The sequence below is a fragment of the Mesorhizobium atlanticum genome (genome assembly GCF_003289965.1).
GTDB classification, from domain to species: Bacteria; Pseudomonadota; Alphaproteobacteria; order Rhizobiales; family Rhizobiaceae; genus Mesorhizobium; species Mesorhizobium atlanticum.
The window spans coordinates 56,678-113,025 of record NZ_QMBQ01000002.1 but is presented as its reverse complement, the minus strand read 5'-3'; the positions used below and the strand labels follow the sequence as shown (position 1 = coordinate 113,025).

Here is a 56,348-nt window from a genome sequence, read left to right as displayed (position 1 = left end):
TCCTCGCCATCCCCAATGCCTTCGAGTCCGGCCAGATCGTGCTTCGAGCCCGCGCCGCCAATCCAGCGATCAATATCATCGCCCGCGCGCACTCCGACGCCGAGGTCGAGCACCTGAAAGGCCTCGGCGCTGACACCGTGATCATGGGCGAACGCGAGATTGCCCGCGGCATCGTCGAGGTGGTAACCGGCAAACCCATCGATCCGGCCGGGCCCGCCATGGAGATCAATCCGCAGCCAGCTTGATGCCTGTCAGGCTATGAACACGGAACCGCCATTCTGCGCGATATCGGCGAGATATTTCGCCGGCGGCTTGCCCAGCGCTTTCTTGAACATGGTGATGAAGGCGGTGACGGATTCATAGCCGAGATCGCCCGACACCTGCTGCACGCTGGCGCCGGCGGACAGTTCCCGAAGCGCCACGATCAGGTGCAATTGCTGGCGCCAGCGGCCGAAACTCAGGCCCGTCTCCTTGACGACGAGGCGTGCCAGGCTGCTTTCGCTGAGCGCCACGCGACTGGCCCATTCCGCCAGCGTGCTGCGATCTCCAGGGTCGTCGGCCAACGCCTCGGCGATCCGCCGCAGCCGCGGCTCGGTCGAGATCGGCAAGTGCAATTGCTGCACCGGCATAGACGGCAACTCGGCGAGCAGGACGCCTCCCAGGAAATCGCATCGCGCGTCCTCCGGCGCGCACTCCGATAGCTCGATGATCACCTCGCGCAGCAGCGGCGAGATCGAAAGCGTGCAGCACCGATCCGGCAGGTCGGCGGCGCCCGGCTCGATATAGACAAAGAAAATCCGCGCATTGGCCGTCGCGATGTTGCTGTGTTCCATGCGGCTCGGCACCCACACGCCGCAATGCGGCGGAACCATCCAAAGCCCGCTCGGAACGCGGCAAGTGACGCCGCCGCCAAGCGCGAAGACGAGCTGCCCCTTGCGATGCCAATGCTCGCGCACCTCGGCCCTCGTCTCGGTGACATCGACGCCAACGGCGATCGCCGGCGCGGCGACGTCGTCGACGTCGAAATCCAGCCAGGGCCAGCGGAGCGGCTGTCTCATGCTTGAATGTTTTTAGTGATCACTTGGCTTTATCTCTAAATTCTTCAGCCACGAAAGTCGATAGGTTCGCGCCGATATCGCCGCAATCGATCACGTCTCAGACGCCAATTCAAAGGTAGGGCCATGCTCGCTCTCGCTATTTCTTCCGACAGCCCCAACCGGCTGAAGCTCGCGGAGGCCGACGAGCCAAGCTGCAATGCGAATGAAGCATTGGTGACGGTTCATTCGACATCATTGAATCGTGGCGAGCTGCGCCTGCTCGCCATCCGCCCCGACGGCTGGATCCCCGGCCAGGACATCGTCGGCACCGTGGAACGCGCGGCGGCCGATGGCTCCGGCCCGGCCGCGGGCACGCGCGTCGCGGCCTTGGTCGACCAGGCCGGCTGGGCTGAACGGGTAGCCGTTCCAACCGACCGTCTCGCCGTCATACCTGACGGTGTCGGCTTCGCTTCCGCCGCCACGCTTCCGGTCGCGGGCACGACTGCGCTCAGGACGTTGCGCCATGGCGGCGATCTCGCCGGTCAGCCTGTGCTGATCACCGGCGCGAGCGGCGCGGTCGGCCGCTTCCAGATCCAGATCGCCCGCGAGCAAGGCGCTTCGGTGACGGCGGTCGCCTCGGCCCGGCATCACGATGATCTTCGCAATCTGGGCGCGGGGCAGGCCGTGGAGTCGATCGAAATGGCCGAGGGACCCTTTTCGCTGATCACCGAGTCGGTCGGCGGTAAAAGCCTCGCCGACGCGATCGAACGCGTGGCACCCGGCGGCACCATCGTCATGTTCGGTTCGAGCAGCGGCGAGCTCACGCCGATCGGGTTCCGTCTGTTCGTCCCAGGCCACGAAGGCGCCAGGCTCCAGACCTTCGCCTATTACACCTCCGGTTCAGCCATCGGCGCCGATATCGCCGCGCTGCTCGATCTGCTCGCGGCCGGCAGGCTCGAAACCCGCGTGGCCATGACCATGCCGTGGACAAACATCGGCCAGGCCCTGGCTGCGCTCAGACAGCGCAGCTTCAGCGGCAAGGCCGTTCTCACCGTGGCTTGAACGCAGCCGCTCTAGAGCGGTTCACCGTTTCATGGAAACGGTGAACCGTCCTATCCCTTTGTTTTTACGCAAATCCGGACGGAAAACCGCTCACACTTTTCCTGGAATGCTCTAAACGTGCTGGCCGCCATTGATGTGGATTTCCGAGCCGGTCACATAGGACGACTGGCCGGAGCACAGGAAGTAGATGATGTCGGCCACTTCCGAGGTGGCGCCCAGCCTTCTCAGCGGGATCGTCTCGACTATTCTGTCCGTGCCGGGCGACAGGATCGCCGTGTCGATCTCGCCTGGCGCGATCGCGTTGACGCGGATGCCGTGCGGGCCGAAATCATGCGCCATCTCGCGCGTCAGCGAGCCGAGCGCCGCCTTGGATGTCGCATAGGCCGTGCCGGCGAACGGATGCACCCTTGTGCCGGCAATCGAGGTGACGTTGACGATCGAGCCCTTGGCCGCCGCCAGCTCCTTGAACAGGCCCCTCGCCAGCATGATCGGCGCGAAGAAATTGACCTGGAAGACGTCGCGCCAGACATGCATCGGCGTGTCGATCGAGTTCATCCGGCTGCCGTCCTTGAGCTTCGGCGAGATGCCGGCATTGTTGACCAGCGCGTGCAGCTGGCCGCCATGCGCCTCGAGCCGGTGGCGGATTTCCGAGATGGCGATGCCGACATCCTCCTGATCGGCGAGATCGACCTTGATGTGGTCTTCCGGTCCGGCTGGCCACGGACAATCCTCGGCGAAGGCCTGGCGCGAGCAGGTGATGACGCGCCAGCCCTCGCGCGAAAAACGCTTCACCGTCGCATGGCCGATGCCACGGCTGGCGCCGGTGAGCACGATGGTTTTTCTGCTGTCGGTTTCGGCCATGAGCTTTTTCTCCGGCCGGACATGTAGCCGAAGGCGCTTGGCATTGCGAGAGGCGAAGTTGCCGCCGCAACCATGATCCCGGAAAGTGGGTTCCGGTTTCCGGAAAAGATCATGGTCAAAAAAGAAGCTGAAGCCATTCCGATCCCATCGGGATGGCTTCAGCCGCCGCCGAGGATATCGAGGATCGAGGTCTGCCGCCTTTTCTTCGGTCCGCCGACATCGCCGGGCGGCACCGGATGCTTGATCGAGGCGGTCGATCCGCTGTCGCTGGGCATTTCGAAGCCCCCGGCGTCGACGGTCTCGGCCGGCCGGGCCTGGCGCGCGGGTGCCGGCCGTGCTGGCGCCTGGGCAACAGGCTGCGATTGAGCGGCAGGCTGCGACTGGCCGACCGCCGCGGGCGGCGCGGGCGGCTGCGAGGCATCCGCCGACGGGATCTCGTCCGGCACGATCGTGTCGGACGGCGTCGACTTCCAGGTGCCGGGTAGCGGCCGCACAGGCACGCCCTCATGCGCTGCCACCATGAATTCGTGCCAGGCCTGCGCCGGGAGCGCGCCGCCCGTGACCTTCTTCATCGCGCTGCCGTCGTCATTGCCGAACCAGACGCCCGTGGTGAGGTTGGCGGTGTAGCCGACGAACCAGGCGTCACGCGAGTTCTGGCTGGTGCCGGTCTTGCCGGCCGACGGCCAGTTGAACGCCGCTTTCTTGGCCGTGCCGACCTCGACCGTGCCGGTCATCATCGAGTTCATCATGCCGACGATATCGGCCTTGATGACGCGCGGCGCGCTGCCGGTGGTTCCCTCGTAGAGCACCTTGCCGTTGGCGGTGGTGATGCGCTGGATGAAGTGGATGTCCGGCTTGTAGCCGCCATTGGCGAAAGGCACATAGGCCGAGGTCAACTCCAGCGGCGTCACTTCCGAGGTGCCGAGCGCGATCGAGGTGTTGGCCTGCAGATCAGATTGGATGCCCATGCGATGCGCGGCCTCGACCACGGCGTCGGGGCCAACTTCCATGGTGAGCTGCGCCGCCACTGAGTTGAGCGATTTGGCAAGCGCGGTCGCCAGCGTGACCTTGCCGTAATATTTGCCGCCGTAATTGTCGGGCGTCCATTTGCCTATCTTGATCGGCGCGTCGTTGCGGATGCTGTCCGGCGTGCGGCCGGCTTCCAGCGCCGCCATATAGACGAAGGGCTTGAAGGCCGAGCCCGGCTGCCGGCGCGCCTCCGAGGCGCGGTCGAACTGGCTGGTCGAATAATCATAGCCGCCGACCATGGCGCGCACTGCGCCGGAATCGTCGATCGACACCAGCGCCCCTTGCGTGACGTTGAGCTTCTTGCCGCTCTCGTCGATCAGCCGGCGGATCGACTGTTCGGCGAGCTTCTGCAGGTTGAGGTCGACGGTGGTGTCGATGACGATGTCGCCGCGCACGTCGCCAATGAGGTCCGGAAGCTCGTCCATCACCGTGTCGGCGACGTAGTTTTCCGAGCCGGTCCAGTAGGAGGGCGCGCGCGTCGCCGGCGCGCTGAGAGCCGTCTTGTATTCCTTGTCGCTGATCTTGCCTGTCTCGCGCATGGCGGCGAGCACCAGCTGCGCCCGCTCCTCGGCCGCCTTCGGGTCGCGCGCCGGCGAAAGTTTCGACGGCGCCTTCAGCAGGCCCGCCAGCAGGGCCGCCTCCGAAAGTGACACGTCGCGCGCGCTCTTGCCGAAATAGCGCCGCGAGGCCGCCTCGACGCCATAGGCGCCCGAGCCGAAATAGACCCGGTTGAGATACATTTCGAGGATCTGGTCTTTCGTGTGCTTGTGCTCGAGCCAGAGCGCCAGCAGCACTTCCTGGACCTTGCGTTCCAGCGTGCGGTCCGGCGTCAGGAATAGATTCTTCGCCAGCTGCTGCGTCAGCGTCGAGCCGCCCTGCGAGAAATGCCGGCCAAGCAAATTGGTGACCATGGCGCGCGACAGGCCGATCGGGTCGATGCCGAAATGCGAATAGAAGCGCCGGTCCTCGATGGCGACGACGGCCTCCGGGATATAGGGCGACATTTCATGCAGGCCGACGGCCTCGCCGCCCGACGCGCCGCGATTGGCGATCAGCGCCCCATCGACCGAGACGATCTTGATGTTCGGCGCGCGGTCCGGGACCGACCACGTCGTGGCCGCCGGCATCTTGGCGCCGTAATAGACGACGATGCCGGCCATCGCGATACCGCCCCATATGCAGAGCACGAAGCACCAGTAGACAAGGCGCGTGGCGATGCCGAGCAGTCCGCGCCGATTGCGGTCGCGGCCACGGCCGCGTGATTTCGCCTTGGCGGATTTGCCCTTTGCAGCGGATTTGCGGGTGCGCGGCACGACGCGATCCTCCTCGCTCACCGAAAAGCCCTCGGAGGATTTCGCACGCGGCGATCCCTCGAAGCTCGGTTCGATGCGACTGTCTCTGCGGTTCGCCATGCGCTCTTGCTTGTCTGTCCCCGATGCCGATGGCGTTCGGGTTGAAGACTAGATGCGGCGGTTTAAAGGCGCGTTAAAGCAGGGTTTATGCACGGTTTTGAAAACCCTTGGAATTTTCTGAATCCGCTAACTGGCCGGCGTCACTCTGCCGGCATCGGCATACCATTCATGACGATAATGTTGTCCCGGACCGAGGCCGAAACGGCTCGTCCTGGTCGTCCGCCATGGTCAGTTCTGCTGGATCGAAATCCCCTTGTCGTCGATCTTGAGCTCGACGCCTTTCGGCTTGGTCTGCTCGCGATAGACATAGATGCCGAGCGCGATGATCACCGCGACCAGCGCGCCGATGATGAGATAGAGCGTGTTCTGCCTCATTCGCGTCCCCTCATTGCGACAGTCTCACGCCTGCTTTGAAATGGCAGGCCGCGATCGCCTATTGGTCGTCGTCATCGCCCGATGCCGGACGCCAGCTCGTCGGAACGACCTTCTTTTGCGTGTCGCTGTCGGTGTAGACCCACCAGCCGCCATCGCGATACTGGCCGATGGATTCGTTGACGACGCCGTCGCCGTCCTTCCACAGGATGGTGACCTTCGAGCCGTCCTTCGGCGCGCTTTCTATCGGTTTGCGCTCTGCCATCTCACTCCCTCCACGAACCGGCCCCAACGTCCTTCGGCGCGCCGGGTTCCGTCAGCTATGCGCGAAAATGTCTTCCTCGGCCCAGCCCATCAGGTCGAGCTTGGCGCGCGTCGGCAGGAAACGGAAGCAGGCGTCCGCCTCCTTGGTGCGGTTTTCGCGCGTCAGGCGCGCCGCCAGAACCTCGCGCAGACGGTGCAGGTAAAGCACGTCGGAGGCGGCGTAGTCGAGCTGCTCGGGCGACAGCGTTTCCGCCGCCCAGTCCGAGGATTGCTGCGCCTTGGACAGGCCGATGCCGAGCAACTCGTTGCACAGATCCTTCAGCCCGTGGCGGTCGGTGTAGGTGCGGACGAGCCGCGAGGCGATCTTGGTGCAGAACACCGGCTCCGCCATCACGCCGAAGGCATTGTAGAGCACGGCGATGTCGAAGCGGCCGTAATGGAACAGCTTGGTGATCGCGCGGTTGCGGAGCAGACTGACGAGGTTCGGCGCCTTCTTCTGGCCGGGCGCGATCTGGATCACGTCGGCGCTGCCGTCGCCGGGTGAGATCTGCACCACGCAGAGCCGGTCGCGATGCGGGTTCAAGCCCAGCGTTTCCGTGTCGATGGCCACCGCCCCGACATTGTAGCGGGTGAGGTCGGGCAGATCGTTCTTGTGGAAACGGATATCGGTCATTCTCTTCTCCGGATCGCACCTGCGGTGCCGCGCATCCCTGGGGTGCGCGCACGCCGCGGCGCTTCGCGCCAGCTAATTCGTCCTCGCCGCGATCCGGAGAAAAATCAACAGAAAGTTGAATCTCACGCCTTTCGTGACTTTCGCCTCAGCGGGTCAGCGCATCGAGGATGCGCGCCCAGGACCGCTGCCCCTTGTGGAAGGAGGTCAGCTCGTATTTCTCGTTCGGCGAATGGATGCGATCGTCGTCGAGCCCGAAACCGACCAGCAGCGATTCCATGCCGAGATAGGTCTGGAAGTCGCCAACCACGGGAATGGAGCCGCCGCTGCCGATGGTCAGCGCCTGCTTTTCCCATTCGTCGGACAGCGCGTCCTTGGCCTTGGCAAGGAACGGCGAGTCGTAGGAAAGCTGGATCGCGGGCGAGCCGCCATGCGGGTGGAATTCGACCGAGCAGTCACCGGGGATGCGTTCGCGAACGAAAGCCTGGAAGGCGGCGCGGATCTTCTTCGGATCCTGCTTGTGGACGAGCCGGAACGACACTTTCGCCGAAGCTTCCGCCGCAATCACCGTCTTGAAGCCTTTGCCGGTGTAGCCGCCGATGATGCCGTTGAATTCCGCGGTCGGCCGCGCCCAGGTCATTTCGAGCATCGAGCGGCCCTTTTCGCCGGCCGGGATGGACAGGCCGACCGGTCCGAGAAACGTCTCGGCTGTCTCGCCCAGCCCTTCCCAGGACTTCAGCACTTGGCTCGGCGTTTCCTCGACCCCGTCGTAGAAGCCCGGAATGGTGACGCGGCCATTCTCGTCATGCACATCGGCAAGGATCTTGGCCAGGATGCGGATCGGATTGGCGGCCGGGCCGCCATAGAGGCCCGAATGCAGGTCGCGGCTGGCCGCCTTGACGGTGATCTCCTCGCCGACCATGCCGCGCAGCGACACGCAGATCGACGGCGTCTCGCGGTTCCACATGCTGGTGTCGCAGACCAGCGCGAAATCCGCCTTCAGCTCGGCCGCGTTGGCTTCCAGGAACGGCTTCAGCGACGGCGAGCCGGATTCCTCCTCGCCCTCGAACAGGATGGTGACGCGGCAGGGCAGATTGCCATGCACCTGCTTCCAGGCGCGGCAGGCCTCGACGAAGGTCATCAATTGCCCCTTGTCGTCGGCCGAGCCGCGGCCGGTGATCACCTTGCGTCCGGGCTCGATCTCCTTGATCGAAGGCGCGAACGGGTCGGTGTCCCACAACTCGATCGGATCGACCGGCTGGACGTCGTAATGGCCGTAGAACAGCACATGCGGAGAGCCCGCGGGGCCTTCGTGATGCGCCACCACCATCGGATGTCCGGGCGTGTCGCGCACACTCGCGTCGAAGCCGATCAGCTTGAGCTCGGCGACCAGCCATTCGGCCCCCTTGCGGCAGTCGGCGGCGAAGGCCGGATCGGTGGAGATCGACTTGATGCCCAGCAGGCCGAACAGCCGCTCCAGGCTCTGGTCGAGATTCTGGTCGAGACGCTCAAGGACGGGGGAGATTCTGGACATGCTTTTTGCCTTTCGATTTTGGGCAGACCCTAAAGGGCCACGCCGAAAACGAAAAGCCGTGATTGTTGGACCAACCCGCGCGATCGCTGCCGCAACATAAAAGAAGACCGCCGTGGTGGAGGGGGAACCACGGCGGTCTTTACTCGAAACGTTGCGGCAGCCCGGAGAGGGGGGATAGGCTGCCGCAGTTTGCCCGGAATAGGCGGGGGACGGGCCTTGCTCCGGACTTCGGCGAAAACTGCCGATGACGTGTATTTGGGTCTGTGAACATGGCGATTCAAGGGCACGAGGATTACACTTTTGTAACATGCCCGTGAGCGGCGAATTCCGTGCATGTCGCCCGAAAGTGTGAAGCGGTTTTGGGAAACGACATGCACGAATAAAAACGACCCAAAGCGCGTCGCCGGAATCCGTTTCCGCGCGACGCGCTTTGCCGGACAGGATCTGTCAGGGGTGTTGCCCGAACCGGTGAGTTCCACAGCCTTTGGCATGGACCGCGACGCCCGGCCGCGCTATCCCTGCCGGCATGAAAAAAGGCGATCATCTCTTCCTTGTCGACGGCTCCGGTTACATTTTCCGCGCCTACCACGCGCTGCCGCCGCTCAACCGCAAATCCGACGGCCTGCCGACCAGCGCCGTGCTTGGCTTCTGCAACATGGTCTGGAAGCTGATGCAGGACGCCCGCAACACCAATGTAGGCATCGTGCCGACGCATTTCGGCGTCATCTTCGACTATTCCTCGAAGACGTTCCGCAGCGATCTTTATCCCGAATACAAGGCGAACCGCTCCGCTCCCCCGGAGGATCTGATCCCGCAATTCGGGCTGATCCGCCAGGCGACGGTTGCCTTCAACCTGCCCTGCATCGAGATGGAGGGTTTCGAGGCCGACGACATCATCGCCACCTACTGCCGGCTCGCCTGCGAGGTCGGCGCCGACACCACCATCGTCTCCTCCGACAAGGACCTGATGCAGCTCGTCGGCCCGACCGTCGGCATGTACGACCCGATGAAGGATCGCCAGATCGGCATCCCGGAAGTGATCGAGAAATGGGGCGTGCCCCCGGAAAAGATGATCGACCTGCAGGCGCTGACCGGCGACTCGGTCGACAACGTGCCCGGCGTGCCCGGCATCGGCCCGAAGACCGCCGCGCAGTTGCTGGAGCAATTCGGCGACCTTGACGGTCTGCTGGCGCGCGCTTCCGAGATCAAGCAGGAAAAGCGGCGCGAGACGATCATCGCCAATGCCGACAAGGCCCGCATCTCGCGCGAGCTGGTGACGCTGAAGAACGATGTGCCGTTGAAGGAAGGCCTGGACGACCTGGTGCTGCACGCGCCGGACGGACCGAAGCTGATCGGCTTCCTGAAGACCATGGAGTTCACCACGCTGACGCGACGTGTCGCCGAGGCGACCGGGACCGAGATCGGCGACGTCCAGGCTTCCGCCGTTACCATCGAGCGCGCCGATACCGCTCATGGCCCCGACGTCGGCGCTGGCGCGCCGCCGGCGCCGCGACCGGCGGCCGCGCCGAACGAGGCCGAAAAACCGGCCGCGCCGGTCAGGGGCGAGGACGCGCCGCCGCAGGGCGACACCCCTTCGCTGTTGTCGGCGCTGCGGCTGGAACAGGCGACGGCGCGCAAGATCGATCCTTCGGCCTACGGCGCCATCCGCGATGCGGCGGCGCTCAAGGCCTGGATCGCCGAAGCCCGCGAGGCCGGCATACTCGCCTTCGACGCCGAGACCACGTCGTCCGACCCGATGCAGGCCGATCTCATCGGCCTGTCCATGGCGGTCGCGCCCGGTCGCGCCGTCTATGTGCCGCTTGCCCACAGAAACGGCAATGGCGACCTGCTTGGCGGCGGCATGCTGGAGAACCAGATTCCGGTCCGCGAGGCGCTGGCGCTGCTCAAGCCGCTGCTTGAGGACCGGTCGGTGCTGAAAATCGTGCAGGACATGAAATACGACATCGTCGTGATGAGCCGGCACGGCGTCGAGGTCGGCCCGTTCGACGACACGATGCTCATCTCCTACGTGCTCGATGCAGGAACGTCCGGCGGTCACGACCTCGCCTCGCTGTCGGAGAAGTGGCTCGGCCACGCGCCGGCGTCGAAGAAGGAACTGGCCGGCTCGGGCAAGAGCGCCATCGGCTTCGACCAGGTCGATATCGAGCGCGCGACCGCCTATGCCGGCGAGCAGGCCGACCTGGCGCTGCGGCTGTGGCAATTGCTGAAGCCCCGGCTCGCCGCCAAGGGCCTCGTTTCCGTCTACGAGCGGCTGGAACGGCCGCTGGTGCCGGTGCTTGCCCGCATGGAGCAGCGCGGCATCTCGGTCGACCGCCAGATCCTGTCGCGGTTGTCGGGCGAGCTGGCGCAGGGCGCCGCCCGCGTCGAGGAAGAGATCTACGGCATCGTCGGCGAGCGCATCAACATCGGCTCGCCGAAACAGCTGGGTGACATATTGTTCGGCAAGATGGGCCTGCCGGGCGGCTCGAAGACCAAGACCGGCCAGTGGTCGACCTCGGCGCAGCTGCTGGAAGACCTTGCCGCCGAAGGCCATGAGCTGCCGCGCAAGATCGTCGACTGGCGCCAGCTCACCAAGCTGAAGTCGACCTATACCGACGCGCTGCCCGGCTTCATCAACCCGGGCACCAACCGCGTACACACCTCCTATGCGCTGGCCGCGACCACAACCGGGCGGCTGTCGTCCTCCGATCCCAACCTGCAGAACATCCCGGTGCGCACCGCCGAGGGCCGCAAGATCAGGACCGCCTTCATCGCGGAGAAAGGCCACAAGCTGGTCTCGGCCGACTACAGCCAGATCGAGCTGCGCGTGCTGGCCCATGTCGCCGAGATCCCGCAGCTCAAGCAGGCCTTCGCCGACGGCGCCGACATCCATGCGATCACCGCCTCGGAAATGTTCAACGTGCCGGTCGAGGGCATGCCTTCGGAAGTGCGCCGCCGCGCCAAGGCGATCAATTTCGGCATCATCTACGGCATCTCGGCCTTCGGCCTCGCCAACCAGTTGTCGATCCCGCGCGACGAGGCCGGCGCCTATATCAAGCGCTATTTCGAGCGCTTCCCCGGCATCCGCGACTATATCGAGGAAACCAAGGCCTATGCGCGGGAGAATGGCTTCGTCGAGACCATCTTCGGCCGCCGCATCCACTATCCGGAGATACGATCCTCCAACCCGTCGATCCGCGCCTTCAACGAGCGCGCCTCGATCAACGCCAGGCTCCAGGGCACTGCCGCGGACATCATCCGCCGCGCGATGGTGCATATGGAGGAAGCGCTGGAGAAGGCGAAGCTATCCGCGCGCATGCTGTTGCAGGTGCATGACGAACTGATCTTCGAAACGGTGGAAGCGGAAGTCGAAGCGACTATTCCCGTCGTGCGCCGCGTAATGGAAAACGCGCCGATGCCGGCCGTCTCGATGTCGGTGCCGCTGCATGTCGATGCCCGGGCGGCGAACAACTGGGACGAGGCGCATTAACTGGCACGACGCCAGTAAGTGCGTCGAGATTCAGGTCAGGCCGAGCCGAAAATGGTGGCATCCGAGAACCGGAGCGGAGCGTACTTAAAGTACGTGAGCACCGGAAGCGTAGGAAGCCGCCATTTGCAGGCCGGCCTCACCTGAATATCGGCGTACTTACGCCGCTTCAGCCCTGCACTTGGCGCACACGCCGCGGAACTCGATCACCGCCTTCTTGGCCGCGAATCCCGTCGAACGCACCCATTCGTCCAGCCGGTGGTCGACGTCATGGTCGGACATCTCGGTCACCTGGCCGCAATTGTCGCAGATGGCGAAGGCCGTCATCGAATGGCTGTGATCATGCGGCTCGGCGCAGGCGACGAAGGAGTTGAGGCTTTCGAGACGGTGCACGAAGCCGGATTTCACCAGCGTGTCGAGGGCCCGGTAGACCTGGAGCGGCGCCCGGAAACCACGCTCACGCAACTGGTCGAGCAGCGTGTAGGCGCTGAGCGGCCCGCTGGACGCCTCGAGTTTCTCGAGCACGCAGAGCTGGTTCTTGGTCAGCGCATCTCTTGCCGTCATTTTGTTCGCCCAATCGACGCTTGCACGCGCGACCGCATGCCAAGGACTTCAATTTCCTCTGAGATAGCGACGAACGAGTGATTTTGCCACTGTTTCCGCAGCCCGTGCTGCCTGGCGGCGACGGTTCGCCGGTTACTTGCGCGGCGGCCCCTTGCGTTCGGCGGAGGCGGCCCACAGGTTGATGTCGGACTCGCGTGCGTAGGTGTCGATCTCGGCAAGCTCGGCATCGCTGAATTCCAGCGCCTTGAGCGCGCCGACGCAATCCTCGACCTGTTCCGGCCGGCTGGCGCCGATCAGCGCCGTGGTCACGCGACCCTTGCGCAGCACCCAGGCCAGCGCCATCTGCGCCAGCGTCTGGCCGCGCTTCTTGGCGATTTCATTGAGCGCCTTGATGTTGGCGATCGACTTGTCGTTGATGAAGGCCGGCCTGAGCGACTTGCCTTGGGACGCGCGGCTGCCCTCGGGGATGCCGCCGAGATATTTGTCGGTGAGCATGCCTTGCGCCAGCGGCGAGAAAACGATCGAGCCGATACCCAGCCCCTCCAGCGTGTCGAGCAGCCCGTCCTCCTCGACCCAGCGGTTGAGCATCGAATAGCTCGGCTGGTGGATCAGACAGGGCGTGCCGAGCTGCCGCAAAATGTCGGCCGCCTCGCGCGTGCGCTGCGAATTGTAGGACGAGATGCCGGCATAGAGCGCCTTGCCGGAACGCACCGCGTGGTCGAGCGCGCCCATCGTCTCTTCCAGCGGCGTCTCGGGATCGAAACGGTGCGAATAGAAGATGTCGACATAGTCGAGCCCCATGCGCTTCAGGCTCTGGTCGAGACTCGCCAGCACATATTTGCGGCTGCCCCATTCGCCATACGGGCCAGCCCACATCTCGTAGCCCGCCTTGGTCGAGATGATCATCTCGTCGCGGTGAGCGGCGAAATCCGTGCGCAGGATCTCGCCGAACGCGGTTTCCGCCGAGCCGGGCGGCGGGCCGTAATTGTTGGCGAGGTCGAAATGCGTGATGCCGAGGTCGAAGGCCTTGCGCACGATCGCCTGCTTGGTCCAGTGCGGCGTGTCGTTGCCGAAATTGTGCCACAGCCCGAGCGAGATCGCCGGCAGCTTCAAGCCGGACCGGCCGCAGCGGTTATAGATCATCTTCTCGTAGCGGTTCTCGGCGGCGATATACGGCATGGGGAAAATCCTCGGAATCGAAGCGGCGCCGCGAGCGCCGCTAGAGCATGAAGTCGAAAAGTCTGGAGCGGTTTTCGGGCGACTTCATGCTCGGCTCAGGGGTCAATTGAATCGATGCTTGCCCCAACCCTACCCTCTCCCCGCCGAAACGGGGAGAGGGGTTGCCACCTAGTTTTTTTTCGCCAGCAGCGCCTTCGCGTCCTTGACGCCGAGCGCGGCCGGCCGCTCGCAGCTCGTCTGCATGGCGACGTATTTTCCGCTTTCTCCGGAACGCAGTATGCCGGTCATCACATCCACGGCGTGCAGCGCCAGCTCCATCGAGCAGCGGTGCGGCCGCCCTTCGGTGATCGCGATCGCCATGTCGGCAAGCCCGGCGGTGCGGTAATTGGCCATCATGCCCTGGCCGTGCATCTCGTTCGGCACGCCGAACGGATGGTTCCATTTCGGCAGCTTCTTCACCGGCTTGGCCGCGTCGGTGAAGCGCACCTCGCCGCCGAAGAAATTCGGATCCGGCACGAAGACGGTGCCCAACTCGCCGTAGAGTTCCATCGGCGCGTGACCGTGGCTCCAGACGTCCCAGGAGGTGTTGAGCGTGATCACCGCGCCATTCGCGAATTCGAGCAGCGCATGGATCGTGGTCGGTGTGTTGACCGGGATTTTTTCACCCGCCCTCGGTTTCGACGAGATCGTGCGCTCCTTGGCCGGTGTCGTCGCGAAGGCGGCCACCTGTTTCACCGGTCCGATCAGCTGGATCAGGTTGGTGACATAGTAAGGGCCGATATCCAGCACCGGGCCGGCGCCCGGCTGGAAGAAGAAATCCGGATTGGGGTGCCAGTGCTCCATGCCGTGGCCCATCACATGGCAGGTGCCGCTGGTGATCTTGCCGATCTTGCCGCTGTCGATGAGGTCGCGCACCAGCTGGTGCGCACCGCCGAGGAAGGTGTCCGGCGCCGAACCGATGCGCAGGCCCTTCTTCCCGGCCCGTTTTTTGAGATCGAGCCCTTCCTCGATCGACAGCACGAACGGCTTTTCCGAATAGACGTGCTTGCCGGCATCGAGCACCGCTTTCGAGATTTCGTAGTGCACGGCCGGGATCGTCAGATTGACGACGATGTCGATCTCGTCGTCATTGAGAAGGTCGTCGACCGTCTCGGCGCGCAGCTTGAACTCCTTTGCCCGCGCTTTCGCCGCATCCATGTTGATATCCGCGCAGGCCCGCATCTTGATGCCGCGGAACAGCGGCGCCAGCGAGAAATACGCCTTCGAGATGTTGCCGCAGCCGATGACGCCGACGCCAAGCTTGTCTGCCATTTCAATTACTCCTGCCAGCTCTTGGCTGCCGCGATCGAGCGCCGGGCATAGCGCTCGATGTCGTTGGGGTTGTCCTGTTCCATGATGAAATACTGTGCCGCGCTCTTGGCACGCAATGTCTTGAACAGGCCCGCCCAGTCGATCGTGCCATGACCGACATCGGACCAGCCGTCCTCATCCAGCCCCTCGCCGGGCTTGGCGATGTCCTTGACGTGGACGGCGACGATGCGCTTGCGGTGCTTTTCGATCCAGGGCAGCGGATCGGCGCCGCCGCGGATCACCCAGGCGACGTCCATTTCCCAGCCGATGTCGGGTGCGGCGGACAGGATATGGTCCTGCGGCAGCGAGCCGTCGGCAAGCGCCTTGAACTCGAAATCATGGTTGTGCCAGGCAAAGCCGTAGCCGGCCTTCTTCGCCCTCTCGCCCACCTTGGCGAGTCGCTCGCCGAAGCCGCGCCAGCCGGCGGCATCGGAGGGGCGCTGATCAGGCATCAGATAGGGACAAATCAAGAGTGTGATGCCGAGCGCGTCGGCGATTTTGCGCACGCCGTCGAAGTCGTTTTCCAGCGCGTCGATCGAGAAATGCCCGGTCGGCATTGCAAGGCCGTTCTTGTCGAGCTCGGCGCGGAACGCCTTGGGATCGTCATAGACGCCGCCGAAGCCCTCGACTTGCTTGTAGCCGAGCTCGCCGAGCATCTTCACCACGCCGTCCCATGGCTGGAAATTGCGGGCGCTGTAGAGTTGGAATGACCAGTTCATCTGTCCTGTCCGTTCTGCTTGGGGGATATTTTTTCGGAGCTAGAGGCGATTGTCGGTTTGCGCGTCGAACAGCGAGGCGCGCGCTGGATCGAAGCCGATGCGGATCGCATCGCCGTTGCGCAGCGTCTTATCCGCTTCGACGCGGACGGAGATGATCTGGCCGCCGAGCTTGGTCCACACCAGCGTGTCGGAGCCCATCGGATCGACGATCTCGACTGTCGACTCGGCGGTGAACGGCATTGCCTGGGCGGCGTCGCCGAAGGCGATGTGCTCAGGCCGGATGCCGAAGATGCAAGGCTTGGCGGCCGGGCCACCGTCGCCGTCGAATTGATAGCGGCCGAGCGACACCGACACGCCGTCCGCTTTGAAGACGGGGACGGCGCCCGCCTCCAACTCGCCCTTGAGGAAATTCATCGCCGGCGACCCGAGGAAGCCGGCAACGAAGCGGTTGACGGGGCGGTTGTAGATCGTCTGCGGCGCATCGAGCTGCTGGATGACCCCGCCTCTCATGACAGCGATGCGGTCCGCCAGTGTCATGGCCTCGATCTGGTCGTGGGTGACGTAGATCATCGTGTTCTGCAAGCGCCGGTGCAAAAGCTTGATCTCGACACGCAATTCCGAACGCAGCTTGGCGTCGAGATTGGACAGCGGCTCGTCGAACAGGAAGACGTCGACGTCGCGCACCAGCGCCCGGCCGATCGCCACGCGCTGGCGCTGGCCGCCCGAAAGCGCCGAGGGCTTCCTCTGCAGCAGCGGCTCGATCTGCAGGATCTCGGCGGCGCGCGCGATGCGTTTGGCGATCTCCTCCTTCGGCACGCCGGCGACGCGCAGGCCGAAGGAAAGGTTCTTCTCCACCGTCATCTGCGGATAGAGCGCGTAGGACTGGAACACCATGCCGATGCCGCGGTCCTTCGGCTCCTCCCAGGTGACATTCTTGCCCTTGATGAAGATGCGCCCGTCCGAAATGTCGAGCAGCCCGGCGATGCAGTTGAGCAAGGTCGACTTGCCGCAGCCGGACGGGCCGAGCAGCACGATGAACTCGCCCTCGGCGACATCCAGGTTGAGCGTCTGCAGCACCGAGACGGCGCCGAAATTGAGCGACAGGTCCTGGATCGAAACGCTGGGGTTGGCGATGTCGGCGGCCATCATCATCCTTTCACCGCGCCGGCGGCGATGCCGCGCACGAAGAGCTTGCCGGAAACGAAGTAGACGATCAGCGGAACAAGGCCGGTCAGGATGGTCGCGGCCATGTTGACGTTGTATTCCTTCACGCCCTGGACCGAGTTGACGATGTTGTTGAGCTGCACCGTCATCGGGTAAGTGTCGGGGCGGGTATAGACGACGCCGAACAGGAAGTCGTTCCAGATGCCTGTCACCTGCAGGATGATGGCGACGACGAAGATCGGCAGCGACATCGGCAGCATGATGCGCAGATAGATGCCCCAGAAGCCGGCGCCGTCGACGCGCGCGGCGCGGAACAGCTCCTCCGGCATCGAGGTGAAATAGTTTCGGAACAAGAGCGTCAGGATCGGCATGCCGAAGATCGAATGCACGATCACCAGCCCGGTCAGCGAGCCGTAGATGCCGATTTCGCGCAGGATGATGACGATCGGGTAGATCATCACCTGATAGGGGATGAAGGCGCCGACGATCAGGATGATGAAGAAGGTGTCGGCGCCCTTGAAGCGCCAGTTGGCCAGCGCGTAGCCGTTCACCGAGGCGATCGCGATCGACAGGATCACCGACGGCACGGTGATGCGCACCGAGTTCCAGAAGCCGCGCGACAGCCCGTCGCAATTGAGCCCGGTGCAGGCGGTCGCCCAGGCCTTCACCCAGGGCTCGAAAGTGATCTCCACCGGCGGCGAGAAGATGTTGCCGAGGCGAATCTCGGGCATGCCCTTCAGCGACGTGACGATCATCACGTAGAGCGGCAAGAGATAGTAGAGCGCCACGACGATCAGCGTGCCGTAAAGGAAGATGTTGCGGCGCGACAGCACATGCCGCGGCTTCGGGCCGCTGGGGCCAGTGGCACCGCGCCTGAGCGCTTCGGCGCCGGGGGACAGGGAGGCGACGTCAGCCACGCTTCTTGCCTCCGAATTCGAGATAGGCCCAGGGCACGATAACGATCACCACCGACAACAGCATCATGGTCGAGGCGGCGAAGCCCTGGCCGAGATTCTGGGCGAAGAACATGTAATCGTAGACATATTTCGCCGGCACTTCGGATGCGATGCCGGGGCCGCCGCTGGTCTGCGCCACGACAAGATCGTAGACCTTGACGATACCGGCGGCGATGATCACCAGCGTGGTGATGAACACCGGCCGCATCATCGGGATGATGATGAAGAGATACGTCTTCCAGGCGGGAATGCCGTCCACTCTCGCCGCCTTCCAGATATCCTCGTCGATGCCGCGCAGGCCGGCGAGCATCAGGCACATGATGAGCCCCGTGCCTTGCCAAAGTGCCGCGATCGAGATGCCGTAGATGACGATGCTGGAATTATAGAGCGGGTCGAAGCTGAAGCTCGTCCAGCCGAGGTCGCGCACAACGCGCTGCACGCCGAAATCCGGATTGAGCAGCCATTGCCAGACCAGCCCGGTGACGATGAAGGACAGCGCGAAGGGATAGAGGAAGATGGTGCGGAACGTGTCCTCGAAGCGGATCTTCTGGTCGAGAAGCGCCGCCAGCAAGAAACCGATGACCAGCGAGAACACCAGCGAGATCACGCCATAGATCAAGAGGTTCTCGATCGAGACCAGCCAGCGCGATGTCGACCAGAGCCGGTGATACTGGTCGAGCCCGACGAAGTTGAGCCGCGGCAAAAGCTTCGAATTGGTGAAGGAATAGAGCACCGTCCAGGCCGTGCCGCCGACGAACACCACCAGCGCGGTGAGCACCATCGGGATCGACGCGATCTTGGCGTTGAGGTTGCGGAAAAGCTGGTTGGGGCGTTCGCTGTTGCTCATTTAAGGCAGCCGGACAATGAGACGTCGGGCTCCCGGCCCCGATAGGCTGGGGTCGGGAGTTGGCGGGGGCGCCGTCGATCAGTCGGCCGAAGCGATGATGTCGGCGAAGCGCTTCTGCGCCTCTTCGACGCTCATGTCGGGCTTGGCGAAGAATTCTGAGAACAGGTCCTCCTTCTGCTTCTGGCTGTCCTGCGAGAGCAGCTGGTCCGTCCATGGAATGACTGCGCCCTTGGCGAGGATGGCAAGACCCTTCTTCATGCAGTCGTTCGCCGCGTTGAGGTCGACGTCGCCGCGCACCGGCAGCGAGCCCTTCTTGAGGTTGAAGGCGACCTGGGTCTTGGGATCGAGCAGCGTCTCGGCCAGCACCTCCTGCGCCTTGGATTTCGCTTCGTCCTTGAGCCGCGGGAAATAGAAGGCATCGCCGCCCGTGGCGATCACCTCGTTCAGGCCGAGGCCGGGCAGGCAGGTATAGTCCTTACCGGCGGTCTTGCCGGCGACCTGGAACTCGCCCTGCGCCCAATCGCCCATGATCTGGCCGCCGGCCTTGCCGGTGATGACCAGGTTGGTGGCCTGGTTCCAGTCCTGCACATTGGTGTTCTTGGCCATCTTGCGGGCATCGTCCGCCGCCTTGAACACCTTGGCGATCTCGGGACCGGCGGCGAATTTGGCGTCCTTGTCCTTGTAGACCTTGAGGAAGGTGTCGGTGCCGCCGACCGCGGCCAGCAGCACGTCGAAGGCACCCGATGCCTGCCAGGGCTGACCACCGACCGCGAGCGGGATGATGCCGGCCTTCTCCAGCGCCGGAGCGGCGGCCACGAATTCATTCCAGTCCTTCGGCGTCGGCACGCCAGCCTTCTGGAAGGCCTCGTTCGACAGCCACAGCCATTGCCAGGAATGGATGTTGACCGGCACGCAATAGATCTTGCCGTCGATGGTGCAGCTGTCGAGCAGGCTCTTCGGCCGCACGATCTCGGTCCACTTGTCCTTGGTGGCGATATCGGTGAGGTCGCGCATCAGCCCGGCCTGCACCAGTTCCTCCGCCTGTCGGCCGTGGTTGAACTGCGTGGCGCCCATCGGGTCGCCGCCGGTGATGCGGCTGATCATGATCGGACGCGCCGTGCCGCCGGAGCCGGCGATGGCGCCGTCGACCCAGTGATTGCCCGTCGCGTCGAATGCTTTGGCAAGCTCGGCCACCGCCGCAGCTTCGCCGCCCGAAGTCCACCAATGGGTGACCTCCAGGTCGGTAGCGGCCGCCGGACCGGCGAAGTTGAGCGCGACCGTCGCAGCAAAGGCGGCGGTCAGGAATTTATATCGCATTTCGGCTTCCTCCCAGAATCTGAAACGTTACAGATTTTCGATACGGCAAATGATGCGCCTAGGCAACCCCCTGTCTCAAAGCGGCCTGAGATTTTTTCGAGGCACGAACAAAATCTTCCGGCTCGAGCGGCTGAATTGAAACCCGAACGGCCTATCCATGCCAAAAATGGGTCTAGGCCGACATTTCTTTGTGATTCCAGCGACTTTCACCCCATCTCCATGTCCGGAAGGCAGAGTCGGCGGCCTCACCAGTCAATCACGAAGATTGGCAATCTGTAACGTTTCAGTATATTGGACCCGACCGCAGGCTGAAGGTCGCGCAAAAGTCAACGCTGCACGATTGCCGGTCGCCCCTGCGGCTGCTATGCGCCTGACGGGCGGGACGAATGGATAGACGGGTAACGAAGAAGAACGACGACGCGTCGGGCAAGGAGCGGCCGACGCTGAAGACGCTTGCCTTCATGACCGGACTTGGTGTCACGACGGTGTCGCGTGCGCTGAAGGATGCACCCGAGATCGGCGCCGAGACCAGGCGCCGCGTGCAGCTCGTCGCCAAGCAGATCGGCTATCGCCCGAACCGCGCCGGCGTGCGCCTGAGGACCGGCAAGACCAACGTCATCTCGCTTGTGCTGAACACCGAGCACGAGCTGATGAGCTTCGTCTCGGATATCATCTACGGCGTCACCGAGGTGATTGCCGACACGCCCTACCATCTGATCGTCACGCCCTATTCGCGCTCGCAGGATCCGCTCGATCCGGTGCGCTATCTGGTCGAGACGGGCTCGGCCGACGGCGTCATCATCTCGCGTACTCAGCCCAACGATCCGCGGGCGCGCTACATGCTGGAGCACGGCGTTCCCTTCGCCACGCATGGCCGCACCGACATGGGGCTGGTGCATCCCTATCACGATTTCGACAATTACGCCTTTGCCGGCGAAGCCGTCCGCGCGCTCGCCGGCAAGGGCCGCAACCGGCTGGCGCTTGTGACGCCGCCGGTCGGCCTCACCTATTTCCGCTATACGGTGAACGGCTTTGCCGACGCGCTGAGCGAGGTCGGCGCCTCAGAGGTGCCGTTCAATACCGTCTCGATCGACCATACGATCGAGCAGATCAGGATGCGCACCGCCCAGCTCATGCGCCGAGACGACCGCCCGGACGGCATCATCAGCAGCGCCGCCGCAGCAACGCTCGCCGTCGTCGCCGGCATCGAGGATGCCGGCCTGAAGCTCGGCCGCGATGTCGACGTGGTGTCGAAACAGTCCTCGGAGGTGCTGCACCTGTTCCGGCGGGAGCTGCTCGTCGTCAACGAGGATTTCCGGCTGGCCGGCTCCGAGCTGGCCCGCGCCGTGCTCGGCTGGATTGCAGGCAAAGAACCCGGTTCGCTGCAGTCGCTGAGCAAGCCGAGCGAGGTTCTGCCCTATCGGGGCTAAAGCATGTCTCCCGAAAGTGGTAACCGGTTTCGGGGCAAAGACATGCGCAAAATCAAAAGCCTAAAGCGCATGGAGCGAATCTGAAAGATCGCGACGCGCTTTAGTGCCCGGCCCCACTCCCCCACGGTCCGTGGAAAGCCCCCTGCTCCCCAATGCGCTCGAAACCATGCGCGCCGAAGAAATCGCGCTGCGCCTGGATCAGGTTCGACGTGCCGCGTCCCTGACGGTAGCTGTCGAAATAGGCGAGCGCCGAGGACAGCGCCGGCACCGGCGAGCCGGCCTCGGACGCCCGCGCCACGATGCGCCGGAGCGAGGGATGTGCCTCCTTCATCATGGCGATGAAGGCCGGCGCCATCAGGAGGTTGGTGGAAGCGCTGCCCGAACCGAAGGCCTCGGCCATCGTGTCCAGCATCTGCGAGCGGATGATGCAGCCGGCGCGCCAGATCTTGGCGATGGTCGGCATCGGCAGGTTCCAGTTGAACTCCTTCGACGCGCCGCTCATCACCGCAAACCCCTGCGCGTAAGCCGCGATCTTGCCGGCGAACAGCGCCAGTTCGAGATCCTTGAGCAGCGCGGCCTTGTCGCCGGAGATCTTTTCGACGCCGATACTGCCATAGGCCTTTTCGGCCGCCTGCCGCTCGTCCTTGATCGAGGACAGTACGCGCGCCGCGACCGCCGCCTCGATGGCCGTTGCCGGAATGCCGAGCTGCTGCGCCTCGATCACCGACCATTTGCCGGTGCCCTTCTGTCCGGCGCGGTCGAGAATGATGTCGACCACCGGCTTGCCGGTCTTGGGATCGTCGGCAGCCAGCACCTTGGCGGTGATCTCGATCAGGTAGGAGTTGAGGCGGCCCTTGTTCCATTCCTCGAAGACCTTGCCGATCTCCTTGGGCGCCATGCCGAGCCCGTCGCGCAGGATGCCGTAGATCTCGGCGATCATCTGCATGTCGGCATATTCGATGCCGTTGTGGATCGTCTTGACGAAATGACCGGCGCCGTCATGCCCGAGCCAGGCCGCGCAAGGCTCGTCCTTGAACTTGGCGGAGATCGCCGTCAGCACCTTCTCGACGCGTTTCCACGACTCCTCCGTGCCGCCGACCATGATCGACGGACCGTGGCGCGCGCCTTCCTCGCCGCCCGAAACGCCCATGCCGATAAAGGTCAGGCCCGAGCCGGACAGCTCCGAGAAGCGGCGCATCGTGTCGCGGAAATTGGCATTGCCGGCATCGATGACAATATCGTTGGCCGACAGCACGCCGCGCAGTGCCGCGATCTGTTCGTCGACCGGCTTTCCGGCCAGCACCATGATGATGATCGGCCGCGGCGGCCGGATCGCCGCGGCAAGCTCCTCCAGGCTATAGCAGGGAACGACCATGTCCTTCAGCGGACCGGCGCTCTCGACGAAGGCGTCGGTGCGTGCCGGCGTGCGGTTGAAGACGGCGATGCGGTGCCCGTGCTCGGCGATATTGAGGGCCAGGTTGGAGCCCATCGTGCCAAGGCCGATCAGGCCGATTTCGGCTTTTTCCATCGTTTCTTCCCTGTTTTCGCATGCTTGTTGGAGGCTGCGTCCCGGAGAACGCCTTTTCCAGATGAATGACGGGCCTTGGCGGCGGCGTCAACCGCCTCGCCGACCAACCGCCTCGCCGAATTGTATCGGCGGGTCGGTTATTGCGCCCTGATATCCAGGGGAGCTTCGATCTTTACCATCTCGAAGTCGGAAACGAGGATGTCGAGCCGGGCGTTCCATCGGCCAGGCAGCGGAATGACGAGATTGTCGACGCGCCAGGTGCCGTCGCCGGGTTTCCTCGCCGGCCGCTTGATCGGCTCGATGCCGGAATCCGGCTTCGACAGCACCAGCGTCACCTGTTTGGCGTCAAGCGGTCCGAAATCGCCGGTCATGATCACCATCGATGCGGCGACCTCGCCGGCATGTCCGGGCGTTATGCTGAGATCGGCCATCGCTTCCAGCGTGTGGATATGGATCGACACCGGCTGTGCCGCGGCGATCGCCAGCGCGCGTGGCGGCGGGGTGAAGCGCCAGCCGGCGGCGACGCCGAAAATGGCAAGCACGATGACGACCTCGATGCCGATCGAGCGCACCAGCCGTCGCTGCACCTCCGTGTCGCCCGCCTGAGCTGGCGCCGTCAGCGTCCAGCGATTGACCGCGGCAAGCGTGAACAGGAAAAGCAGCAGCGCCAGCTTCAACAGCAGCAGCCGGCCATAGGACGTGTTGATCAGCGCCGCCGGCTCCTGCACCTGGATGATCGCCAGCACGAGACCGCTCGCGGCAAGCACGATGACGACCGGCAGGATCGCGCGGGAGAAGCGGCGCAGAAAGGCTTTTGCTTCCGCCGGCTCTCGCCGCAATGCCAAGCCGAGCGGCGCCAGCGAACCGGCCCAGAAGGCGATTGCCGTGCCATGCAGGAACACCAGCGGCCGCGTCAGCCATTGCGGTTCGGCGGCGCTGGCGTGGCCGCTGACGGCAAGGGCTGCGCCCACACCAAGCAGCGCCCCACTTGCCGACAGCTTGCGAAGACCTGCCGGCCCAGCAAGCGACAGCAGAGCGACACCAAGCGCGATCAGGCCGATCAGCACCGTCCAGACGAAGCTCGTCTCAACCGCCGTCTTCCAGACGGTTGGCGATGGAAACCAGGCGAGAGTGGCGCCCAGCCCATCCAGCCCCTGCAGGCCGAGCGACACGGGCGCTGCGACGAGACCCAAAAGCAGCGCCGCCGCGACAAAGCACTGCCCGCGGCGCCCGTCCCCGGCCAGCCAGGCGAGCGCGAACGCGCCGCCGACGCCGAGGAAGAGGCCGGCATAGAAAAACAGCCTGGCGGCCCAGATCGCCGCGCGCAGCGTCCAGTCCACGGCTTCGCCCGCCGTCGGCGCGGCGCTTGGCGCACCGATCGAAAACAGCGCCGAACCACCGACCGGATGGCCGTCGGCGGACACCACCCGCCAACTCAGCACATGCGTGCCGGATTTGAGCGTTTCGGGATTGTCGATCTCAACCGTCTGGTCGTTGAGGCGGAAGGATGTCAGCGCAAGCCGCGAGCCATCGGGCCGCACAAGGGTCAGGACCAGCGGCGAGACGGGTTCGCTGAAGGTCAGCGAAAACTGCGCCGGGCTTTGCGTCAGAACGGCGCCGTCGGCCGGGTCGGTCGCGACCAGCGCCGCATGCGCGAAGGCGCGGCCAGGCAGGATCAGTACGGCGATCAGCACCAAAATCCCGACCAGGCAGCCAGTAAGCAACCTGGTGCGGGAGCTATCCCGGGAAGCAGTAGACCGCAGGAGAATTAGGCTCATCCTATCATTTCGAGGGAGCGATGACGCGGCGAGCGCCAACGCCCGGTTTATGTCTTCAACGATGCCCGGATTACTCGGCGTGGTCCATGTCCATATCGCCGCTGCCCGTCTCGCCCATGCCTTCGACGGCAAACTCGACCTTGACGCTGCCGGCCTTCTCGAAGGTCAGCGTCGCGGGGAATTTCTCGCCCTGCTTCGGCTGCCGCTTCAGGCCGGTGAACATCAGGTGGTAGGCGCCCGGCTTCAGCGCCACCTTGCCGCCGGCCGGGATCTCCAGCCCACCCTCGACCGGCCGCATGGTCATGACGCCGTCCTTGACGCCCATCTCATGCAGCTCGGCCTTGTCGGAGATGTCGGAGGAAATCGACAGCAGCCGGTCCGGCGCGCTGCCCTTGTTGACCACGGTGAAGTAGCCGCCGGCCACCTTGGCGCCGGGCGGCGTCGCCCGCGACCAGGGATGCTCGATCTCGAGATCGCCGACCTTGAATCCGTGCGCGATGGCGGAGGGAACGCAGGCCAGGAGAAGAAGAAGGCTGAGCACGGCAAGGCCGACGCGCTGCTGGAGGTGGAACGGCGCGCCGCGAAGGACGAAGGTTTGCGCCTTGGGAAGAAGATTGGACATGGTTGCTCCATGAATACGAGGATCGCGCCGCTTTGCGGCCGCGAACGGTCTGATCTTTGGATGAATGGGCTCGCGGAGGGTTCCGCGGATCAGACCATTGCCGGTGGCGCGCGCGGATTGGCCGGAGAACGGTCGCGGGTGAAATCCTGGTGCCGGAAGGCCGGAAGCTGGAAGGCGACCGCCTCGAAAAGCCGGGTTCCTGCCAGCGCGCCTGCGTCCGGCGGCGGCAGATGCGCCGGCGAAACCATGCTGCAGCCGAGCGAGCAGCAGGCCGGCATATGCTGCTGGTGCGGATCGCCGCCGGGGAGTTTTACGGCCCCTTCATGCGTGCAGATGACGTTGCCGAAGGCATCGAGCTGCGAAGGCGCGCCAAAGGCGAAAGCGCCGAGCGTGGACTGAAGCAACAGGAGCAGCGCCGCGACGAACGCGGCCGGCATGCTCGATCGTCTCAGCCGGATATGCAACGGAAAGCCTCTCCCGGAAATTCGATCGACCGTAACACGGACGATAAGGCGGGAAAATCGGCAAAACCGTGCTGCGGCAACGCAGCGCGATACCCGTTCATGCCCGCGCGAATGTGCCCGATAACCTGCCGTCGGCGGGCTGTGCCTGGCGTCCTTCGGGAATCGAGCTCAGCAGCGTCTGGCGCGCCGACTTCAGGTGCTTGCGGCAGGCGGCGTCCACCTTGGCCGGATCGCGCGACTTCAGCGCCGCGATATAGGCGAGATGCTCCTGGATCGCGACTTCGTTGCGCTGGCGCTCCTCGGCCTTGTTCCACTGATAATGGTAATGAAAGATCATCGCGATCACGTCATAGAAGTCGACGATGAAACGGTTGTGCGAGGCGCGGTGGATCAGCCGGTGGAAACGCTCGTCTAGCTCGGAGAACTCGTTGAAGCGCGTGGCGATGTCGCTGGCGAGCTGGCGATGTTCGACCTCCAGCCGGTCGAGATCGGCCCACACCGCGCTGTCGTGCGGCAGCGCGGCGAAGGCCGCCGCCGAGCGCAGCTCGAACATCTCGCGGATCTCGGTCAGTTCCAGCGCGAAGGCGCGCGTGAAACCCTTCAGCACCCAGTGGCTGTTGCGGCGCTTCTCGATCAGCCCGAAGCGCGAGAAGCGGATCAGGAATTCGCGCACGCTGGTGGTGCCCACCCCGATCTCGCGCGCCAGCTCCAGCTCGTTGATCTGCATGCCGGCCTCGGCGCCGCTAGCAAGCAGCCTGCGCATGAAGGAGCGCTCGATGATCTCGGCCAGCGAGTCCGTCTCTTCCTCGGGGAAGAAATCCTCCGGGCGCGGTGCCCTGAGCACTGTCTTGTTGCGCTTGTTCCAGGCGATCAGCCCGGTCTCTTCCATGCGTGAAAGGATGCTGCGCACCGTGGTGCGGCTGACACCGAGCAGCGTGCCCAGTTCCGGCTCCGACGGCAGGCTTTGGGTCTCGTCGAGCAGCCGCAGGCAGCGGTTGAACGCGTCCTTGTAGACGTTGTTGCTCTTCGACATGCCTGTATCCCCCAACGCTTGCGGCGGACGGCCGGAAGCGCGATATGATCGGTGTCTCCTAGCGCACGGCCTCGAAAAGCGGAATCGTTTTTCGCCGGCTTGCCAAACGGGCGGTCGCGCATCGAACAAAGGGGCGCCGGCCGCCGCTGATGAAAAAACAATTGACGCAAAAATGTTTTTTCACGATAAAAGACATTACCCCCAAACGGGCGCATGTCAATCCGCCCGCATTCCCAGGATGACCCAGGACAGCCGCTCGTGAACCCCGCAAACACCATTCTTCTTTCCCCCGCCGACAATGTCGCGGTCGCCAATGGCCGCATCGAGATCGGCACGGCGCTGCCGGGCGGCGCCACCGCGATCGCGGTGATCGAGCCTGGCCACAAGGTTGCCATCAGGCCGATCGCGGCGGGTGAAGCGGTGGTGAAATACGCGCAGGCGATCGGCCGCGCCACGCAGGATATCGCGCCCGGCGAGCACGTCCATTCGCACAATCTGGTCTTCGAGAGCGGTCGCTTGCCGGTGGTGCCGCCGAGCGAGGCCGAGCACGCAACCGAAGCCGACCGCAAGCGCACCTTCATGGGCTACCGCCGCGCCGACGGGCGCGCCGGCACGCGCAACTTCGTCGGCATCATCGCCAGCGTCAATTGTTCGGCCACCGTCTGCCACGCCATTGCCGACGAGGCCAACCGCACGATTCTGCCGAAATATCCCGGCATCGACGGCTTCGTGCCGATCGTGCATGGCCAGGGCTGCGGCATGAGCGGCACCGGCGACGGCATGATGGTTCTGCACCGCACGCTTGCGGGCTATGCTCGCCATCCGAATTTCGGCGGCGTGATGATGGTGGGGCTCGGCTGCGAGGTCAACCAGCTCACCCTTTACGGCCAGAAGGGCGTGGCGGCCGGAAAACGCCATTTCAACATCCAGGAGGCCGGCGGCTCGCGCAAATCGGTCGAGAAGGCGATGGGCGTGCTCACCGAGATCGCCGAGGAAGTCGGCCACCTCAAGCGCGAGCCCATCCCGGTCAGCGAGATCGTCGTCGGCCTGCAATGCGGCGGCTCGGACGGCATGTCGGGCATCACCGCCAACCCGGCGCTGGGCGCCGCTGTCGACATCCTGGCCGGCGTCGGCGGCATCGGCATCCTGTCGGAGACGACCGAGATCTACGGCGCCGAGCACCTGCTCGCCTATCGCGCCGCATCGCCCGAGATCGCCGCCAAGCTCGACGGCTTTGTGAAGTGGTGGGAGGAGCATACCGCCAAGCACGGCGCCTCGATCGACAACAACCCCTCGCCCGGCAACAAGCGCGGCGGCCTGACCACGATCCTGGAAAAATCTCTGGGTGCGGTCGCCAAGGGCGGCCAGACCCCGCTCAACGGCGTCTTCGGCTATGCCGAGAAGGTTTCGGGCCACGGCCTCGTGTTCATGGACACGCCCGGCTACGACCCGGTCTCGGCCACCGGCCAGGTGGCGGGCGGCGCCAATGTCATCGTCTTCACCACCGGCCGCGGCTCCTGCTTCGGCTGCCGGCCGACGCCGTCGATCAAGGTCGCCACCAACTCGACCATGTACCACCAGATGGAGGAGGACATGGACGTCAATTGCGGCGTCATCGCCTCGGGTGAGAAGACCATCGCCGGCATGGGCCGCGAGATCTTCGAGCTGATCATCGAGACGGCGTCCGGCCGCAAGACCAAGAGCGAGGCCTTCGGCTACGGCGACAACGAATTCGTGCCCTGGCATCTCGGCGCCACGCTTTAGTCCGAAGGCTTTGGCGGGAGCGCGACTAGGACGTCCTAGTTGCCGCATGACTTCAATATGGAATGAATATTCCATATTGACAGCAGTATGAAATTATCGTTCCATACCAGCAAGGAGGAACGGAAGCGCCCATGCGCCGGGGGAGGAGCAGGACAAAGCCTGTCCCGCATCACACAAACGGCACCAGACACCGCTTGCATCGGCCATGGCAATGCTCTATCAAAAAATGGCATCTGTTTTTTATTGATAAAGTTCTGTTTGGGCCGCGCCTATCCAGATGGAGCTTCCGAAACCTTCACCAGGCGACTTAGGGAGGAACCTAATGAAATTCGTGACCAGCCTTCTCAACCGCCGTGCTTTCGTGGCCTTGGCTGCAGCGTCGATGCTTGCCGGCGCGATGCATTCCGCGCCCGCCTCGGCGGCCGACGTGACCATTCCGATCATCGTCAAGGACACCACTTCCTTCTACTGGCAGATCGTGCTGGCCGGTGCCCGCAAGGCCGGCAAGGACCTCGGCATCAACGTGCCGGAGCTCGGCGCCCAGGCTGAGACCGACGTCAACGGCCAGATCTCGATCCTCGAGAACGCCGTCGCCAGCAACCCCGCCGCCGTCGTCATCTCGCCGACGGAGTTCAAGGCGCTTGGCAAGCCGATCGATGAGGCGGCGTCCAAGGTCAAGGTCATCGGTATCGACTCCGGCGCCGACTCCAAGGCCTTCACCTCCTTCCTCACCACCGACAACGTCCAGGGCGGCCGCGTCGCCGCTGACGGTCTCGCCGCCGCAATCGGCGCCGCCAATGGCGGCAAGGTGGAAGGCAAGGTCGCGCTGATCACGGCCCTTCCCGGCGCCGGCTCGCTCGAGCAGCGCAAGCAAGGCTTCATCGAACAGATCAAGGCCAAGTATCCCGGCCTCCAGCTGGTCGCCGACAAATATGCCGATGGCCAGGCCACCACGGGCCTCAACATCGCCACCGACCTGATCACCGCCAATCCTGACCTCAAGGGCATCTTCGCCTCCAACCTGATCATGGCCCAGGGCGTCGGTCAGGCGATCGCCGAGAACAACCTTGCCGGCAAGGTGGGGCTGATCGGCTTCGACAGCGACGAGAAGCTGATCAAGTTCCTCAACGACGGCGTCATCTCCGGCCTCGTCGTCCAGGATCCGTACCGGATGGGCTATGACGGCATCAAGACCGCTCTGGCCGCCTCGAAGGGCGAGAAGGTCGAAGCCAATGTCGATACCGGCGCGAACCTCGTCACCAAGGCGAACATGAAGGACCCGAAGATCGACGCGCTGCTCAATCCGAAGCTCAACTGAGCATCGTTACTCTGTGCGTTTCCGGGGCGGTCTCGCCCCGGAAACTTCCCCTGGGCGGGACGGCTTGGAAATTCGACGGCCCAAGCAATTCCAGGAAAAGTGCCTAGCGGTTTTCCGTTCGGAATTGCCTGAACTTGCCTTACCTTGCCAACCAAGATGCGCACCTGAAGACGCATCGCCGCATATCCAATGGTTGAGACCAAACCGGGAGGATTGTCATGACGTCGACGGCGCAGGAACTGCACCCGGCCCCAACGCTGCAGCCGGGCAGGACGATCCTCGAACTCAACGGGCTGGAAAAGCGCTATCCCGGCACGCACGCGCTGAAGCCCGTGCACCTTGCCTTCAAGGCGGGTGAGATCCATGCCATCGTCGGCGAGAACGGCGCCGGCAAATCCACTCTCATCAAGCTTCTGACCGGCGTCATGCCGCGCACCTCGGGCGAGGTCATTTGGGAAGGCCAGCCCGTGGCTTTGGCTACCCCGCACGAGGCGATGGCGCTCGGCATCAATGCCGTGCACCAGGAGGTGGTGCTGTGCCGCCATCTCACCGTAGCCGCCAATATGTTCCTCGGCGAGGAGGAGTCCCGCTTCGGCCTCCTGCAGCAGCGCGCCATGGTCAAGGACGCGCAGAAGATCATCAACGGCCTCGGCTTCGACCTGCCGGCGCATGTCGTGCTCGGCGACCTCACCATCGGCCAGCAGCAGCTGATCGCCGCCGCCCGCGCCACGGTGCGCGGCACCAAATTCCTGATCTTCGACGAGCCGACCGCCTACCTCACCCGCAAGGAAGCCGACCAGCTCTTCAAGCTGATCCGAAGGCTCAAGGGCGAAGGCGTCACCATCATCTACATCAGCCACCGCATGGAGGAAGTGTTCGAGCTTGCCGACCGCGTCTCCGTGCTGCGCGACGGCACTTTGGTCGGCACCCGCAACATCGCCGAGACCGACGAGCCCGAGCTGGTCAAGCTGATGATCAACCGCTCGATCGAGCAGATCTACCACAAGGAGCATTTCACCCCCGGCGCGACGATCGTCGAGACGAAGAACCTCTCCGGCAAGGGTTTCGAGAATGTCTCGGTGACCGTCCGCGCCGGCGAGATCGTCGGCCTCTACGGCCTGATCGGCGCCGGACGCAGCGAGTTCGTCACCACGCTCTACGGCCGCCACAAAAAATCGGCCGGCCAGATCCTGTGGGAGGGCAAGGAGGTTCAGGTAAATTCCGAGCACGACGCCATCCGCCTCGGCATGGCGCTGGCCCCGGAAAGCCGCCGCGACCAGGGCCTGTGCCTCAATCTGCCGGTCGGCATGAACCTCAACCTGCCGATCTACAAGCGCATTTCCAGCAACATGCTGATCTCCGGCGCCAAGGAGAAGGCAGAGGCCGACCGCCAGATCGCCGACCTCAGGATCAAGACGCCGACGCGCAACGCGCTCGCCTCCAGCCTGTCGGGCGGCAACCAGCAGAAGATCGTCATCGGCAAATGGCTGGCGCATGGCGCCAAGCTGTTCATCTTCGACGAGCCGACGGTCGGCGTCGACGTCGGCACCAAGGCCGAGATCTATCGCCTGTTCAGCGCGCTTCTGTCGAAAGGCGCCGGCATCATTCTGATCTCGTCCTATCTGCCGGAAGTCTACGAGCTTGCCGACACGCTGCATGTGTTCCGGCGCGGCAAGCTGGTAGCCACGCATGGCTTCCGCACCGCCGATCACGAGGAAATCCTCACGCAGGCGCTCGCCGAGAAACAAGAAAAACAGGGAGGTCAGACATGAGCACCGAGGCTATCGCCGCCGAACGGCCGAAGCGAAATTACAACGCCCTGTTCGGGCTGACGCTGCTGGCGCTGCTGGTCCTGCTGTGGGTGATCCTGTCGCTGGCGACGACGAGCTTCGCCTCGGCCAACAACATCTCGAACCTTTTGCGTCAGGGTTCGATGATCGCCATCCTGGCGGTCGGCCAGACCTTCGTCATCATCACCGGCGGCATCGATCTTTCCGTCGGCGCGGTCGTCGGCTTCTCGACGGTCATCGCAGCCATGCTGATCAATGCCGGCGTGCCGGTTTTCGCCGCCATCCTGATCACGCTGCTGGTCGGTGTTGCCATCGGCCTGTTCCACGGTTTCGGCATCGTCAAGATGGGCCTGCCGCCCTTCATCATCACGCTGGCGACGCTGACATCGCTGCGCGGCATCGGCCTGCTGATGACTAACGGCAATTCGATCTCGATCAACAACGACGCCTTCCAGGAATTCTCGCGCAACTCCTTTGTCGGCATCCCCAACCTGTTCTGGATGGTGATCCTGGTCGGTATCCCGGCCTACATCTTCCTGCATCACAGCCGCTGGGGCCGCTATCTGTTCTCGGTCGGCTCCAATGCCGAGGCCTCGCGCCTGTCCGGCGTCAACGTGCAGCGCACCATCTATATGGCCTATACGCTTTCCGGCCTGTGCGCGGCCTTCGTCGGCGTGCTGCTCGCCTCGCGCATCGGCATCGGCAATCCGACGCAGGCCGAGGGCTGGGAACTCCAGGCGATCGCCTCGTCGGTGATCGGCGGCACCTCGCTGTTCGGCGCGGTGGGTTCGGTGCACGGGCCGCTGCTCGGCGCCTTCATCCTCGCCACCATCAACAACGGCGCCAACCTGCTCAACGTCAATGCCTTCTGGCAGCGCATCATCACCGGCCTGCTGATCATCGTCATCGTTTACTTCGACGGCCTGCGCCGTCGCGGCAAGTGACTCTTCCCTGAAACTCCGCGCCGGTCTCGCAAGACTGAGGCCGGCGCTCTTTTGCTTTGGATTTGCGATATGAAAGCCGTCGTCTGCCGTTCGCCCGGCGAGCTTGCCCTCGAAGACCGCGCAGCGCCCGGCGCGCCTCGGCCCGGCTGGGCGCGCGTCGCCGTCAGCCATGTCGGCATCTGCGGCACCGACTACCACATCTTCGAAGGCAAGCATCCCTTCCTCGCCTATCCGCGCATCATGGGCCATGAGGTTTCCGGCACCATCGTCGAGAAGGGGGAAGGCGTCGATCTCAGCGCCGGCGAGGCTGTCATCATCAATCCCTATCTTTCATGCGGCAAATGCATCGCCTGCCGGAAGGGCAAACCGAATTGCTGCGTGAAGATCGAGGTGCTGGGCGTTCATCGCGACGGCGCCATGTGCGACGAGATTCTGGTGCCGGCGCAGAACCTTTATCCGACAAACGGCCTGTCGCTGGCCGATGCCGCGGCGGTGGAATTCCTGGCGATCGGCGCGCATGCGGTGCGCAGATCGCTCGGAACGCCGGGCCAGCGCACGCTGGTCATCGGCGCCGGCCCGATCGGGCTGGGCACGGCGATCTTCGCGCGCATCGCCGGGCTCGACGTCAGCCTGCTCGACATGAGCAGCGAGCGCCTCGGCTTCGCCGAAAAGGAACTCGGCTTTGCCCCGCTCGACACTTCGAAGGAGACGGCTGGCGAACTGGTGCGGCAGGCGACCGGTGGCGAAGGGTTCGACCTCGTCTTCGACGCGACTGGCAACACGGCGTCTGTACAGTCAGCCTTCGCCCATGTCGCGCATGGCGGCACGCTGGTGCTGGTCAGTGTCGTCAAGGACGACATCACCTTCTCCGACCCCGAATTCCACAAGCGCGAGATGACGCTGGTCGGCAGCCGCAACGCGCTGAAGGCCGATTTCGAGCATGTCGCCGCTTCGATCCGCAACGGCTCCGTGCCGTTGGATAAGCTCGTGACCCATCGCACGACGCTCGCCGGAACGCCGCGCGACCTCGCCAGATGGACGCATGAGAAATCGGGGCTGATCAAGGCGGTGATCGAAGTCGGCTGAGCGCCTCTAGTCGCCGGCCGAAAGCCGCAGCTCCACCCGCTCCGCGGGAAAGCGCGATTCGGCGAACTGGATCGGCTCACCATCGAGCGTCACATTGACGGCGACGGTGACCAGCACGATGGCGCCTGGCTGCAGATCGAGCGCGGCGAGGTCGTCGGCGTCGGCATGGCGGGCCGACAGCACCGTCGATTGCCGCAGATAGTCGTTGATGCCGAAGCGCTTCAGCGAGGCGGTGATCGATCCCGTTTCCGCCATTGCCCTGTCTACGCCGGCGAAGCGCTTGGCGTCGAACCAGGTGGTCGCCCGCGACACCGGGTGACCGTCGGCCTCGCCGCGCGTCTCCAGGCGGATGACGGCCGCGCCCTTGGCAATGCCCAGCGCCTCGGCGATGCGCCGGCTGGCCGGCTCGGTCGAGGACGACAAGAGCGCAATATGCCGCTCGCTCGTCTGCCCCTGCAGCCCGGTCGAGAAGCGCGTGCGGGCGCCGATCGGATAGGACAGGCGCTTGCGCGACAAGACGAAGGTGCCACGCCCCTGCTCGGCCCTCAGCACGCCTTCCTGCACCAGCGCGGCGATGGCGCTGCGCACCGTGTGGCGGTTGACGCCATAGCGCTCGGCCAGCACCATTTCCGCCGGAAGTGCTGCATTCTCGGCGAAATCGCCATTCGCGATCCCCTGCAGGATCCTGTCGGCGATCTGCCGCCACAGCGACACGCCGTTGCGCCTTTCGATGCTGCTCGCCAGTCCAACCATTCATCGCCCCCATTTCTTCGCCAGCCCGGGCAATTTTGCGGCTCTGTCATCCACCCGTCATGGACTCCCGCTAGGAGATAGGTATAATTTGTATAGTTGTCTATATCAATATACAAATTTTACCCTATGCAAGGAGCAATGCCATGCGAGGACAGGAAGCGCGCGAGCAGGCCGGGCGGAAAGCCTTGATGGCGACGCTGGCGCATGCCGAAGCCGATGAGATCGCGCGTCTGTGGAACGAAGCGGGCCTGCCTTCCGAGGCCGAGCTTTTGCGCGGACCCGAAACCGGATTGGTGACGGTGCGCGGGCGGATCGGCGGCGGCGGCGCGCCCTTCAATGTCGGCGAGGCGACCGTCACCCGCGCCACGGTGCGGCTGCCCTCAGGCCAGGTCGGCCATTCCTATGCGCTCGGCCGCGACAAGGGCAAGGCCAGGCTCGCCGCGATCGCCGACGCGCTCTGGCAGGACCCGGCGCAGCGCGAGGCGGTCGAGACGAAGCTCGCCGCGCCCTTGCGCGCGGCGCTCGATGCGGCGCGCGAGACGCGGCGCGTCGAGACGGCGGCCACGAAAGTGGATTTCTTCACCATGGTGCGCGGAGAGGATTGATGGATATCGCCACGCAATCGATCGACGGCGGCTTCGCCGAGCCAGTCTTCAACGCGCAAGTTGTTTTCCGCGCCATCATGGACGCGATGGCGCGCCCCGGCGCCGTCCAGGACGTTCCGCAGCTCACCCGCCCGCCGGCGCCGCTGTCGGCGACCGCCGCCGCCGCGGCGCTTTCGCTCTGCGACAACGACACGCCGGTCTGGCTCGACCCGCCGCTGCAGGCGGAAGCTTCGGTCAAGGCCTGGCTCGGCTTCCACACGGGCGCGCCCATGGCCAACACGCCGGCCGACGCGCATTTCGCGCTGATCGCCAATCCGAAGGAGATGGCGGCGCTCGACGGTTTTGCGCAAGGCACGCAGGAATATCCCGATCGCTCGACGACGCTGATCTTCCTGGTCGACGACCTCGCCTCGGGCCCGTCGCTGCTGCTCGAAGGTCCGGGGATCGAAAAGACGTCGATGATCGCGCCTCCGGGCATGCCGCGCCATTTCGTCGAGCAGTGGAAGCAGAACAATCAGCGTTTTCCGCGCGGCGTCGACATCATCCTGGCGGCGCCGGGCAGCCTCGCCTGCCTGCCGCGCACCACCCGCATCAAGACGATGGAGGCATGACATGTATGTCGCGGTGAAAGGCGGCGAAGCGGCAATCGCCAACGCCCATCGTCTGCTTGCCGACCGCCGCCGCGGCGACCGCGCGGTGCCGGCGCTGCGCCTCGACCAGATCGTCGAGCAGCTGGCGCTCGGCGTCGACCGCGTGATGAGCGAAGGCTCGCTGTACGATCGCGAGCTTGCGGCTCTCGCCGTCGTCCAGGCGCGCGGCGACATGATCGAGGCGATCTTCCTGGTGCGCGCCTACCGCACCACCCTGCCGCGCTTCGGCTACACCAATCCGGTCGACTCCGGCGCCATGCAGGTCGAGCGTCGTATCTCGGCCACCTACAAGGACCTGCCGGGCGGCCAGGTGCTCGGGCCGACCTTCGACTACACCCACCGCCTCCTCGATCCGGAGCTCGCCGCCGGCGCCGAGGTCGAGACGCCGGCGCAGCGCCCGGTCGAGCCGGAGGCCATGCCGCGCGTCTCGGCGATCCTTGCCCATGAGGGCCTGATCGAGGCCGATGGCGAGATGCCGCTTGATCATGTGCCTGGCGACATCACCCGCGAGCCACTGCAATTTCCGATGGCGCGCGACATCCGCCTGCAGGCGCTGTCGCGCGGCGACGAGGGTTTTCTGCTGGCGCTCGGCTATTCGACGCAGCGCGGCTACGCCCGCAACCACCCTTTCGTCGGCGAGATCCGAATCGGCGAGGTGGAGCTGGAGCTCGACGTGCCGGAACTGCCCTTCGCCGTGCCGCTGGGCTCCATCCGCGTCACCGAATGCCAGATGGTCAACCAGTTCAAGGGTTCGGCCAAGGCGCCGCCGCAGTTCACGCGCGGCTACGGCCTGGTCTTTGGCCAGAGCGAGCGCAAGGCGATGGCCATGGCGCTCTGCGACCGGGCGTTGCGCGCCGGCGAGCTCGGCGAGGATGTCGTCGCCGCCGCGCAGGATGAGGAATTCGTCATCTCCCATTCCGACAATGTCCAGGCGACCGGCTTCGTCGAGCATCTGAAGCTGCCGCACTATGTCGACTTCCAGGCCGAGCTCGGCCTGGTCCGCCGCTTGCGCGCCGAATACGAGGCGCGGGAAAACGAGGACAAGGTCGAAGAAAAGAAGGAGGCCGCGGAATGAACGCGCAATCGACAGAAATCGCCACCTACAACTTCGCCTATCTCGACGAGCAGACAAAGCGGATGATCCGCCGCGCAATCCTGAAGGGCATCGCCATTCCCGGCTATCAGGTGCCTTTCGCCTCGCGCGAGATGCCGATGCCCTATGGCTGGGGCACCGGCGGCGTCCAGGTTACCGCCTCGATCATCGGCCCGGATGACGTGCTGAAAGTCATCGACCAGGGCGCCGACGACACCACCAATGCCGTCTCGATCCGCGCCTTCTTCAAGAAGGTCGCCAAGGTCGCCGTCACCACGGAGACCGCGAAGGCGACGATCATCCAGACCCGCCACCGCATCCCCGAACATCCGCTCAACGCGGGACAGGTGCTGGTCTTCCAGGTGCCGATCCCCGAGCCGCTGCGCTTCCTCGAACCGCGCGAGACCGAGACGCGAAAAATGCATGCGCTGGAAGAATATGGCCTGATGCATGTGAAGCTCTACGAGGACATCGCAAAGCACGGCCGCATTGCCACCACCTACGCCTATCCGGTCAAGGTCGAGGGCCGTTACGTGATGGACCCCTCGCCGACGCCGAAATTCGACAATCCGAAGATGCATCGTTCGCCGGCTTTGCAGTTGTTCGGCGCCGGTCGCGAGAAGCGCATCTACGCCGTGCCGCCCTTCACCGACGTCGTCAGCCTCGATTTCGAGGACCATCCCTTCGAAGTGCAGACCTTCGACCAGCCATGCGCTCTCTGCGGCGCCGCGAATGTCTATCTCGACGAGGTCATCCTCGACGACCATGGCGGCCACATGTTCGTCTGCTCGGACACCGACCATTGTGAGAAGCGGCGCGCCGACTCTACCTCCCCCTCGTGGGGAGGTCGCGCCAAAGGCGCGGATGGGGGGAACGGCCAATCTTCTCTTTCTTCAACCCCCACCCCGGCGCGGCGCGCCGACCCTCGCCACAAGGGGGAGGGTAAGGAGGCCGAATGACCGACGAACCGCTGTTGCGCGTTTCCGCGCTCTCCAAATTCTACGGCTCGCGCGTCGGCTGCGAGAACGTCACCTTCGATCTCTGGCCGGGCGAGGTGCTGGCTGTCGTCGGCGAATCCGGCTCCGGCAAGACGACGCTGCTCAACTGCCTGTCTACCCGCCTGCTGCCCTCCTCCGGCACCGCGAGCTACCGCATGCGCGACGGCCAGTGGCGTGAACTCTACCGCATGAGCGAGGCCGAGCGCCGCTTCCTGATGCGCACCGACTGGGGCTTTGTCCATCAGAACCCGGCCGATGGGCTGCGCATGACGGTATCGGCCGGCGCCAATGTCGGCGAGCGGCTGATGGCGGTGGGCGACCGCCACTATGGCAGGATCCGCGCCACCGCCGTCGACTGGCTGTCGCGCGTCGAGATCGACGAGGACCGCATCGACGACGAGCCGCGCGCCTTTTCCGGCGGCATGCGCCAACGCCTGCAGATCGCCCGCAACCTGGTGACCGGGCCGCGGCTGGTCTTCATGGACGAGCCGACCGGCGGCCTCGACGTCTCGGTGCAGGCCCGCCTGCTCGACCTGTTGCGCGGGCTGGTCACCGATCTCGGGCTGGCGGCGATCGTTGTCACCCACGATCTCGCCGTGGCGCGGCTTCTGTCGCAGCGCATGATGGTGATGAAGGACGGTCGCGTCGTCGAAAGCGGCCTCACCGACCGCGTGCTCGACGATCCGCGCGCGCCCTATACCCAACTCCTCGTTTCTTCCATCCTGCAGGTGTGATGATGGCCACTCCTCTCGTCGTTTCCGATGTCGCGAAAAGCTTCACCATGCATCTGCGCGACGGCGTCACGCTGCCGGTGGTGACGGGCGTCTCTTTCGCGATCCGCGCCGGCGAATGCGCCGTGCTCGGCGGTCCGTCGGGTGCCGGAAAAAGCTCGATCCTGAAGATGCTCTACGGCAACTACGCCGTCGATGAAGGCCAGATCATCGTCCAGCATGGCGGCGGGTTGGTCGACCTCGCCTCCGCCAGCCCGCGCACCGTGCTCTCCGTACGCCGCCACACGATCGGTTACGTCAGCCAGTTCCTGCGCACCGTGCCGCGCGTCTCGGCGCTCGACGTGGTCGCCGAACCGCTGGCCGAGCGCGGCGAGGACAGAGAGGCGGCACGTGAGAAAGCGCGCGCGTTGCTCGCGCAGCTCAACCTGCCCGAAAAGCTATGGGCGCTGCCGCCGGCGACCTTCTCGGGCGGCGAGCAGCAGCGCGTCAACATCGCACGCGGTTTCATCACCGAGCATCCGATCCTGCTGCTCGATGAGCCGACCGCTTCGCTTGACGCCAGGAACCGCGATGTCGTCGTCGAGCTCATCACCGCCAAGAAAGCGGCGGGCGTTGCGCTCCTCGGCATCTTCCACGACCTCGACGTACGCGATGCGGTCGCCGACCGCGTTATCGACGTCACCGCCTTCGGCGCCGGAAAGATCGCCGCATGAGCAAGAAACTTTCGGAGACGCCGCTAATCCATCCGACGGCAGAGGTCGAAAACTCGACGCTCGGCCGCTGGACCGAAATCGCCGAGCGCAGCCGCGTCGCCGAATGCGAGCTCGGCGACTATTCCTACATGATGCAGGACTGCGCCGTCTGGTGCGCCACCATCGGCAAGTTCTCCAACATCGCGGCGAGCGTGCGCATCAACGCCACGAACCATCCGACCTGGCGTCCGACGCTGCACCACTTCACCTATCGCGCGTCGGATTATTGGGACGACGCCGAGCACGAAAGCGAGTTTTTCGCGCAGCGCCGCGCCAGGCGCGTCAACATCGGCCACGACACCTGGCTCGGCCACGGCTCAACCATCCTGCCCGGCGTCACCGTCGGCGACGGCGCGGCGGTCGGCGCGGGCGCCGTGGTGTCGAAGGACGTCGCGCCCTACACCATCGTCGGCGGCGTGCCGGCAAAGCCGATCCGCGAGCGCTTCGACCGCCGCACCGCCGAGCGCTACCAGGCTTTGGCCTGGTGGGACTGGGACCATGCAAGCCTGCGCGCCGCCCTCGACGATTTTCGCGAATTGTCGGCCGAGGTGTTTTTGGAGAAATATGGCGGCTGATTTCGGTGAATTGTGAATGGCAACGAAGCCCTTCTTCTCACCATTCACATCCTTGACACATGACTCGGACAAGAGCGGATCTCCCCCAGGAGATCGCCATGCTCGACACAATCAGACCCAGGCTCGCCGGATTTTTCGAGGGCACCAACCCGGCGCCGCCCGCCCATCTCGGCACCCGTTACGACGCGTCGGGCAACTTTCTTCTCGAACCCGGCAACACGGTCGTCTGCCATCTGGTCAAGGGCTCTGCTTCCGAAGCGGCGGTCATCAAGGTGCGCGAGCGCATGCTGGCGATGCCCGACGCGGATCGCCTCGCCTTCACGCCGATCTCCAGCCTGCACATGACGCTCTTCCAGGGCATCATCGAATACCGGCGTCGCCTCCCCTATTGGCCCGCCGATGTGCCGCTCGACACCGGCATCGACGACATGACCCGCCTCTATCTCGATCGCCTGCAAGGTTTCGAGGGCCACGGTCCCTTCAAGGTCAAGATTGTCGAAGTCGTGCCGACCGGGCTGACCGTCGCCGGCGCCACCCAAGAAGACCGCCAGGTCCTGAAAGCTTGGCGCGATGCGCTGTCCGTGCCGTTCGGCTACCGCCATCCGGATCACGATACATACGTCTTCCACATCACCTTCGCCTATCAGATCCGCCGCCTCGCCGACGCGCGGGCCGCGGCCTGGCAGGACCTGTTCGATGACTGCCTGTCGTTCCTCGAGCGCGAGGCTCCGGTGATCGAGCTGAAGGCTCCGGCCTTCTGCAGCTTCAAGGACATGAAGCATTTCGAGGAATTGCTGGTGCTTGGTTGAATCCCCAAGCCTGTGACTCGTAACAAAACTGACATCAATCCGACACCCCAGCTTCATCGGCCTGCGCTAGCGAGAGCTAACAGACCTGCAACCGCGACGGACTGGAGTTTTGGTATGTCAGCATCATCGGCCACGCTCGAAATCCGCGGCGTAACCCGACGATTTGGCAAGAACACCGCTGTCAGCGACATCAACATCTCGATCCCGCGCGGTCAGATGGTCGGTATCATCGGCCGCTCCGGCGCGGGCAAGTCGACGCTTTTGCGCATGATCAATCGCCTCGTCGATCCCAGCCAGGGGTCGATTTTTTTTGACGGCACCGAGGTCTCCAGCCTGCAGGGCTCGCCGCTGCGCCGCTGGCAGCGCGACTGCGCCATGATCTTCCAGCAGTTCAACCTCGTGCCGCGCCTTGACGTGCTCACCAACGTGCTGCTCGGCCGCCTCAACCATCGCTCCACGGTTTCCAACCTGCTCGGCATGTTCACGCGCACCGAATGCGCCGAGGCGGTGGCCGCGCTCGAGCGCCTCGATATCGCCCGCACCGCGCTGCAGCCGGCCGGCACGCTGTCCGGCGGCCAGCAGCAGCGCGTCGCGATCGCCCGCGCCATGATGCAGCAACCCAAGGTGCTCCTGGCCGACGAACCGATCGCCTCGCTCGACCCGCTCAACGCCAAGGTGGTGATGGATTCGCTGCGCGACATCAACCTGCGCGAAGGCATCACCGTCGTCACCAACCTGCACACGCTGGATACCGCGCGCGCCTATTGCAGCCGCATCATCGGCATGGCCGCCGGCAAGGTCGTCTTCGACGGCGCCCCTGAAGACCTCGATCGCGACACCGTGCGCACCGTCTACGGCGCCGATGCCAGCGGCACCGAGATCTCCGAGGCCATCACATCCACCAGCGTGACCGTCAGGCCGAAGATCACCGCATCCGCCGGACCGCTCGAACCCGCCTTCCCTGGCTACTGAGTCCATCGCCCCGACCCCAGGCGGTCCGGGCAAATCGTGGACTTCGGCAGAGCAACCCGGATCGCCCGCCGGCGTCAAAGGCAAGACTTGAAAAATCAGAACGTCGCCGGCGCGCAGCCGGCACAACAGGAGAGAGAGCAAATGTTCAGGAAGATGGTTTTTGGAGCGGTTTCGCTGCTCGCCATGGCCGCAAGCGCCGCGCATGCCGTTGACATCAAGGAATTCCGCGTCGGCATCCTCGGCGGCGAGAATGAGACCGACCGTCTGCGCAACTATCAGTGCCTCGCCGACCACCTGAAGTCGGAATTCGGCTTCGAGAAGGTGTCGCTGTTCCCGGCCGCCGACTATGACGGCGTCATCCAGGGCCTGCTCGGCGGCACGCTCGACTTCGCCGAGCTCGGCGCGTCCGGCTACGCCGGCGTCTATCTGAAGGACCCGAAGGCGGTCACCCCGATCCTCACCACCAAGCAGACCGACGGCTCGACCGGCTATTATTCGGTCGGCCTGGCGCTCAAGACCTCCGGCATCACCGACATCAAATCGGCCAAGGGCAAGAAGCTCGGCTACGCCGATCCGGACTCGACCTCGGGCTACCTGATCCCGCTGACGCAGATTCCGAAGGATACCGGCGCTTCCAACGAGACCTACTTCGCCTCGACCCAGTTCAATGGCGGCCACGAGAACAACATCCTGGCCGTGCGTGACGGCAAGGTCGACGTGGCGGTGGACGACTCCTCGGGCATCGGCGACTTCAAGAACGGCTACACCTCGGGCACCTTCCACAAGGAAGTCGCCAAGGGCGCCGTCGACCCGAACGACTTCGTCGAAGTGTGGCGCTCGGGCCTGATCCCGAACGGTCCGCTGGTTGTCCGCAGCGCGCTGGGCGACGACATGACCGCCAAGCTCACCGCCTTCTTCACCGCGCTGCCCGCCAAGGACAAGGCCTGCTTCGAAGGCGTCGAAGGCGGCGACTTCACCGGCTACGTGCCCGTGAAGCCGGACTTCTACAACGTCATCATCGAAGCCCGCAAAGCCGCTATCGGCGGCTAAAGGCATCAGGAAAAGGGCGGCGCTGCAGAACGCCGCCCTTTTTGCATGTCCCGATCATGACATCAGCGACACTTCATTCCGACGCCACCCGTCAGCAGGCCGACGCCTGGCGACGCCAGACCTCGCTGCGCCGTTTCTACACCGCGCTTGGCGTCGGCCTGCTGCTTGTCGCCATGTTCGCGACCATGTGGTTCGCCGACGAGGCCAATGCCGGCCACTTCTTCGACCGGCTGCCGCACATCCTCGACTTCCTGAGCTGGCTGGTCCCGAAGGATTGGAACGATGTCTGGCGGGCGCTGTTCGACATCGCTTCGCCCAGCGATAAGGGCACGCAGGAGTTCAACTTCCCGCTCGGCCGAGTCTACATCTGGGGCGGCTTCTACATCCCCGAATATTTCGAGCTGATGCTGACCACGGTGAACGTGGCGCTGGTCTCGACCTTTATCGGCTTCGTCTTCGCCGTTCCCTTCTCCTTCATCGCCGCGCGCAACCTGACGCCGAGCCCGACCTTGCGGCTCGTCATCAAGCGCTTCATGGAATTGCTGCGCGCCTTCCCAGAGATCGTTATTGCCGGCCTGTTCGCCGCCATCGTCTCGATCGGCCCGGTCGCCGCCATCATCGCCATCGGCCTGCATTCGATAGGCGCGCTGGGCAAGCTGTTCTACGAGATCAACGAGAACATCGACATGCGCCCGGAGGAGGGCCTGCGCGCGGTCGGCGCCAACTGGTTCGAGCGCGTGCGCTTTGCCGACCTGCCGCAGGTGCTGCCCAATTTCATGTCCTACACGCTGCTGAGAATCGAGATCAACGTGCGCATCTCGACCATCATGGGCGCGGTGGGCGGCGGCGGCATCGGCGAGGAGCTGAAGCTCGCCATCTCGCGCGGCTTCGGCGCCAAGACGCTGGCGCTGGTTCTGCTGCTCTTCATCACCATCTTCGTCGTCGACCAGTTCTCCGCCTGGCTGCGCCGCAAGCTCGTCGGCGAGCAGGCTTTCCTGATGAGCGCGTGACATGTCGACGATTACCGCAGACGAAATTCGCGCCATCGAAACCCGCCATCCGCAGATCTTCCAGCGGCCGGCCTACAAGCGCTTCTGGCCGGTGCTCTTGATCGCTGGCACGGTGCTCTATCTTGGCTATGCCTTGTGGTTCTTCAGCCTGCCGCAGGTGCTGCGCGAGTCGCATTGGGAGCGCCTGCCGCTCTTCCTGTCGCAATGGATCAGCTACGACCTGCAGCCGGAGTTCCGCCTCGACCAGCCCGAGATCACGCCGAAATACCCACGCTTCTCCGCGCTCGGCGAACACCCCAACCCGGATTGGGTGATCAAGAATCCCGACGGCACCTACACCGTGCAGATCGACGGCGATGCCAAATCCGTGACCTTCGACAAGACCAGGGCGGCGATCACGGCCAACGGCGTGACCGTGCCGATAGTGCTGACCGGCGGCAAGTCGGTGATCACAGGTACGGTACCCGACTGGGTGACCGTCCATGACGACGAGATCGTCGCCAAGCTTGGCTTTGTCGGCGAGGTGCGCGTCACCGTCGACCGCGTCAAGGTACGCAAGCGCTTCCTCGGCTGGGCGAACTTCGTCTTCGACACCCGCTCGCCCTTCTTCGGCAAACCCTATAGCGAAGTCATCTCGCTGATCGTCTCCGGGCCGGAACTCAAGCCCGGCACGTCGAACCTCGCTCTGGCCGCCGACAATTTCTGGAACAACGCGCAGTGGCAGCACGGCGACGTGTGGACGAAGCTGCTGCAGACCATCGTCATGGCGTTCCTCGGCACGCTGCTCGGCGGCATCGTCGCCTTTCCGCTCGCCTTCTTCGCCGCCCGCAACATCACGCCAAGCGGCGTTCTGAGCCAGGTGCTGAAACGCTTCTTCGATTTCATGCGCTCGGTCGACATGCTGATCTGGGCGCTGTTCTTCACCCGCGCCTTCGGCCCGGGACCGCTGGCCGGCAGCGCCGCGATCTTCTTCACCGAGATCGGCACGCTCGGCAAAACCTATTCCGAGGCGCTGGAGAACATCGACGACAAGCCGCGCGAAGGCGTGCTGTCGACCGGCGCCAACGAGATTTTGGTGCAGCGCTACGGCGTGCTGCCGGAAGTGGTGCCGGTCTTCATCAGCCAGACGCTCTACCAGTGGGAATCCAACACCCGCGGCGCCACCATCATCGGCGCCGTCGGCGCCGGCGGCATCGGCCTGAAGCTGTGGGAAGCCATGCGCACCAATTCGAACTGGGCCAACGTCTTCTACATGGTGCTCTTGACGCTGCTCGTCGTCTTCATCTTCGACAACATCTCGAACTTCCTGCGCCGCAGGCTCAGCCGCACGCTGCATGATTACAACCGGCTGCAGGCCGAGCGGGGGTAGCTCGTCGCCGCGGAATGACGCGAAGGGTCGGCGGGATCGCGACGCCCGCCGGGTGACGCATCCTAAGCCGCCTTCTTCCACCCATCCCTGATATGCCTGTACCCCTTGCGGTAAACCGCCTCCGGGCTCTCCGCGAAATCGCGCCACACCTTGGTCGCCGCCGCCAGGTCCTTCAGTGAGCGGCCAAACGACTCGATCGTCAGCCAGTCGTCATAGCCACTCTTGCGGATGGCGGAGAAAGTCTCCTTCCACGGGATGTTGCCACGCCCCGGCACGCCGCGATCGTTCTCTGAAATGTGTATGTGAACGATATTGCGGTGATGCTTGGTATAGGCGCCGATCGGATCGGCCTCCTCGATATTGGCGTGAAACGTGTCGTACATCGCCTTGATGTGCGGCCGGTCGATCGCGTCGATATGTTCCGACAGGTCGGCCATAGTGTTGACCAGATAACATTCGAAGCGGTTGAGCGCTTCGAGCCCAATAGTCACGCCCTTCTTGCCGGCATGGTCGCCGATGGCACGCTGCGAGGCGATCGAGCGCTTCTTCTCGGCAGCCGTTGGCCCGCTGCCGGAAAAGGCGCCGAGCGTCGAATGCAGCGGCCCGCTCAGCCTGTTGGCGCCGAGGGCCGCGCTGCAGTCGATCGCCCATTTCATGTAGTCGATGCCGGCTTTGCGCGTCGCGGCATCCGGCGAGATCAGGTTCATCGCCGGATCGCCCATCGCCGAGACCGCGGTGCGCTCAAGGCCAATGCGGTCGAGCATCTCGCCGAGCTTCTTGTAGTCGTCCGGTGAGCCAACAAAGACCGGTATCTCGACGCCGTCGAAACCGGTCGCCTTGATGTCCTTCAAGAGCGCCTCGTGCTTCTTCGAGACGCTGGTGGTCCACAAGAACATGCACATGCCGATTTTCATCGACACCCCTCCCCCGCTTGGCGGCCAGCGCTTGCGCGTCACACTCCCCCTCATCCGGCCGCTTCGCGGCCACCTTCTCCCCGGTGGGGAGAAGAGGCAGGGCGCCGGCGCCCTCCTCTCCCCTCGGGGAGAGGTCGGATTGCCCCGAATTGCCCTTCGCAATTCGGTTGGCAATCCGGGTGAGGGGGGACTCCGTTAAACGACGCAGCCGCCCTACAGTTTCGTCCACGCCCCATTCTTCTTCGACGACTTCACGCAGGCTTCGATGAAGGCCATGCCTTCGACACCGTCCGCGATCGTCGGGAAGACCACGTCCCTGGCCGGCTTGCCGCCCTTCCGGCGCGCCGCGCGGATGGCGCGCGCGGCTTCCTGGTAGACGTTGGCAAAGCCTTCGAGATAGCCTTCCGGATGGCCGGACGGCACACGGGTCACACGCGCCGCGACCGGCATCGCACCAGCGCCGGCCCGCGTGAGCAGCTGCTTCGGCTGGCCGAACGGCGTGTACCAGAGATAGTTCGGATCGGCCTGCACCCATTCCAGCCCACCCTTCGAGCCATAGATGCGCAGCTTCAGCCCGTTCTCATGGCCGGGCGCGACCTGGCTTGCCCAGATCATGCCCTTGGCCGGATGCTTGTTGCCGACAGGCTTGAAGCGCAGCATGACGTTGACATTGTCGTCGAGCTGGCGGCCCGGCACGAAAGCGTCGAGATCAGCCGACAAAGTATCCAGCTCCAGCCCGGACACGAAGCGGGCGAGATTGTAGGCATGCGTGCCGATGTCGCCGAGCGCCCCGCCGGCGCCGGCCTGCTTGGGGTCGGAACGCCACGAGGCCTGCTTCTGTCCGGTGGCGGCGAGGTCCTCGGTCAGCCAGTCCTGCGGATATTCCGACTGCACGATGCGGATGTCGCCAAGCTGGCCCTTGGCCACCATCTCGCGCGCCTGCCTGATCATCGGATAGGCGGTGTAGTTGTGGGTCAGCACGAACACCTTGCCGGTCTTCTCGACCAGGGCGGCAAGCTTCTTCGCCTCGGCGAGCGACGTCGCCAGCGGCTTGTCGCAGATGACGTGTATGCCGGCCTCGAGGAAGGCCTTGGCCGCGGGCACGTGCACATTGTTGGGGGTGACGATCGCCACCGCTTCGATGCCGTCGGGACGCTTGGCTTCGGCCTTGGCCATCTCCGCATAGGAGCCGTAGCTGCGCGCCGGATCGAGCCCGAGCTCGGCGGCGGAAGCCTTCGCCCGCGCCGGGTCCGACGACAGCGCGCCGGCCACCAGCACGAAATCATTGTCCATGCGCGCCGCGATGCGATGCACCGCGCCGATGAAGGCGCCCTGCCCGCCGCCAACCATGCCGTAGCGGATCGGGCCGCCTCCCGTTTCCGACTTCGATGCGCCGACCATTTTTCGTCCTCTCCTCTTGTTTGTCACCTTCCCCTTGAGGGGAGGTCGATCCGCGCAGCGGATCGGGTGGGGTCGCCCGGCGTGGAGCGCGGCGTGAACCGACCCCACCCGGCCCATCGGGCCACCCTCCCCTCAAGGGGGAGGGTAAATCGCGTCAAATCCCCATCATTGCGCGCAGCAGCTTCTTGTCGGTCGTGCCGGCGGCGAAATCGTCGAAGGCCTTCTCGGTCACCCGGATGATGTGGTGCTGGATGAAAGGCGCGCCTTCGGCGGCGCCGTCCTCGGGATGCTTCAGGCAGCATTCCCATTCCAGCACCGCCCAGGAATCGTAATTGTACTGGGTGAGTTTTGAGAAGATGCCGCCGAAATCCACCTGCCCGTCGCCAAGCGAGCGGAAGCGGCCTGCCCGGTTCACCCAGCCCTGATAGCCGGAATAGACACCTTGCCGTCCGGTCGGGTTGAACTCGGCATCCTTGACGTGGAAGGCCTTGATCCGCTCGTGGTAGATATCGATGAACTCGAGATAGTCGAGCTGCTGCAGGAGGAAATGCGACGGGTCGTAATTGATGTTGCAGCGCTTGTGCCCGCCGACCGCGTCGAGGAACATCTCGAAGGTCGCGCCGTCGAACACGTCCTCTGAAGGGTGGATCTCGTAGCCGACATCGACGCCATTGTCCTCATAGACGTCGAGGATCGGCTTCCAGCGCTTGCCGAGCTCTCCGAAGGCCTCCTCGATCAGCCCCGCCGGCCGCTGCGGGAACGGATAGAGGTAAGGGAAGGCCAGCGAGCCGGTGAACGACACCGACGCGTTCAGCCCGAGATTGCGCGATGCCTTGGCGCCGAACTTCATCTGTTCGACGGCCCATTTCTGGCGCGCCTTGGGATTGTTGTGCACCGATGCCGGCGCGAAGCCGTCCATCTGCGCGTCATAGGCGGGATGCACCGCCACCAGTTGCCCCTGCAGATGCGTCGACAATTCGGTGATCTCGACGCCCGCGTCCGCGCAGATGCCTTTCACCTCGTCGCAATAGGCTTTCGACGAGGCTGCTTTCTCGAGGTCGAACAGGCGTCCGTCCCAGGTCGGGATCTGCACACCCTTATAACCGAGGCCGGCCGCCCATTTGGTGATCGAAGCCAGTGAATTGAACGGTGCGGCGTCGCCCGCGAACTGCGCCAGAAACAGGCCGGGACCCTTCATCGTCGTCGGCATCGGCATCCTCCCTCTCTTGTTTTCGCGACCAAGCATAGCGCCGATTGGAGCGAGGGCCAGCCTGTTTGGTCAGTCCTGACGGTATCTAAACGCCATGCCATTCTGGTATTACCAAATCTCATAATTCGGTCAAGCGCCTGAAAACCCCGAACGGACGCCAACCTTGCTGTCAATCGAGCAAAATTTCCTCGCAAAATCATGGGATTGATCAGAGCAATCAGTGTCACCTGTCCGCTTCTTGCCGTATATTAAAATTTGCTGTAGAGGTCATGGCAGGCCCAATTGGTCGAACCAGTTTCGAGGAAAATGCTGGCAACGCCTTGGGGAGGAAACGTGCGGCCGCCTCTGTGGGAGGCGTCGCGGGGTAAAATGTGACAGGCGAATTCTGGGAAGGATAGACCATGCATCTTTCGACGCACAATTGGATGCGGGCGGAGCCGCTGGAGGTGACGCTGAAGCGCATCAAGAAGTTCGGCTACGAATCCATCGAGATTTCCGGCGAGCCCGAGCAGTACAAGACCAAGGAGACGCGCGCGCTCCTGAAGGAGCATGGCATCCGCTGTTGGGGTTCGGTGACGCTGATGCTGGGCGAACGCAACCTCGCCGCCAAGAACCAGGGCCAGCGTGAGCGGTCGGTCCAATATGTCAAGGACGTGCTCACCATGGTGAGCGAGCTCGACGGCGAGATCATTACGCTGGTGCCCGCGACCGTCGGCAAGGTCGTTCCGGACGGCACCGAGGCGGAGGAATGGGGCTGGGTGGTCGACGCCACGCGCGAATGCTTCACCCATGCCAAGAAGGTCGGCGTCCGGATCGCCATCGAGCCGCTGAACCGCTTCGAGACCTATCTCTTCAACCGCGGCGCCCAGGCGCTGGCGCTCGCCGACGCGGTGAGCCCCGAATGCGGCGTCTGCCTCGACGCCTACCACATACATATGGAGGAATTTAACGTCTATGACGCGATCCGCCAGGTCGGAAAGCGCCTGTTCGACTTCCATGTCGCCGACAACAACCGCTTCGCCGCCGGCCTTGGCCAGATCGACTGGCCCAAGATCGTGCGCACGCTGAAGGAAGTCGGCTATGACGGCGCGCTGACCAACGAATTCGTCGCGCCTGTCGACCGCACGCCGGCCGCGCCCTATCCGGAGATGGTCGAGCGCAATCCGGTCGACATCTCGCCCGAGCAGCTCAAATTCATCCAGGACCACGGCTCCAGCGTGCTTACGGAGAAATTCTACACCGACCAGATGCGCATCACCGCCGAAACGCTGCTGCCCCTGATCAAGTAGACCTCCGATCAAAGCTTGTCCTTCCGCCCGGCGGGCGGAGGGCCGAAGGGAAAATATGCGCATCAAAAGCGTCCAGGCCTGGTGGGTTCGTATCCCGATCGAAGTCGCAAAGCAGCATCGCAGCGACTTCGGTCAGGTGACGACGTTCGACGCCGCCATTGTGCGCATCGAGACCGATGACGGCCTGGTCGGCTGGGGCGAAGGCAAGAACGCCGCCGGCAGTGCCGGCAGCTATGGCGCGCTCGTCCATATGCTCAACCACGAGATCGGTCCGCAACTCATCGGCCGCGATCCGGCCGATATCGGCATCATCTGGGAAATGCTCTATAACGGCGTGCGGCACCAGACGGCGGCGCATGCCGGCCATGCCATGCCGCAGCTGTCGCGGCGCGGCGTGAGCGTGGCGGCGATCAGCGCCGTCGACATCGCGCTGTGGGACATCCTCGGCAAGTCGCTCGGGCAGCCGGTGTGGCGGCTGCTCGGCGGCCGCAAGGTCGAGCGCATGCAGGCCTATGCCTCGGGCGGCTGGGCCTCTCCCGACGCCATCGGCGAGCAGTTGCAATCCTACATCGCCAAGGGCGGCTTCAAGGCGCTGAAGATGCGCGTCGGCGCCATGGACGGCGCCCCGCATCTTTCGGCCGCGCGCGTGCGCGCAGCAAGGCAAGCGATCGGTCCCGACGTCGACCTGATGGTCGACGCGCACGGCACCTACACCGTCGCCGAGGCCAAGCGCTTCATCAGCCTCACCGCCGATCTCGACCTCGCCTGGTTCGAGGAGCCGGTGATCGCCGACGACAAGCCGGGCATGGCCGAGGTGCGCGCCTCGGGCTCGACGCCGATCGCGACCGGCGAGAGCGAGGCGACGCGCTACGCCTTCCGCGATCTGGCGGTGCTGAAATCGGCCGACATCTTCCAGCCGGATCCGGCCTTTTGCGGCGGCATCAGCGAGGCGATGAAGATCGGCACCATCGCCAGCGCCTTCAACCTGCGCTTTGCGCCGCATCTGTGGGCCGGCGCGCCCTGCTTCTTTGCCGGGCTGCATGTGTGCGCCGCCTCGCCCGCCAGCTTCATCATCGAATATTCGCTCGGCGCCAATCCGATGATCCACGACCTTGTCGAGGAGACTGTCGAAGCGAAGGACGGTATGATAGCGATCCCTGAAAAGCCTGGATTGGGATTCACCATCGCCGAGCGATTCCTGGAGGCGCACGCGCAACGTATTTGACGATGAAAGAAAAGAACCTTCTCGCGGAACTTGCCGCCTATCTCTTCTCCAACTCGGACAAGGAGTCCGGCCGCACGCCGTCGGAGCGCGAGCTGGCGGAACATTTCGGCGTCAGCCGCGGCCAGATCCGCGAAGCGCTCGCCATCCTCGAGGCCATGCGCATCGTCGAGCGGCGCGCCAAGTCCGGCATCTATATCGACACCAAGCAGGCAAGCGTCGAAGCGCTGGCGCTTTTCGCCCGCGCCGGCCTGCCGCTCGACCCGGTGCAGATTTACGAGACCGTCGAGCTGCGCAAGATCCACGAGATCAAGGCGGCCGAGCTAGCCTGCTCGCGCGCCACCGAGGAGAATTTCGAACGCCTGCGCGAGATCCTGAAAGCCTCCGAAGAGCGCATTGCCGCCGGCGAAGGCCTCGCCAAGGAGGACCGCGAGTTCCACCTCGAGATCGTGCGCGCGACCAAGAACAGCGTCTTCCACAACATCTGCAGTGTCTATTACCTGATGGGCGAGCAGCGCCTACCGATCTATTTCAACGATCCCGAACGCTCAGTGCGCTCGCATGCGGAGCATATCCAGATCTACGAGGCGCTGCTGCGCCGCGACGGCAATCTCGCCCAGGCCCTGATGAACGCCCATCTGCAGGGCGCCGAGAGCTACTGGAAGGGAATCATCGAAGGTCGCGGAACCGAACCGAAAAGCGCGGCGCTCGAGAAAGCTTGAGCAATTCCAGGAAAAGTGTGAAGCGGTTTTCCGTCCGGAATTGCGTGAAACAAATGGACCCCCCATGCGCAAGATCCTGTCGACGCATCCGCTGCATCCTCGCGCCACGGCCATGCTGGCGGGCGCCGGGCGGCTTGCGATCGCTTCCGCGCTCGATCCCAAGACGCTGACCAGCGAAACCCGCGATGCCGACATCGTCATCGTGCGCGCGCCGCTGCCGCCGGAACTGTTTGCGGGCGCTTCGAGCCTGCGCGCCGCGATCCGCCACGGCGCCGGGCTGGATATGATCCCGGTCGAGGCGGCGACGGCCGCCGGCGTGTTGGTCGCGAACGTGCCCGCGGTGAATGCCCGCTCGGTCGCCGAGCATGTGATGTTAACCGCGCTCGCCCTATTACGGCGCTTCCGCGTGATGGACCGCGACCTGCGCGCCAAGGGCTGGCTTGCCGGGCGCGAGCACGCCAATTCGACCAGCGAGCTTGCCGGCAAGACCATCGGCATTGTCGGGCTAGGGGCGGTCGGCCAGGCCGTCGGGCATATCGCCGCGCATGGCTTCGACCTCAATGTCGTGGCGACGACACGCAGCCTGCGCCCTGCGCCCGAACGTGTCGGCTTCCTGTCGATCGACGCGCTGGTCGAGCAAAGCGACATCATCGTGCTCTGCTGCCCGCTGACGGAGGAAACGCGCGGCCTGATCGGCCGTGAACGCATCGCCCGCATGAAGCCCAATGCGCTGCTGATCAACGTCTCGCGCGGTCCGGTGGTCGACGACGAGGCGCTGATTGAAGCCCTGCAAAAGGGTCGCATCGGCGGCGCCGCGCTCGATGTCTTTTCCACGCAGCCGCTGCCGCCCAACCACCCGTATTTCGGCTTCGACAATGTCATCATCACCCCGCACATGGCCGGCATCACCGAGGAATCGATGATGCGCATGGGCGTCGGCGCGGCCGGCGAGGCGCTGCTGGTGCTCGCCGGCAAGTTGCCGGTCAACCTGCGCAATCCTGAAGTCATCGAGCATTACCGGCGACGCTTTCCGGCCGGCGGTTAGCCCATCGCGGTTTCGCCCCAATTGTCCGCGACGTTGAAAGCATGTCCCGTCGTCGCTTCGCGTTGCTTGCCACCGCCGCCTCCTTAATCGCGGTATTGCCATCGCTCGCCGTGGCCGAGAGCAGCAGTTACGTCTACTGCAGCAATGGGATTGCTTGCGTGATGGCCCCCTGCCCTTCCGGCGACGCGCTCGATCTCGCCACCGGCACGATCATCAGGGGCGTGGTGATCGACACCACCCGATTGCCGCCGTTGGACAGGGCCGCGGTCGATTTCCCGGATAAGCTTTATGCTGGAAAGATCATCGTCAGAGGGTCGATCCAGCATCGCGACGAAGGACACAACTTGCCCTGGTTGGTCGCGACCAGTGTCGAACGTGCCGCCAAGGACGATGAACGCGAGCACTGCTCGGGGCATTGATTACCTATGCAGCAGCGCCTCGACAGCGGCCGCAATGCGCAACAGGCGCCTGTCATCCCCATGCCTGCCCACCAGCATCAGTCCGGCGGGTAGCTTCGCGCCCGGCATCGGCAACGAGATCGCGCAGAGGTCGAACTGGTTGGCGACTTGGGTATTGCGTAAAAGCAGCCCTTCCGTTCTGTCGCGCAAGGCTTCGTCGCCGGCCATGGCGGCGATGGACGGCGCGACCATCGGCACGGTCGGCAATGCCAGCACATCGACTGTCTCCAGTCGTTCCGCCATGGCCGTCACAAGCTCGCCGCGACGACGGATCGTGCGGATATAGGTCGAGGCGGGAACCGCCAGCGCGCGCGACAACGGCCCGGTGACATGCGGATCGACCGGCACGGATGCGCCGCTCGCCAGCCAGTCGGCATGCACTTCGGCGCCTTCCATCGACGCGATCGTGCCGCTTTTGGTCGCCGCGCGCATCTCGGCGATGAGATCGTCGATGGACAAATCGGCGACACGCGCGCCGGCCTGCCCGATCCTGTCGATGCAGGTCTCGAACGCCGCGGCGACCTCGGCTTGCATCTCGTCGAACAAAACGCCGCGCGGGATGCCGATGCGCAAGGTCGCGAGCGATACCGGCTGAAGAGCAGCCGGCTCATCTGCGGCCATGATCGCATCGGCGATCGCGCAATCGGCGACGCTGCGGGCAAGCGGACCGATCGAATCCAGCGTTATCGACAGCGGAAAGCCGCCGGCCAAAGGCACGCGCCGCGCGGTCGGCTTGAAGCCGACGACGCCGTTGAGCGAGGCGGGGATGCGCACCGAGCCGCCAGTGTCCGAACCGATGGAGATGTCGCTTGTGCCCTCGCCGACCGCAACGCCCGCTCCCGACGACGAGCCGCCCGGAATCAGGCTGGCGCCGGCGGCATTGCCGGGCGTGCCGTAACGCAGATTGTCGCCGATCGCGGTGAAGGCGAACTCGGTCATGTTGGTCTTGCCGACAATGACGGCGCCCGCCTGGCGCAGCCTTTGCACGATCACCGCATCTCGAGCGGCAGGTGCGGCCTCGGCGCGGATCAGCGATCCGGCCGCCGTCGGCTCGCCGGCGACGTCGAACAGATCCTTGATCGAAACGATACGCCCGTCGAGCGGGCCAAGGCTGACGCCGGCTTTGCGGCGAGCGTCGGACGCATCGGCGGCTGCTCGAGCGGCCTCGGCATAAAGCTTCGTGTAGACGCGCTCATCGGCCGCGCGATTGGCAAGACGTGACAGGATGTTTTCGAGACGGTCGCGGATGGATTGCATTGTCGATGTCGGGCCTTGCAAAGTTGCGACGTCTTTTAGGCGTGGCCTGATGTTGGGCCGGCAAAGAGATAACCCGGCAAGCGTGCCTTTGCACCCTGCCAGCGATGGGAAGATGCTGATGCTGTACAAAGGCAGCTGCCACTGCGGCAAGGTGGCATTCGAGGTCAAGGGTGAGATCGGCGGCGCGGTGCGCTGCAACTGCTCGATCTGCGCGCGCAAGGGCGCGCTGCTGTGGGCCGTGCCGCATGGCAGCCTGCGCCTGGTCGCCTGGGGCGATGACCTCGGCAAATACACTTTTGGCAAGGGCTCGATCGCGCATCGTTTCTGCCGGACCTGCGGCATCCACCCTTTCGCCGAGGATGTCGGCGAAAGCGGCGAGCGGACGGCCTATATCAATATCAATTGTCTCGAGGACGTCGATCTTGCCGTGGTGGAGGTCTTCGGGTTCGACGGTCGCGCCGCTTAGAGCGTTTCAACGTTTCACGGAAACGGTCAAACGATCTAGCTCCTTGTTTTTACACAATTCCGAACGGAAAACCGCTCACACTTTTCCTGGAATTGCTCTATCAAGGGCCATTCCCGATCCGCCGCTATCTTGCCTGCGAGCTTATTCGAGAGGGCACGATGAACAGGCGAACGATGCTCGTGGGTGCAGGCGCCGTGCTTGTCACGGCCGGCTCCGGCGCCGCCGCCTGGCAATCGGCGGTCGGATCCATGACCCAATATGAGGCCTTTGCCGCCGGCCTGCGTGACCGCCTTACGCCCGATCTTGAGGCCGTCATCCGTTACGCAACCTTGGCGGCCAATAGCCATAATACGCAGCCCTGGCGGTTCCAGCTTGAAGGGCATGCAATCGAGATCCGGCCTGACCTTCAGAGGCGGACCCCGGTGGTCGACCCTGACGATCATCATCTCTATGTCAGCATGGGATGCGCCGCGGCCAATCTTATGCTCGCGGCGGCGGCGACCGGCCGCACCGGCGAGGCTTCGCTTACGGCGGACGGCAACGGAATCCGTTACGATTACCTCATGGGCGAGGCGAAAGCGGATCCGCTGACCGACGCCATTCCGAAACGCCAATCGACGCGTGCCGAATATGATGGCCGTGCCAGCCCTGCCGCGGATCTCGCCGAACTTGAGCGCGCAGCCGCTATACCGGGTGTGAGCCTGGCGCTTGTCACGGATCGGGCGCGGATGAAGCAGGTGCGGGATCTTGTCCTTGCCGGTAATGAAGACCAGATGAACGACCCCGCATTCATGCATGAGCTGAAGCAGTGGATACGCTTCAACCCGCGCAGCGCGATGGCTCGAGGCGATGGGCTCTTCTCAGCCGCGAGCGGCAGCCCGGTCCTGCCGACCAGCCTTGGCCGGATCGCCCTGGACTGGCTGTTCAGCGTCGCCCAGGAGAACCAGAAATACGCCCGTCAGATCGACTCGTCAGCAGGGGTGGCGATCTTCTTCGGCGAGCGGCCGGACCACGATCATTGGATCAGGGTCGGCCAGGCATGCCAGCGCTTCGCTTTGGCCGCGACGAGCCTGGGACTTAAGCTCGCCTTCATCAATCAGCCTGTCGAGGTCGCCCGCCTGCGCGCCGACCTGGCGGCGATTGTCGGCGAGACCCGCAGGCCGGATGTTGTGATGCGCTTCGGATATGGGCCGGCCCTGCCGTTTTCGCCAAGGAGGCCGGTGGCTTCGGTCATCGCATGAAGGTGGATGGCTGACACGGTCGGAGGCGGTTGACCCGTCCGCCAGGCTGCCCGCCGGCGCTCTCCGCCTGATCGGGCGCGGCGCGATAAGGCGGCAGGCGAAGCCTGCTATCCCGAGTGCCGCAGGCTCACCCCGCTGCCCTTGTCGAACATCACCACCTTGTCGGGATTCCAGG

At 64.5% G+C, this 56,348-nt stretch carries 54 protein-coding genes (2 of these 54 running past the window's edge); 28 read left to right on the top strand and 26 right to left on the bottom strand.

All coding sequences use genetic code 11. The annotated features are described in order from the left end of the window. On the top strand, positions 1-245 hold the 3' portion of the coding sequence (gene ybaL, locus DPM35_RS05565) for a YbaL family putative K(+) efflux transporter (RefSeq protein WP_181591937.1). It extends 1,555 nt beyond the left edge of the window; only the last 245 of its 1,800 coding nucleotides appear in the window; the start codon falls outside the window, past its left edge; its stop codon occupies positions 243-245. A 6-nt stretch (positions 246-251) separates the two neighbouring features. On the opposite strand, the gene DPM35_RS05560 is transcribed toward ybaL, so the two are convergent. Next, positions 252-1,058 (bottom strand): AraC family transcriptional regulator, encoded by an 807-nt coding sequence (locus DPM35_RS05560; protein WP_112126342.1) that lies wholly within the window; start codon positions 1,056-1,058, stop codon positions 252-254. A gap of 123 nt (positions 1,059-1,181) precedes the next feature. On the opposite strand from DPM35_RS05560, the gene DPM35_RS05555 reads away from it, so the two are divergent. Continuing rightward, positions 1,182-2,099, top strand: coding sequence for a zinc-binding dehydrogenase (locus tag DPM35_RS05555; protein ID WP_112126341.1), 918 nt, complete (start codon positions 1,182-1,184; stop codon positions 2,097-2,099). A gap of 111 nt (positions 2,100-2,210) precedes the next feature. On the opposite strand, the gene DPM35_RS05550 is transcribed toward DPM35_RS05555, so the two are convergent. From DPM35_RS05550 to DPM35_RS05525, 6 genes are all read right to left on the bottom strand, one after another. Further along, entirely contained in the window at positions 2,211-2,960 is a 750-nt protein-coding gene (locus tag DPM35_RS05550) for an SDR family NAD(P)-dependent oxidoreductase (RefSeq protein ID WP_040990340.1), read from the bottom strand. Between the two features lie 158 nt (positions 2,961-3,118). Then, a complete protein-coding gene (locus tag DPM35_RS05545) occupies positions 3,119-5,401 on the bottom strand; it encodes a transglycosylase domain-containing protein (protein ID WP_112126340.1) in 2,283 nt (760 codons plus the stop codon). A 228-nt stretch (positions 5,402-5,629) separates the two neighbouring features. Further along, positions 5,630-5,776 carry a hypothetical protein gene (locus DPM35_RS05540; RefSeq protein ID WP_095819451.1) on the bottom strand — a complete coding sequence of 49 codons (147 nt, stop codon included), beginning with the start codon at positions 5,774-5,776 and terminating at the stop codon, positions 5,630-5,632. 58 nt (positions 5,777-5,834) lie between these two features. Next, positions 5,835-6,038, bottom strand: a complete 204-nt coding sequence (locus tag DPM35_RS05535; protein WP_112126339.1) for a hypothetical protein — start codon at positions 6,036-6,038, stop codon at positions 5,835-5,837. Positions 6,039-6,089: 51 nt separating this feature from the next. Further along, on the bottom strand, positions 6,090-6,710 hold the full coding sequence (locus DPM35_RS05530; RefSeq protein ID WP_112126338.1) for a ribonuclease D: 621 nt from the start codon (positions 6,708-6,710) through the stop codon (positions 6,090-6,092). Positions 6,711-6,855: 145 nt separating this feature from the next. Continuing rightward, positions 6,856-8,241, bottom strand: coding sequence for a M20/M25/M40 family metallo-hydrolase (locus DPM35_RS05525; RefSeq protein ID WP_112126337.1), 1,386 nt, complete (start codon positions 8,239-8,241; stop codon positions 6,856-6,858). A 526-nt stretch (positions 8,242-8,767) separates the two neighbouring features. On the opposite strand from DPM35_RS05525, the gene polA reads away from it, so the two are divergent. Beyond that, positions 8,768-11,731, top strand: coding sequence for a DNA polymerase I (polA, locus tag DPM35_RS05520; protein ID WP_181591936.1), 2,964 nt, complete (start codon positions 8,768-8,770; stop codon positions 11,729-11,731). A 156-nt stretch (positions 11,732-11,887) separates the two neighbouring features. Here polA and DPM35_RS05515 read toward each other — a convergent pair whose 3' ends face one another. From DPM35_RS05515 to DPM35_RS05480, 8 genes are all read right to left on the bottom strand, one after another. Continuing rightward, positions 11,888-12,292: a Fur family transcriptional regulator gene (locus tag DPM35_RS05515; RefSeq protein WP_041003614.1), complete on the bottom strand. Its 405-nt coding sequence runs from the start codon at positions 12,290-12,292 to the stop codon at positions 11,888-11,890. A gap of 132 nt (positions 12,293-12,424) precedes the next feature. Then, positions 12,425-13,471, bottom strand: a complete 1,047-nt coding sequence (gene mgrA / locus DPM35_RS05510) for an L-glyceraldehyde 3-phosphate reductase (protein WP_112126335.1) — start codon at positions 13,469-13,471, stop codon at positions 12,425-12,427. Positions 13,472-13,639: 168 nt separating this feature from the next. Further along, positions 13,640-14,782: a Gfo/Idh/MocA family protein gene (locus DPM35_RS05505; protein WP_112126334.1), complete on the bottom strand. Its 1,143-nt coding sequence runs from the start codon at positions 14,780-14,782 to the stop codon at positions 13,640-13,642. Positions 14,783-14,787: 5 nt separating this feature from the next. Beyond that, entirely contained in the window at positions 14,788-15,540 is a 753-nt protein-coding gene (locus tag DPM35_RS05500) for a sugar phosphate isomerase/epimerase family protein (RefSeq protein WP_112126333.1), read from the bottom strand. 39 nt (positions 15,541-15,579) lie between these two features. Continuing rightward, entirely contained in the window at positions 15,580-16,689 is a 1,110-nt protein-coding gene (locus DPM35_RS05495) for an ABC transporter ATP-binding protein (protein WP_112127056.1), read from the bottom strand. After that, positions 16,689-17,621, bottom strand: a complete 933-nt coding sequence (locus DPM35_RS05490) for a carbohydrate ABC transporter permease (protein ID WP_112126332.1) — start codon at positions 17,619-17,621, stop codon at positions 16,689-16,691. Before DPM35_RS05490 ends, DPM35_RS05495 begins: the two co-directional genes overlap by 1 nt. Then, positions 17,614-18,507, bottom strand: a complete 894-nt coding sequence (locus DPM35_RS05485; protein WP_112126331.1) for a carbohydrate ABC transporter permease — start codon at positions 18,505-18,507, stop codon at positions 17,614-17,616. The genes DPM35_RS05490 and DPM35_RS05485 overlap by 8 nt, the downstream gene beginning before the upstream one ends. A 78-nt stretch (positions 18,508-18,585) precedes the next feature. Next, complete coding sequence (locus DPM35_RS05480) at positions 18,586-19,824, bottom strand: ABC transporter substrate-binding protein (protein WP_112126330.1); 1,239 nt, start codon at positions 19,822-19,824, stop codon at positions 18,586-18,588. Positions 19,825-20,210: 386 nt separating this feature from the next. Between DPM35_RS05480 and DPM35_RS05475 the strand changes: the two genes are divergently transcribed. Next, the gene (locus tag DPM35_RS05475; protein WP_112126329.1) at positions 20,211-21,254 is read left to right on the top strand and encodes a LacI family transcriptional regulator; all 1,044 of its coding nucleotides are present in this window, start codon (positions 20,211-20,213) and stop codon (positions 21,252-21,254) included. Between the two features lie 100 nt (positions 21,255-21,354). Here DPM35_RS05475 and gndA read toward each other — a convergent pair whose 3' ends face one another. The 5 genes from gndA to DPM35_RS05450 all read right to left on the bottom strand — a co-directional run bounded on the left by gndA (position 21,355) and on the right by DPM35_RS05450 (position 26,679). Then, positions 21,355-22,782 carry an NADP-dependent phosphogluconate dehydrogenase gene (gene gndA, locus DPM35_RS05470; protein WP_112126328.1) on the bottom strand — a complete coding sequence of 476 codons (1,428 nt, stop codon included), beginning with the start codon at positions 22,780-22,782 and terminating at the stop codon, positions 21,355-21,357. A gap of 137 nt (positions 22,783-22,919) precedes the next feature. Next, positions 22,920-24,560: a copper resistance CopC/CopD family protein gene (locus DPM35_RS05465; RefSeq protein ID WP_112126327.1), complete on the bottom strand. Its 1,641-nt coding sequence runs from the start codon at positions 24,558-24,560 to the stop codon at positions 22,920-22,922. Positions 24,561-24,630: 70 nt separating this feature from the next. Then, positions 24,631-25,182, bottom strand: a complete 552-nt coding sequence (locus DPM35_RS05460) for a copper chaperone PCu(A)C (RefSeq protein WP_112126326.1) — start codon at positions 25,180-25,182, stop codon at positions 24,631-24,633. A gap of 89 nt (positions 25,183-25,271) precedes the next feature. Next, entirely contained in the window at positions 25,272-25,619 is a 348-nt protein-coding gene (locus tag DPM35_RS05455; protein WP_112126325.1) for a DUF2946 family protein, read from the bottom strand. A 124-nt stretch (positions 25,620-25,743) separates the two neighbouring features. Then, the gene (locus tag DPM35_RS05450; RefSeq protein ID WP_112126324.1) at positions 25,744-26,679 is read right to left on the bottom strand and encodes a GntR family transcriptional regulator; all 936 of its coding nucleotides are present in this window, start codon (positions 26,677-26,679) and stop codon (positions 25,744-25,746) included. Between the two features lie 258 nt (positions 26,680-26,937). Here DPM35_RS05450 and DPM35_RS05445 point away from each other — a divergent pair, with 258 nt between their 5' ends. The 5 genes from DPM35_RS05445 to DPM35_RS05425 all read left to right on the top strand — a co-directional run bounded on the left by DPM35_RS05445 (position 26,938) and on the right by DPM35_RS05425 (position 33,581). Beyond that, on the top strand, positions 26,938-28,443 hold the full coding sequence (locus DPM35_RS05445; protein WP_112127055.1) for a UxaA family hydrolase: 1,506 nt from the start codon (positions 26,938-26,940) through the stop codon (positions 28,441-28,443). 322 nt (positions 28,444-28,765) lie between these two features. Next, entirely contained in the window at positions 28,766-29,761 is a 996-nt protein-coding gene (locus DPM35_RS05440; protein WP_112126323.1) for an ABC transporter substrate-binding protein, read from the top strand. Positions 29,762-29,979: 218 nt separating this feature from the next. Continuing rightward, a complete protein-coding gene (locus DPM35_RS05435) occupies positions 29,980-31,533 on the top strand; it encodes a sugar ABC transporter ATP-binding protein (RefSeq protein ID WP_112126322.1) in 1,554 nt (517 codons plus the stop codon). Then, the gene (locus tag DPM35_RS05430) at positions 31,530-32,495 is read left to right on the top strand and encodes an ABC transporter permease (protein WP_112126321.1); all 966 of its coding nucleotides are present in this window, start codon (positions 31,530-31,532) and stop codon (positions 32,493-32,495) included. Before DPM35_RS05435 ends, DPM35_RS05430 begins: the two co-directional genes overlap by 4 nt. A gap of 69 nt (positions 32,496-32,564) precedes the next feature. Further along, positions 32,565-33,581 (top strand): zinc-binding alcohol dehydrogenase family protein, encoded by a 1,017-nt coding sequence (locus tag DPM35_RS05425; protein ID WP_112126320.1) that lies wholly within the window; start codon positions 32,565-32,567, stop codon positions 33,579-33,581. A gap of 6 nt (positions 33,582-33,587) precedes the next feature. On the opposite strand, the gene phnF is transcribed toward DPM35_RS05425, so the two are convergent. Next, positions 33,588-34,334, bottom strand: a complete 747-nt coding sequence (gene phnF, locus DPM35_RS05420) for a phosphonate metabolism transcriptional regulator PhnF (RefSeq protein WP_112126319.1) — start codon at positions 34,332-34,334, stop codon at positions 33,588-33,590. 143 nt (positions 34,335-34,477) lie between these two features. On the opposite strand from phnF, the gene phnG reads away from it, so the two are divergent. From phnG to phnE (DPM35_RS05360), 12 genes are all read left to right on the top strand, one after another. Then, on the top strand, positions 34,478-34,939 hold the full coding sequence (phnG, locus tag DPM35_RS05415) for a phosphonate C-P lyase system protein PhnG (RefSeq protein WP_112126318.1): 462 nt from the start codon (positions 34,478-34,480) through the stop codon (positions 34,937-34,939). Further along, positions 34,939-35,550 (top strand): phosphonate C-P lyase system protein PhnH, encoded by a 612-nt coding sequence (gene phnH / locus DPM35_RS05410; protein ID WP_112126317.1) that lies wholly within the window; start codon positions 34,939-34,941, stop codon positions 35,548-35,550. Before phnG ends, phnH begins: the two co-directional genes overlap by 1 nt. A 1-nt stretch (position 35,551) precedes the next feature. Next, a complete protein-coding gene (locus DPM35_RS05405) occupies positions 35,552-36,664 on the top strand; it encodes a carbon-phosphorus lyase complex subunit (protein ID WP_112126316.1) in 1,113 nt (370 codons plus the stop codon). Further along, positions 36,661-37,641 (top strand): alpha-D-ribose 1-methylphosphonate 5-phosphate C-P-lyase PhnJ, encoded by a 981-nt coding sequence (locus DPM35_RS05400; protein ID WP_245431448.1) that lies wholly within the window; start codon positions 36,661-36,663, stop codon positions 37,639-37,641. Before DPM35_RS05405 ends, DPM35_RS05400 begins: the two co-directional genes overlap by 4 nt. Continuing rightward, positions 37,638-38,414 (top strand): phosphonate C-P lyase system protein PhnK, encoded by a 777-nt coding sequence (gene phnK / locus DPM35_RS05395; RefSeq protein WP_042640728.1) that lies wholly within the window; start codon positions 37,638-37,640, stop codon positions 38,412-38,414. Before DPM35_RS05400 ends, phnK begins: the two co-directional genes overlap by 4 nt. A 2-nt stretch (positions 38,415-38,416) precedes the next feature. Continuing rightward, on the top strand, positions 38,417-39,124 hold the full coding sequence (gene phnL, locus DPM35_RS05390; RefSeq protein ID WP_112127054.1) for a phosphonate C-P lyase system protein PhnL: 708 nt from the start codon (positions 38,417-38,419) through the stop codon (positions 39,122-39,124). After that, entirely contained in the window at positions 39,121-39,738 is a 618-nt protein-coding gene (locus DPM35_RS05385; RefSeq protein WP_112126315.1) for a DapH/DapD/GlmU-related protein, read from the top strand. The genes phnL and DPM35_RS05385 overlap by 4 nt, the downstream gene beginning before the upstream one ends. A gap of 98 nt (positions 39,739-39,836) precedes the next feature. Further along, positions 39,837-40,547: a DUF1868 domain-containing protein gene (locus DPM35_RS05380; RefSeq protein ID WP_112126314.1), complete on the top strand. Its 711-nt coding sequence runs from the start codon at positions 39,837-39,839 to the stop codon at positions 40,545-40,547. A gap of 114 nt (positions 40,548-40,661) precedes the next feature. Continuing rightward, entirely contained in the window at positions 40,662-41,519 is an 858-nt protein-coding gene (gene phnC, locus DPM35_RS05375) for a phosphonate ABC transporter ATP-binding protein (RefSeq protein WP_112126313.1), read from the top strand. A gap of 141 nt (positions 41,520-41,660) precedes the next feature. Further along, positions 41,661-42,569 carry a phosphonate ABC transporter substrate-binding protein gene (gene phnD / locus DPM35_RS05370; protein WP_112126312.1) on the top strand — a complete coding sequence of 303 codons (909 nt, stop codon included), beginning with the start codon at positions 41,661-41,663 and terminating at the stop codon, positions 42,567-42,569. 56 nt (positions 42,570-42,625) lie between these two features. After that, positions 42,626-43,579: a phosphonate ABC transporter, permease protein PhnE gene (gene phnE / locus DPM35_RS05365; RefSeq protein ID WP_112127053.1), complete on the top strand. Its 954-nt coding sequence runs from the start codon at positions 42,626-42,628 to the stop codon at positions 43,577-43,579. A gap of 1 nt (position 43,580) precedes the next feature. Continuing rightward, the gene (phnE, locus tag DPM35_RS05360) at positions 43,581-44,948 is read left to right on the top strand and encodes a phosphonate ABC transporter, permease protein PhnE (RefSeq protein ID WP_112126311.1); all 1,368 of its coding nucleotides are present in this window, start codon (positions 43,581-43,583) and stop codon (positions 44,946-44,948) included. Positions 44,949-45,010: 62 nt separating this feature from the next. Here phnE (DPM35_RS05360) and DPM35_RS05355 read toward each other — a convergent pair whose 3' ends face one another. From DPM35_RS05355 to DPM35_RS05345, 3 genes are all read right to left on the bottom strand, one after another. Further along, complete coding sequence (locus DPM35_RS05355; RefSeq protein ID WP_112126310.1) at positions 45,011-45,862, bottom strand: sugar phosphate isomerase/epimerase family protein; 852 nt, start codon at positions 45,860-45,862, stop codon at positions 45,011-45,013. 213 nt (positions 45,863-46,075) lie between these two features. Further along, entirely contained in the window at positions 46,076-47,263 is a 1,188-nt protein-coding gene (locus DPM35_RS05350) for a Gfo/Idh/MocA family protein (protein ID WP_112126309.1), read from the bottom strand. 154 nt (positions 47,264-47,417) lie between these two features. After that, positions 47,418-48,473 carry a sugar phosphate isomerase/epimerase family protein gene (locus tag DPM35_RS05345; protein ID WP_112127052.1) on the bottom strand — a complete coding sequence of 352 codons (1,056 nt, stop codon included), beginning with the start codon at positions 48,471-48,473 and terminating at the stop codon, positions 47,418-47,420. A gap of 401 nt (positions 48,474-48,874) precedes the next feature. On the opposite strand from DPM35_RS05345, the gene DPM35_RS05340 reads away from it, so the two are divergent. From DPM35_RS05340 to DPM35_RS05320, 5 genes are all read left to right on the top strand, one after another. Next, positions 48,875-49,762: a sugar phosphate isomerase/epimerase family protein gene (locus DPM35_RS05340; RefSeq protein ID WP_112126308.1), complete on the top strand. Its 888-nt coding sequence runs from the start codon at positions 48,875-48,877 to the stop codon at positions 49,760-49,762. A gap of 55 nt (positions 49,763-49,817) precedes the next feature. Further along, a complete protein-coding gene (locus DPM35_RS05335) occupies positions 49,818-50,987 on the top strand; it encodes a mandelate racemase/muconate lactonizing enzyme family protein (protein WP_112126307.1) in 1,170 nt (389 codons plus the stop codon). Between the two features lie 2 nt (positions 50,988-50,989). After that, positions 50,990-51,706: a FadR/GntR family transcriptional regulator gene (locus tag DPM35_RS05330; RefSeq protein WP_112096663.1), complete on the top strand. Its 717-nt coding sequence runs from the start codon at positions 50,990-50,992 to the stop codon at positions 51,704-51,706. 64 nt (positions 51,707-51,770) lie between these two features. Then, positions 51,771-52,751: a hydroxyacid dehydrogenase gene (locus tag DPM35_RS05325; protein ID WP_112126306.1), complete on the top strand. Its 981-nt coding sequence runs from the start codon at positions 51,771-51,773 to the stop codon at positions 52,749-52,751. 41 nt (positions 52,752-52,792) lie between these two features. Next, positions 52,793-53,170 (top strand): hypothetical protein, encoded by a 378-nt coding sequence (locus DPM35_RS05320; protein WP_112126305.1) that lies wholly within the window; start codon positions 52,793-52,795, stop codon positions 53,168-53,170. Here the strand turns inward: DPM35_RS05320 and DPM35_RS05315 are convergent, their stop codons facing one another. Continuing rightward, positions 53,171-54,466 (bottom strand): amidase, encoded by a 1,296-nt coding sequence (locus DPM35_RS05315; RefSeq protein ID WP_112126304.1) that lies wholly within the window; start codon positions 54,464-54,466, stop codon positions 53,171-53,173. 118 nt (positions 54,467-54,584) lie between these two features. On the opposite strand from DPM35_RS05315, the gene DPM35_RS05310 reads away from it, so the two are divergent. Beyond that, complete coding sequence (locus DPM35_RS05310; RefSeq protein WP_112127051.1) at positions 54,585-54,932, top strand: GFA family protein; 348 nt, start codon at positions 54,585-54,587, stop codon at positions 54,930-54,932. Positions 54,933-55,090: 158 nt separating this feature from the next. Further along, entirely contained in the window at positions 55,091-56,173 is a 1,083-nt protein-coding gene (locus DPM35_RS05305) for an Acg family FMN-binding oxidoreductase (protein ID WP_112126303.1), read from the top strand. A 107-nt stretch (positions 56,174-56,280) separates the two neighbouring features. On the opposite strand, the gene DPM35_RS05300 is transcribed toward DPM35_RS05305, so the two are convergent. After that, positions 56,281-56,348 carry the final stretch of an ABC transporter ATP-binding protein gene (locus DPM35_RS05300; RefSeq protein WP_112126302.1) on the bottom strand. 1,036 nt of this gene lie beyond the right edge of the window, so 68 of the gene's 1,104 nt are visible here — the last part of the coding sequence; its start codon lies off the right edge, out of view; the stop codon is at positions 56,281-56,283.

Excerpts from the sequence above, each read along its gene's own strand:
- DPM35_RS05560 (WP_112126342.1), bottom strand. The coding sequence starts at position 1,058 with ATGAGACAGCCGCTCCGCTGGCCCTGGCTGGATTTCGACGTCGACGAC.
- DPM35_RS05555 (WP_112126341.1), top strand. The coding sequence starts at position 1,182 with ATGCTCGCTCTCGCTATTTCTTCCGACAGCCCCAACCGGCTGAAGCTC.
- DPM35_RS05550 (WP_040990340.1), bottom strand. The coding sequence starts at position 2,960 with ATGGCCGAAACCGACAGCAGAAAAACCATCGTGCTCACCGGCGCCAGC.
- DPM35_RS05545 (WP_112126340.1), bottom strand. The coding sequence starts at position 5,401 with ATGGCGAACCGCAGAGACAGTCGCATCGAACCGAGCTTCGAGGGATCG.
- DPM35_RS05540 (WP_095819451.1), bottom strand. The coding sequence starts at position 5,776 with ATGAGGCAGAACACGCTCTATCTCATCATCGGCGCGCTGGTCGCGGTG.
- DPM35_RS05535 (WP_112126339.1), bottom strand. The coding sequence starts at position 6,038 with ATGGCAGAGCGCAAACCGATAGAAAGCGCGCCGAAGGACGGCTCGAAG.
- DPM35_RS05530 (WP_112126338.1), bottom strand. The coding sequence starts at position 6,710 with ATGACCGATATCCGTTTCCACAAGAACGATCTGCCCGACCTCACCCGC.
- DPM35_RS05525 (WP_112126337.1), bottom strand. The coding sequence starts at position 8,241 with ATGTCCAGAATCTCCCCCGTCCTTGAGCGTCTCGACCAGAATCTCGAC.
- polA (WP_181591936.1), top strand. The coding sequence starts at position 8,768 with ATGAAAAAAGGCGATCATCTCTTCCTTGTCGACGGCTCCGGTTACATT.
- DPM35_RS05515 (WP_041003614.1), bottom strand. The coding sequence starts at position 12,292 with ATGACGGCAAGAGATGCGCTGACCAAGAACCAGCTCTGCGTGCTCGAG.
- mgrA (WP_112126335.1), bottom strand. The coding sequence starts at position 13,471 with ATGCCGTATATCGCCGCCGAGAACCGCTACGAGAAGATGATCTATAAC.
- DPM35_RS05505 (WP_112126334.1), bottom strand. The coding sequence starts at position 14,782 with ATGGCAGACAAGCTTGGCGTCGGCGTCATCGGCTGCGGCAACATCTCG.
- DPM35_RS05500 (WP_112126333.1), bottom strand. The coding sequence starts at position 15,540 with ATGAACTGGTCATTCCAACTCTACAGCGCCCGCAATTTCCAGCCATGG.
- DPM35_RS05495 (WP_112127056.1), bottom strand. The coding sequence starts at position 16,689 with ATGATGGCCGCCGACATCGCCAACCCCAGCGTTTCGATCCAGGACCTG.
- DPM35_RS05485 (WP_112126331.1), bottom strand. The coding sequence starts at position 18,507 with ATGAGCAACAGCGAACGCCCCAACCAGCTTTTCCGCAACCTCAACGCC.
- DPM35_RS05480 (WP_112126330.1), bottom strand. The coding sequence starts at position 19,824 with ATGCGATATAAATTCCTGACCGCCGCCTTTGCTGCGACGGTCGCGCTC.
- DPM35_RS05475 (WP_112126329.1), top strand. The coding sequence starts at position 20,211 with ATGGATAGACGGGTAACGAAGAAGAACGACGACGCGTCGGGCAAGGAG.
- gndA (WP_112126328.1), bottom strand. The coding sequence starts at position 22,782 with ATGGAAAAAGCCGAAATCGGCCTGATCGGCCTTGGCACGATGGGCTCC.
- DPM35_RS05465 (WP_112126327.1), bottom strand. The coding sequence starts at position 24,560 with ATGAGCCTAATTCTCCTGCGGTCTACTGCTTCCCGGGATAGCTCCCGC.
- DPM35_RS05460 (WP_112126326.1), bottom strand. The coding sequence starts at position 25,182 with ATGTCCAATCTTCTTCCCAAGGCGCAAACCTTCGTCCTTCGCGGCGCG.
- DPM35_RS05455 (WP_112126325.1), bottom strand. The coding sequence starts at position 25,619 with ATGCCGGCCGCGTTCGTCGCGGCGCTGCTCCTGTTGCTTCAGTCCACG.
- DPM35_RS05450 (WP_112126324.1), bottom strand. The coding sequence starts at position 26,679 with ATGTCGAAGAGCAACAACGTCTACAAGGACGCGTTCAACCGCTGCCTG.
- DPM35_RS05440 (WP_112126323.1), top strand. The coding sequence starts at position 28,766 with ATGAAATTCGTGACCAGCCTTCTCAACCGCCGTGCTTTCGTGGCCTTG.
- DPM35_RS05435 (WP_112126322.1), top strand. The coding sequence starts at position 29,980 with ATGACGTCGACGGCGCAGGAACTGCACCCGGCCCCAACGCTGCAGCCG.
- DPM35_RS05430 (WP_112126321.1), top strand. The coding sequence starts at position 31,530 with ATGAGCACCGAGGCTATCGCCGCCGAACGGCCGAAGCGAAATTACAAC.
- DPM35_RS05425 (WP_112126320.1), top strand. The coding sequence starts at position 32,565 with ATGAAAGCCGTCGTCTGCCGTTCGCCCGGCGAGCTTGCCCTCGAAGAC.
- phnF (WP_112126319.1), bottom strand. The coding sequence starts at position 34,334 with ATGGTTGGACTGGCGAGCAGCATCGAAAGGCGCAACGGCGTGTCGCTG.
- phnG (WP_112126318.1), top strand. The coding sequence starts at position 34,478 with ATGCGAGGACAGGAAGCGCGCGAGCAGGCCGGGCGGAAAGCCTTGATG.
- phnH (WP_112126317.1), top strand. The coding sequence starts at position 34,939 with ATGGATATCGCCACGCAATCGATCGACGGCGGCTTCGCCGAGCCAGTC.
- DPM35_RS05405 (WP_112126316.1), top strand. The coding sequence starts at position 35,552 with ATGTATGTCGCGGTGAAAGGCGGCGAAGCGGCAATCGCCAACGCCCAT.
- DPM35_RS05400 (WP_245431448.1), top strand. The coding sequence starts at position 36,661 with ATGAACGCGCAATCGACAGAAATCGCCACCTACAACTTCGCCTATCTC.
- phnK (WP_042640728.1), top strand. The coding sequence starts at position 37,638 with ATGACCGACGAACCGCTGTTGCGCGTTTCCGCGCTCTCCAAATTCTAC.
- phnL (WP_112127054.1), top strand. The coding sequence starts at position 38,417 with ATGGCCACTCCTCTCGTCGTTTCCGATGTCGCGAAAAGCTTCACCATG.
- DPM35_RS05385 (WP_112126315.1), top strand. The coding sequence starts at position 39,121 with ATGAGCAAGAAACTTTCGGAGACGCCGCTAATCCATCCGACGGCAGAG.
- DPM35_RS05380 (WP_112126314.1), top strand. The coding sequence starts at position 39,837 with ATGCTCGACACAATCAGACCCAGGCTCGCCGGATTTTTCGAGGGCACC.
- phnC (WP_112126313.1), top strand. The coding sequence starts at position 40,662 with ATGTCAGCATCATCGGCCACGCTCGAAATCCGCGGCGTAACCCGACGA.
- phnD (WP_112126312.1), top strand. The coding sequence starts at position 41,661 with ATGTTCAGGAAGATGGTTTTTGGAGCGGTTTCGCTGCTCGCCATGGCC.
- phnE (WP_112127053.1), top strand. The coding sequence starts at position 42,626 with ATGACATCAGCGACACTTCATTCCGACGCCACCCGTCAGCAGGCCGAC.
- phnE (WP_112126311.1), top strand. The coding sequence starts at position 43,581 with ATGTCGACGATTACCGCAGACGAAATTCGCGCCATCGAAACCCGCCAT.
- DPM35_RS05355 (WP_112126310.1), bottom strand. The coding sequence starts at position 45,862 with ATGAAAATCGGCATGTGCATGTTCTTGTGGACCACCAGCGTCTCGAAG.
- DPM35_RS05350 (WP_112126309.1), bottom strand. The coding sequence starts at position 47,263 with ATGGTCGGCGCATCGAAGTCGGAAACGGGAGGCGGCCCGATCCGCTAC.
- DPM35_RS05345 (WP_112127052.1), bottom strand. The coding sequence starts at position 48,473 with ATGCCGACGACGATGAAGGGTCCCGGCCTGTTTCTGGCGCAGTTCGCG.
- DPM35_RS05340 (WP_112126308.1), top strand. The coding sequence starts at position 48,875 with ATGCATCTTTCGACGCACAATTGGATGCGGGCGGAGCCGCTGGAGGTG.
- DPM35_RS05335 (WP_112126307.1), top strand. The coding sequence starts at position 49,818 with ATGCGCATCAAAAGCGTCCAGGCCTGGTGGGTTCGTATCCCGATCGAA.
- DPM35_RS05330 (WP_112096663.1), top strand. The coding sequence starts at position 50,990 with ATGAAAGAAAAGAACCTTCTCGCGGAACTTGCCGCCTATCTCTTCTCC.
- DPM35_RS05325 (WP_112126306.1), top strand. The coding sequence starts at position 51,771 with ATGCGCAAGATCCTGTCGACGCATCCGCTGCATCCTCGCGCCACGGCC.
- DPM35_RS05320 (WP_112126305.1), top strand. The coding sequence starts at position 52,793 with ATGTCCCGTCGTCGCTTCGCGTTGCTTGCCACCGCCGCCTCCTTAATC.
- DPM35_RS05315 (WP_112126304.1), bottom strand. The coding sequence starts at position 54,466 with ATGCAATCCATCCGCGACCGTCTCGAAAACATCCTGTCACGTCTTGCC.
- DPM35_RS05310 (WP_112127051.1), top strand. The coding sequence starts at position 54,585 with ATGCTGTACAAAGGCAGCTGCCACTGCGGCAAGGTGGCATTCGAGGTC.
- DPM35_RS05305 (WP_112126303.1), top strand. The coding sequence starts at position 55,091 with ATGAACAGGCGAACGATGCTCGTGGGTGCAGGCGCCGTGCTTGTCACG.